Below are 54,681 nucleotides of genomic sequence, written 5' to 3'. Positions count from 1 at the left end.
ACAAGCAGTGAGGGGGAGGAAGGAGCCGCAGGGGTGAGTTTGGCATCCGATTTCAACCGCCAGGAGCGGTGGGAAAAGAAATCGGAGGACAAGAGAGCGCCAAGGCCCTGCCGCCCCCGAACGTCCGCTGTGCATGCAAAGCTAGCCTATAGCTCTGCGGCTAGCCTTGCATTACATGGGGAGAGTTGACCCTGCGAAGCGGTCAACCCCATAAGACCGAGCCACACAATGGCTCGAAGTTGAGTTGTAATCCAGCGAGCGCGATAAGAGTGAGCTGCCGCTCCGAGGGTGCACAAGCAGTGAGGGGGAGGAAGGAGCCGCAGGAGCGAGTTTGGCATCCGATTTCAACCGCCAGGAGCGGTGATAAAAAGAAATCGGAGGACAAGAGAGCATCAAGGCCCTGCCACCCCCGAACGTCCGCTGTGCAACACCCAAAAAGGTTTTCGCTTTTTTCGCAATTGGGTTACATTCCCCAACTTCGAGCCAAACAACATTTGAAAGGGGAGCATTCCCATGACTGATTCTATTACATTTACTAATCCCATCCTGGAGCAGCGTGCTGATCCGTGGGTGTACCGTCATACAGACGGTTACTATTATTTCTCCGCTTCTGTACCAGCCTTTGATCGGATTGAGATCCGGCGAGCTGAGACTTTGGAAGAGTTAAGAGATGCTGAGCCGGTAACGGCTTGGACCAAGCGTGACACGGGGCCGATGAGTGCCAACATCTGGGCACCGGAGATTCATTTTATCGATGGCAAATGGTACATACACTACGCTGCGGCTCACACCAGTGAGACCAACGAAGGACTGTTCGATCACCGTATGTATGTTCTGGAGAACGATTCCGCGAATCCACTCGAAGGAGAGTGGGTAGAAAAGGGACAGATACACACACGGTGGGAATCATTCGCGCTGGATGCAACGACCTTTGAACATAAGGGAATCCGCTATCTGGTCTGGGCGCAGAAAGATCCCGATATTGTGGGCAACTCGAACCTATACATTGCCGAAATGGAAAACCCATGGACGATACGCGGCGAACAGGTTATGATCTCTACGCCAGAGTACGATTGGGAGATCATCGGCTTTAAGGTCAATGAAGGAGCAGCCGTGATGCATCGGAATGGGCGGGTGTTTATCGGCTACTCGGCCAGCGCGACCGATTACAATTATTGCATGGGTCTGCTTACCGCAGATGAAAATGCCGATTTGCTTGATCCGGCCAGCTGGGCGAAATCACCCGAGCCGGTATTCCAGACTTGTGAAGCGAACGGCCAATACGGCCCGGGTCATAACAGCTTTACGGTGTCACCGGATGGCAAGACCGATATTCTGATTTACCATGCGCGTAATTACAAAGACATCGAGGGTGATCCCTTGTATGATCCGAACCGCCACGCTCGAGCTCAAGTGATTCGTTGGCGTGAAGATGGCACACCTGATTTCGGTGTTCCGGTTCCAGATGGAAAAGCAGTAGCAGAAGCAAAATAAGAGGACGTGTAACCTTTCATACGAGAGCCCTTGGTTAGCGAGTGATGCTGATTAAGGGCTCTTCTGTATGTGAACGATAAGATAGAGCAGTCTGAGTATCGATGTCTTGGATACAAAACAAAGCAACCACAACGATGACCTCTGCGTATGAGAAAGATACAGATTACGAAGTAGAACTTATTAGGAGGATCACATATGGATTCACGCGAGACATTGGACTTGGAGCTTGAACAGATTTTGAAATGGGAGAAACAGCAGAAAGACTTGTTTATTTGGGATAAAATCGGGCGTTTGCCCTTTGCGATGTTGGATAAAGTGATGCCTAAAGCGCTGAAACAGAAGATCGGAGATTCCCTGAACGACGTGGGTCAGTATGTGCAGAATGGAGGCAAGTTCCTTGTACAGAAGAAAAAGGTAGCCAAGCTGCTGCAAGAGGAAGCCGAGAAGTCCGGTTATTCCATGATGGATACGACCTATCGTCTGGAGCAGGATGCTGAAGCGGAGGGGACAGCGAAGATTCATAGTGTAGAGAATCTGCCACTTCAGGTGCTGGACCAGGTGGCTGATAACATCACAGAGAGTCGAACCAAGTTTGCCGCGGCTCAGGGAGCAGCTACAGGGTTTGGTGGCATTGTAACCATAGCAGCAGATATTCCGATGGTGATGGGGCTTTCCTTGAAGGTACTGCAAGAGATGGCTCTATGTTACGGGTATGATCCAGATGAACCGCTGGAGCGCATCTTTATTGTCAAATGTCTGCAATTCTCTTCCGCTGATATTGTAGGCAAGAAAGCGATCATTGAAGAACTGGCCGCCTACGACGATCCGGACAAGCCAATTGAAGTGGTATCGCAGATGCAGGGCTGGCGGGAAGTGTTTAACTCCTACAGTGAATCCTTTGGTTGGAAAAAACTGTTCCAACTCGTGCCTATTGCCGGCATGGTATTTGGTTCAGTAAGCAACAAAAATACGATCCGTGATGTAGCCGAAGCAGGTAAAATGCTGTACAAAAAACGGCTGATCCTTCAGCGTTTGAAGTAACATTACAGAAGAAGTTATATTACAGAAGAATATTTATATTGAAAGAGTTGAATTTGATATGTTAAACAAACAGGGGTTCTATGATCTTTTGGATCGCAATAATATCGTTTACGAAAGTATTGAACATCCCGCAGTATATACGATGGAAGAAATATTCTCTTATCAAATTCCACATACAGAACATATCGTTAAAAATCTGTTTCTGCGTGATGACAAGAAGCGCAACTATTATCTGGTGACGATTGCTGGAACGAAGTCCGTTGATTTGAGGAGTTTAAGCGAAAAGATACCTAGCCGCAAATTAAGTTTTGCCAGTGAAAAGGATTTGTTGGAATTCCTCCGATTGGAAAAAGGGCACGTCAACCCTATCGGAGTTCTCAATAATATTCAGAAAAACGTGACCGTAGTTTTTGACAAGGATCTAGTCGGTCAGAAAATCGGAATTCATCCGATGGAAAATACGGCGACGGTATTCCTTGAATTTGAAGATGTTCAGGCACTGATCACAGCTCATGGCAGCAGCGTTGTCATGTGTGATGTTGAATAGAACGTTTGTAGCTAAATACGAGAAAACAAATATAACAAAAAAAGGTTTCTGCCGTTCTGTATATACAGAGTTGGCGGGAACCTTTTTATTATGGTTAAACTTTTTAAATTGCTTGCAAATGCAGGTTACTCTTCACTACCATTTTCTTTAGCCCAGATATTCAGTAATTTATCGGATGGAAGCAGGAACGTGAAGATCCCGAGCAGGGGCAGGAAGCTGCACATCTGCATTACCGGTGATACACCGAAAACGTCAATCCAGTTGCCCAGCACGAGTGCGCCCAAGCCTCCCATACCAAATGCAAGACCAGTAATTAGACCGGAAACCGTTCCGATTTTGCCCGGAATCAGCATTTGCGCGTACACAACCGTAACTGAGAAGCTGGATAACATGATAAAACCAATAATGGTAAGCAGTACACCTGTCCAGAACAGATTCGCATAGGGCAGCAACAGCGCCAGCGGAGCAGCTCCAGCCATGGACAGGAAGATCAGATTACGTTTGCCGAATCGATCTGCCAGTGGGCCTCCGAAGAACGTACCAAGTGCTCCAGCAGCCAGGAACAAGAAAATATAGATCTGCGCGTCCTCTGTGGACAATCCAAAAGTATCTTTCAGATTAAACGCATAGAAGCTGCCGATGGAAGCGATATACCAGGAGCGAACAAAAACAAGCAAGATTAATATCGTGATGGCGGCAGTAATCTTTTTGCGCAAAGCAGGATTGGGTGCACGACGAGCAGCAGCCTGTCTACGCAGATATCCTCCCGATTGCAGCATACGTCCATACCAACGGGCTATGTAGATTTGAACTGCAATCCCCATGGCAGCAATGCCTGTGAATCCAATGGCTCCGAACAGTCCAAACGGGATAAAGATCCAGCGTGTAAGCAATGGGGCAAGCGATTGCCCAGCGTTACCACCAACCTGGAAGATGGACTGTGCCAGTCCACGGCGTTGACCGGCAGCCATGTGTGATACACGCGAACCTTCGGGATGGAAAGCAGCGGAACCCAGACCGACAAATATCACAGAGATCAGGACAGCCATATAACTGTCGGCGAAGGCCAACAGCAACATACCGGTAAATGTAAAACCCATGCCAATGGGCAGGATAGATGGTGTCGGTTTTTTATCAGCAAACCAGCCTACGACAGGCTGCATAATGGAAGCGGTAAAGTTGATAGCAAATGAGATCCATCCGATCTGAGTATACGTGAGATGCATGGAATCTTTCAGAATCGGAAAAATGGCGGGAATAACCGACTGGATCGAATCATTGAATAGATGGACCAAACTGATGGCAATAAGTATCCGGTATACGGTGCTTTGGGCATCCGATCCGGGTGGGGCTTTCGAACGCGCTGCGGCGTCCTTGGTTAATGTGGATTGTGTAGACATGTACAATTCTCCTTTGGTCGCGGTCACGAGGGATCAGCGCCTGATGTTGTATTCTATGCATGTAAGCATATTGTTACATAATAGGATAGATTGATTGGACCGACAAGGGGAACAAGAGAAAACGTACATTTACAAAAGAAACGTATTACTTTGGCATCTACTGTAAGAAGACCCATATTTATGTGTAAGAAGGATAGAGGAGGGATACATATGAAATCCTTATCACCTTATGAATCCGCCAAACGTGAGTTGGTGATGACTATTTTGTATATGGCTGTAATAACGTTTCAGGTTATCTATGTAGCACCGAAATCTCTATTTGCTGCTATCGTCATATTTATCATTTTTCAGTCAATTGGTGTGCTGATGTTGAGACATTACATTAGAAAAGTCAAAGAACTAAATAAAGATCAATCTACTTGAAAGTGACCCCAAGCTTAGGGTAGAGACGGAGGTTCTACAGGTTAAACTAAAAAGCCGAACTTCTTAAGCTATATAAGCTGAATTAATCATTTACAAGGTAACGGAGAGGACAGAAAAGACCTGAAAAAGCGAAGCGTTCGCCTAAAAGCTTTCTGAAGAAAGCTGCATCGGAAGCATACGCAATCCCCGGATTTTCCCCTTTTAGAAAAGGGAATGTAAAAAAATCTGGGGATAACAGCAATTGGAAGGTTGTTCTGTCATCGTAGTGTCAGTGTAAATAATCTTTAGTTCAACTTATATAGCAGAGTTCGGCTTTTGGCATTCTATGATTCTATCTTATACAGAATGGATGAACCTGACGATTTAGCGATTATCAATCGTCTCCGGATACATATCATGATTCATCATACGGTGGTCGGCCATCTGCTCGTACTTCGTTCCCGGCTTACCATAGTTCGTATATGGGTCAATGGAAATACCGCCGCGCGGTGTGAATTTGCCCCATACTTCGATGTAGCGGGGGTCCATCAGCTTGATCAGGTCGTTCATGATGATGTTCACACAGTCCTCGTGGAAATCACCATGGTTACGGAAGCTGAACAGGTACAGCTTGAGTGATTTACTCTCGACCATTTTGATATCAGGAATGTAACTGATATAGATCGTTGCAAAGTCCGGCTGACCCGTAATCGGGCACAGGCTGGTGAACTCCGGGCAATTGAATTTTACAAAATAATCGCGGTACGGATGTTTGTTATCAAAGTTCTCCAGGATGCCCGGATCATATTCAAACGTATATTTTACGTTCTGGTTGCCCAGCAACGTCACATCTTGCATCTCATCAGGTTGTCTCATCGGTTATTAAACGCTCCTTGTTTCCGTCAAAGCCGAAGCCTCGCGGTATATATAAATAGGCAATTTTTGCCTGTATAATTCTCTTCATTGTCTGAGGACCTTTCGCCCTCATCCTTACATCATGCCGCCCATTCCACCCATTCCACCCATACTGCCCATTAGACGCCGCGTTTATTGCCCCATACCAGCGTATGAAGCTGTGGAAGCACACGAACATTGTTCAGGTCATCGGAGGCACTGACTTGGTCGATCAGCCACTCATAACGAGCAAGCAGTGAGGACGCCAGATCTGGCGTATCGGCGGAAGTCACATCCGGGTTCCCGGTTTGTAAAAATAAATCCGTGCCCGGATACCGTGCATGCACACGGCGGGCATAGTCCAGGTCTGTCTCATCGAAGATCACGATCTTCAGACTATGACTTCGTTCTACCGGGCCAGCGGCCAGCCTTCCGATCAGATCATCCAGCACGGCCCAATCGGTGTCCATGCCGGAGCTGGGTGGCTTAGGCGAGACAGTGACTTCGTCAATGTCCGCCAGCCAAGGCTGCCAGCGGGAGCCCTGTGTCTCCACCGCGGTGCGGATGCCGTTCTCCCGCAGCAGGGCAACCAACCCGCCCAGCGAAGCGAGCAGGGCGGGATTACCGCCAGAGATGGTGACATGGGAGAAACGCGTGCCGCCAACGCGGCGCAATTCTTCCCATACATCCTCTGGCGTAATCATTCGAATCTGGTCCTTGCCACTGCCGTCCCAGGTAAAGGCCGAGTCGCACCAGGAGCAGCGATAATCGCAGCCCGCGGTGCGAACAAACATCGTTTTTTGCCCGATGACCATGCCTTCGCCTTGAACCGTCGGACCAAAAATCTCCATCACGGGAATACGAGCCTCTTTGCGAGATCCCGTCTCATTCACCTGCTGTGTCACACTACTCATGGATCATCCACTCCCGTCTCGCTTCCGCGTAACTGGTTGGTGTCTCGAAGAGTCGGACAAACTCCGTCCGCCCACCATCGGTCAGCCCGGCATAGGGCTCCGTCTGGAGCGCATGTTCCATCTGTTCGAACAGCCAAACGACCATATTTTCAGCCGTTGTATTCATTAAAGGAAGTGTCTCGTTGAGGTACTGATGATCCAGATATCCCTCGATTTGAGTTTTCCATATATCTTTGATATGTCCAAAATCAACCGTCAGCCCGGTCTCGCCCGGATAACCGCTAATGCCAAAAATAACTTTATACGTATGACCGTGCAGGTTCTTGCACTTGCCTTCATAACAATGCAGGTGATGTGCTGCGTCAAAGGTGAATTCTTTGCTTACAAGCACACGTTTGCGGTGATAGCGCAGCTGGGTGGGGAGAATATCTTCTCCGATGCGTTGCAGATGCTCTACAATACGGAATGTTCCTGGCTCTCTCATCGTACATCCACTCCAGTAGATCCGGCAGCACGTTGCTGTACATAACGATCCAGTCCGGCTTTGCGCAGTTTGCAGGCAGGGCATTCTCCGCATCCATCGCCGATCACGCCGTTATAACAGGTCAAGGTACGCTCGCGTACATAATCAAAAGCACCGAGATCATCGGCCATCTTCCACGTTTGGGCTTTGTCCAGCCACATGAGCGGGGTGTGAATGACAAATGGATAGTCCATCGACAGATTAAGCGTCACATTCATCGATTTCACAAATGAATCTCGGCAATCCGGGTATCCGCTGAAATCTGTCTCGCATACACCTGTAACCAGGTGACGTGCTCCTTTTTGCTTTGCCATAATGGCCGCAAAACTGAGGAACAGCAGATTTCGTCCATCTACAAATGTGCTCGGCAGTTCGCCTTCTTCATGTGTAATCTCCACATCCGTGCGAGTGAGCGCATTGGGGGCAAGCTGATTTAATAGACTCATATCGAGTACCGTTTGCTGTACGCCCAGATCACGAGCGATCTCGGCTGCACATTCAATCTCCAGCTTGTGGCGCTGACCGTAATCAAATGTAACAACCTCGACTTCGGCAAATTGTTGTTTGGCCCAGAACAGACACGTGGTACTATCCTGACCGCCGCTGAATACAACGACTGCTTTTTCTTCGTTCAACATAAAAAAACCTCTCTATCTTCTTGAGATCAAACCATGCACATAGGCATAGAGTGTCGGAAGAACAGAGAAGTTCATGAACTGGCATCCATCAAAAAACACACTTTCTCGATAACCGCTTCAAAAAAGCAGGCAAGAGTAAGTGTCCTTAGTTTTTTACGTACATGATTGCATGGTGACCGCAATGTGTACGCAAGACTTATACTGACCATCACATGGTCAAGTCTTATAGAGGGAGTTCGCGAACCTCTCCCATGCCACAGGCATGGATTTTCTTCTTCAATTGTCTGAACCATTATAACATGAAACCGCGTGGTGACCACCCCACTGGAGCATAGTGGCAGCTAATCGGTCGGCTCCATCAACTAACAGCTTATTTGATCAGTTTATTTGATCAATACATTGCCGAAAGGGATAACTTCTTTCAAAATTCGTTTGAACAGTCCCTCATCGTTAAGATCCTGTTCCAAGCGGTGATTCTCACGTCCAGCCTGAAAGAGTACAGACCCATGTCCTGTCATCTTCCAATGATAATTCATATGCTGACTGGCAAGGTTGTTACCATATACGGTGAGTTCAAGATGTGCATTTTCGGGATAGGCAATAATACTGCCAGCATCCACATAGAGCGGCGCTGTTGGGTGAAGTTCCTGTTGGCAGACCTGGCCTTGAGTGAGCAATCCGATCTTGCCTTTGCCGGAAAATTTCATTTTCACTGCATCACGGGTGATCAGCATGTTTTTGATTTTCTGAATTTTGGTATGCATGGTTACACCATCCGAGTAGAAGAACAGGTGGCGGAAGTCATAGAGCAGGTCACTGTCCTCCGTGAGCTCCACTTCCTTCATCGTGAATCCGGGAGGCAGGGCAGCCACAAATTGGCAAGGTCCGGTGATTTCGGATTTAATCAGCTTTTTTTTGCGATATATGCCCGTGATATTCATGAATTTGTCATTGCGACTCCCACTTGGACCGCGGAAGGCCACAATTTGCTGCGGATGCAAAATATGAAGGCGGTCATCTTTAATCAGTGAAAATGTGACGACTTGTCCTGCTCCGCCTGCTTCAGCATTGTTCAGGTGTATGTTCATGCAGTTGCTCCTGTTCTTTTATACTCGGCCGGAACGGCGACGCATTCCCCAGCGCATCACACGAATCAGAATAAAGTAACCCAATATGAGAGAAACGACAGTGATGATCGTCGTCTGAATTCGTTTGGTGGTAGCTGCTTTGGCATTCTGGTCGTCCTGTAATTTACTTACCATTTCAGTGAGTTTCTGGTTCTGAGCCAGCAGTTGTTCGTTCTGGGTCTTAAATGCTTCGACATTGGCCTGGGCTTGTCCCAACTGAGCAGACGTTTGATTTAATTGCTCCATTGTTTGCTTATAACTTTCCTGCAGAGCGTTCACTTCTCCGGGCAATTCGGAGACTCGCTCCCATCCGCTGTATATATCCGTAAAAATATTGGCACTGGCAGCACTTGCTGTCGAAGCGATCGAAACGGTAAATAGAATGCATGTGGTGAATAACACCCGAATGAAATAACCCTGAATGGATTTTGGCATTGTTAACACCTCTTTCTTCGGTTAGATAGATCAATCGCCGAATTCGTCGTCTATTGTTGAAATACGGCTCTTACATTATACGTCAAAACCGGGACGATGGGTTCAAGATGATATCGTTTTATTACCCGAAATATTTAAAATGATTTAGGAACAGGGCTGTTTAACTTACAAATCTGTGGGGTAATAGAACGATAGGCAAGCACACCGGACCGTTTTACAGATCTTTTACTTCAGTTCCGGGTGCATGCTATTCACAAATGCGCAATTTAATGAACGATACCAATATATCCGATTGAATATAAGATCGTGAACATGAAGGAGTAGAAACATATGTACACAACAGATCAGAACACATCAACCAAAACAATCATGATCACTGTGAATGGAGTGCCAGTAGGGCGTAAGCTGGTCATTGATAGTGTCACCTATGCACCGGTGAACGAAGCAGATGGTGTGCAATATTTACACAAAATGGGAATCGATCATCCTACTGTTTAATTTGGGACTTGTCATAGATAAGTGATTGATAAGCTTGGCCTAGTGCCAGGCTTTTTCGTCGTTTATTGTCGTATTGAGACGGATTTAGGGATATAAAACTAATATATTGGAAAAATTTAATGAGAACATGTGTTCCGTGACAATATAGTGTCCATTCACCCTGATAACTTAGAAGATAATACATATAAATCGGGGGAGAGACTACCAGTGAACTCAGTCTTTGAAGTATCTTATTCGTGGAATAAAGAGGCCATACCGACAGGGGGAGCCGACCCCGTATATATGATGGTAGAGTGGCGTAACGGTGCCCCTGCCAAAAGACTTAGGAAAATAGCACCCAAAATTGTATCAAGAGATTTGGAACTTTTGCTCAAACCGGAATATGGAGTACAGCTAAAAGGCATCTATGGATGTCGTTCCAAAGAAACGGATATTGGCTGGTTATTGAGGCTTGGGGATATGTACAAGGGAGAAAGTAAACAAATTTTGCTTGAATTCGTCATGGGACCCCATGCATCAGGAAAAGCTGCCGTATGTTCAGCCTACTGGAGCACAAGGAAGTTGAAGCAAAGTCAACGTGTATTGTTACGAAGAGAACAGTTGTATATTCAGTACACCAGTCATCTGGGCATGTTGCGACAGCCGGAAGATCCCAAGGTGGAGAAGACGATCAAATTAAGTGAAACCGTGCCCCTGATCAAACAAGCCCTGCGCGCCTACGAAAGAGGCCGGGTTCAAGAGGGAAGTAATATGTTGCGTCGTCGTGCTGATGCGTTGTTAATTGAAGCTGCACGGAAGCAAGATCTGGACTATTACACGGAAGCCGAGATCGTTGAAAAGTTGCGTTATCACTATGAGATAACGTTTACAACAGGATATCATGATCGTGAAAAAAAGATATTAGGGGAATAGGGTTGATTTCAGATGGTAACGGTATAGAGAGAGTCTACATATTTGAAGGTGAAGTTTAGGAGAAGGTCGAATGTATGTATCAATATCATATTAAACAATGGATGGAGTTGTATCAAATTTATTGAAACAACATCGTGGAGGGTCCGGCAAAATGACAGACCGACTAATCCGATTAATGCGCATTATCACACTGGTGCAGGCGAAGCCGGGCATATTGGCACGTGAGCTTGCCCAGCGATGCGAGACGACGGAAAGGACGATATACCGCGACATGGAGGCCCTCAGTGCAATGCATATCCCGATCGCCAATATGGGACACGGGCAAGGGTACATGTTTATCAGCCAATTTGCCATGTATCCGCTAAATTGGTCTGATGAAGAAGCCCAAGCTTTCATGCATCTTGCTGAAGTTATGGAGAATATTCGTCCTTTGCTGAAACCTGCTTTTGAGAGCGCTTATGAGAAAGTGGTTGCTGCGAGTCAGAAAAACAAAACAGAACGAGTGGAATGGTCGGAGCAAATTAGTGGATTGTTCAAAGCGGGATTGCCCGCATGGCAAAATGAAAACAACGATTCGCAGAATCAATCCCTGATTACCCTGCTTCAGGCTGGCATTTCACAGAACACCATTGAAGGGGAGTATCTGTCTCAAGGTAAAAAAGGGATCGTACGCATAGATCCTTACTGTCTTATCCCTCGTGAATACAGATTTGAGCTGTTAGGGTATTGTCACCTGTCGGAGAAACTTCGAATATTTCAGGTGAGCCGGCTGCAAAGGATACGGATATTGCCACGCACGTTTCGCAAAGAGGATTATCTGATGCAATCGCACTTCCGCATTCCTTGGGCATACGAGGGAAGTACGGAGTGGACTGCGTTCAAAATTCGATTTGCACCTCATGCTGTGGAGCGTGTGATGCAGGAGCAATTTTTTATGCGACCCATCCTAACCATTGAACCGGAAGGTAGCCTGTTATTTGAAGCCATATTAAGTGATGTTGACGAATTTCTCGTATGGATATCTAAATATGGACCTGATGCGGAAATTCTCGAACCTGAGATGTGCCGCATCAAGATGAAAGAACGCCTAAACTATTGGCAACAAATGTACAATAAAAGTTGAGATTAGAATGCCACCTATCCTAAGGCAAAACACGATTAAGTACTGTGCTGTTGACGGTTACTCTTTGGTTTTGAAAAGGCTTGCCAGATTGCCAAAAGGGGATTCTTTCTCTTCATCTTCTGTGGAGCTGGAATAGACAACCTTGGATGTAATGCCCTCATCATCGGCTGCACAGTTGTTTTCGAGAGTGAATCGGTCAAATTGATGCATAAACACCTTGGCTGTATTAATGGCATCATCCAAGGCACGGTGCTGGGTACCATCAAATTCAATTCCGCAGATTTCAAGAGCCTGAGCGAGTCCGAGTTGGCGGAACTTGCCTTCTTTACGAACGGTGCGGGACCATTGTTGCTGGAGATCGTTATGATTGGTGATCCAGGCCACATCAAGTTGATGGGTGCGACAATGAGAGATCAGTTTGCTACGGTCATCGGGTCCCCAGGAACACATGTAATAGGGGTCACTTCCCATCCAGGCAATGAATTGGTTCAATGCTGCCGGAAAAAGAGGGGCTGCATCAATATCTTTCTGCTGGATACCTGTAAACTGAATCGTGTCAGTGGACAGAACAGACTTATTGGAAGGACGAACATACGTATGGAACGTATCCGTTACAACCAATCCATCCGCACTTTCCGTAACTTTGACGGCACCGATATCAATAATTTCAGAAGAATAGCGAGTATTGCGGCTTACCGTGAATTCAAGATCATATATGATATATGGCATAGGACAAGCTCCTTTATCGATTAATACCTGTGATAGATTTCTATTTCTCTATATTACAGGGAACGTGCTGCCATGTCAGCCATCGCTAGAGAATTCATTGTAGTCAGGATGAACGAAACAGTCTGAGTGTTTAATGATCTTTCTAATGCATTTCCGGTTTTGGTAAGTCTTTACTTCGCAAAAAGTGGTCGTTATAATGAGGAAAGTTAGGGACTTTCCTATGTTTTGTTTGTATTTATGGCAACATAAAAGTAGAATTTTTCGTCTTATTATCAAAACTTCCTAACACCGTTTAAAGTGTTGGGGAGTTTTTTTATTGTTTATAGCATACTCATGTAGGAAAGGAGAAAAAGTTAGTTGGTTGTTGCTATAACATAGGAAAACTACTCACGAGTTAGTATTATTGAATTTAAAGTACATATGGAGGTTTGTGTCTTTGATTAGTAGAAAATTGAAAATAACAGCCATTACAGCTAGTGTGTTTATTGTTTTAATGAGCGCTGCATATGGTGCATTTTATATTTGGAACAAGAATTATAAATTTAATAATAATTATGTATGGCAGCCACTGGAGAACGTAGAATCTACATTAACCTTGAAAGATTCCTATAACGTGATTGTAGCTGGAACGGACCCTGAAGGTATTACCGCTGCCTTATCAGCTGCTCGTAATGGGATGCGTGTATTGCTGGTGGAAGCAAGAGATCGCAACATGTTGGGAGGATTGTTGACCGAGGGAGGTCTTAATACGCTGGATCTAAATTATTCCCCTGAACAACCGCAGTTATTGAGTAGTTTGCGGCAGCCTGATTTTTTGAACAAAGGCATTTTCCAGGAATGGTTTGACCAGATCGAGGGTAGTTCATTTGATACCAATACAGCGGCTAACATTTTCTATCGGATGGTTCGTTCTGAACCTAATATTGACCTGTTGATGAATGCTAAGGAATTAGTTCCCCTTACTGAACCATCTACGGGAGATCACACGACAATAACGGGTATGAGCATTACTAAAGAAGATGGAACAACGGTTCAGGTCTCAACCCGCTCCATCATTGATGCAACGCAAGATGCGGATATTGCAGCCGCTGCAGGAGTTCCATATTCCATAGGTAGACAAGATATTGGAGACGGTAAATCCAAAATGGTCTCTACGCTTGTATTCAAGCTGAGCGGTGTTACTGATGAGGTATGGCAAAAGTTTAGGGAAAGAGAGGGAACCGGGGTTGATAAGATGAGTGCTTGGGGGTACGGTGATGCTAGAAAATATGAATCCTCCAATCCACAACATATTAAGATTCGAAGTCTGAATATCGGAAGACAAAATGATGATACAATCTTGATTAATACGATGCAAATCTTTGGGGTAGATCCGTTAGATCCGATATCTGTGAAAAAAGGTCTGGAAATCGGGCGTAAAGAAGCCCCACTAATTGTTGATTTTCTGAAGAAAAATTATGATGAATTTGCAGGGCTACAATATGCTGGAACAGCAGACGAGCTTTACGTGAGGGAGTCACGTCATATCTATGGCGAGTACCGATTAACATTAGCTGATGTCATGGAAAATCGTGATCATTGGGATGCCATTGGATACGGCTCATACGATATTGATATTCAGAGCACGAGTGTTGGAAATCCCGGCACGATTATGTTGAGTCCGATTCAATATGGTGTACCCTTTCGCTCGCTTGTACCGCTAAAGGTTGATGGTTTACTCGTCGTTGGACGTGCAGCAAGTTTTGATACAATCCCACACGGTAGTGCAAGAGTTGTCCCACTGGGAATGGCAGAGGGAGAAGCAGCAGGAGCGGCGGTCAAGCTGGCATATATCCATAAGGAGTCCTTCCGCGAACTCTCAACTTCCGAAGAGCGAGCATCTGAACTGCGTAAGATGCTGGAGAATCAGGGTATGGATCTGAAAGTTCATCGTTTCGAGCAGCCTGATTATATGGAGCATAAGGATTACAAGGGATTGCTGGCTGCAGCGAGTATGTATATGACTTCAGGCAATTATAATAACGATGGTTGGGAACTGGATAAAGGAATGAATCCAGAACGATTTTTAAGTAAATTGAAAAGAATGCAAGCGATGTTTCCAGAAGCCTACACAGGCAGTGCCGACCAAGCTCTAGCAAATATGGAGAATGCCGTAACCCTACCTTTAACGTTGGATCAGGCTGCGTATATGTTGTGTCTGGCAATGGGATCTTCAGAAACGGAAACTTCACTTGAACAGGCACTTGCTCAATTACAAACGCAAAACTTTATAAGTGCCAACACGCTTGCTGGCATTGCTGACAAGAACAATCTTACCAATGGGGATGCGTTTATGCTCATTCGTGATGTAGTGGAGTATTATTCTGGAGTTGTATTCGACTAATTGGTTGACAATTACTTGTAAATGAACTAATGTGGTCAAAAATGATAACAGCGTTATAACGAGGACATGATTGTGCATGCCAGCTTCAACAGAGAGGGAACAGTGTGGTGCAAGGTTCCTGTAGCTGCTTCATAATTCCTACCTCGCGAGCTGCGGAAGAGAATGCCCATACAGGGTTGCAACCTCCGCCGGCAGGGCCCGTTATGCCCCGTAGGACTGCATGTTACAGATCGCATAGGTTGCGAACGGATTAATTTGCAGTTAAATAAGGGTGGTACCACGACACATTCGTCCCTTGACGGATGTGTCTTTTTGCTGTTTATGCGCCGTATTTGATAACAAAAAGGAAGATTAGGAGTGTGTTATGATGCGTCAAAGTGAAATGCTTATCCCAACATTACGTGAAGCGCCAGCGGAGGCAGATGCAGCGGGACATCGCTGGTTACTGCGTTCCGGTATGATTCGCCAACTTGCTGCGGGAATTTACAGTTATCTGCCCCTCGGACGGCGTATATTGTTAAATGTTGAACGGATTGTTCGAGAAGAGATGGATCGTGCCGGGTGTCAGGAGGTGTTGTTGCCGATTATGCAGCCTGCGGAGTTGTGGGAAGAATCCGGAAGATACACACAGTATGGTCCTGAATTGATGCGTCTGAAGGATCGTCATGCACGGGAATTTGCTCTTGGACCAACACATGAGGAAGTCGTAACCGCTTTAGCGCGGGACGAGGTGAGTTCGTATCGTAAGCTGCCATTCACCCTGTACCAGATCGGAACCAAGTTCCGGGATGAGCGCCGTCCTCGATTTGGATTGCTGCGTGGACGTGAGTTCATCATGAAGGATGCGTACTCTTTTGCTTCGGACTGGGAAGAGCTTGATCGGACTTATCAGGCGATGAACACGGCGTATAGTCGCATTCTGGAGCGTTGTGGTCTGGACTATATCCGTGTTGAGGCTGACGCAGGAACGATTGGCGGTCAAGGGGAAACACATGAGTTCATGGCTCTTGCTGATGTGGGTGAGGACACAATTGTAACCTGCAAACATTGTGGATATGCTGCAAATCTGGAGAAAGCAGATTATCAGACTTCTGGAGATATTGAGAAAAAAGAAGGAAGTTTGGAAGTTCCAGCCGACTCTGCGAGTGCAGACTCCGCGCTTCAAACGGATGAACATTCAGGAGCGGAAAAGGTAGTACGCATCTCCACACCTGGCGTTCGTACGATCGCAGAGTTAAGTTCCTTTGTTGGCGAAGGGGCTGAACATATGATCAAAACGCTGCTTTATGTGGCGGATGGTCAGCTCGTCGCTGCGCTTGTGCGTGGAGATCATGAACTGAATGACATCGCATTGAAGCAGGTGTTGGGGGCAGAGGAACTGATCCTTGCAGACGATGCAGCCATTGCGGCACATCCAAATCTGAAGGTAGGATTCCTGGGTCCGATTGGACTAAATCTGCCGATGGTGGTGGACGCTGACGTGGCTGTGATGAAGAGTGCAATTACAGGAGCCAATGAAGTAGATGTGCATGTTTCCGGCGTACGCCCAGGCATTGATTTTGCATTGGAGCGAGTAGAACGAATCCGTTTTGCTGCGGAAGGGGATGCTTGTCCAACATGTGGATCACCACTTGTGTTTACCAAAGGTATCGAGGTTGGACATATTTTCAAATTGGGAACGAAATATAGTGATGCCATGGGTGCTTCATTTCTGGATCGTAATGGTCGCCAATGCGCGCCAGTCATGGGGTGTTACGGCATTGGCGTATCCCGCCTGATGGCTGCGATAGCTGAACAATATGCAGGAGATGAAGGCATAAGATGGCCTGCCGCTGTTGCGCCTTATGATGTGCATCTGATTACAGTAAGTTGGAAGGATGAGCAGCAGCGTCAGCTCACTCTCGAACTGGAACAACAATTGATCGATGGCGGTTACACGGTATTGGTTGATGACCGAGATGAACGTCCGGGTGTGAAATTCAAGGATGCGGAGCTGATCGGATTGCCTGTGCAGATCGTTATTGGCCGAGGAGCAGCAGAAGGACAGGTCGAACTGGGATCACACGCACTTGCAGCATCAGGTGAATCGAAACGAATCGGTTTGGCGGCACAGGAAGCTGTGCTTTATGTGAAGGAACAGCTCACTTTCTAAATAAGTTGAACTAATCATTTACACAGAGACGGAGAGGACAGAAAAAATTTGAAAAAGCGAAGCTTTCGCCTAAAAGCTTTCTGAAAGAAAGTTGCATCGGAAGCATACGCTATCACCGGATTTTTCCCTTGAGAAAAGGGAATCAAAAAAATCTGGGGATAACAGCGATTGGAAGGTTATTCTGTCATTGGAGTGTATGTGTGAACATATCTTTAGTTCAACTTATATAGATCAAGGGGATTCGTTAATTATATGAGTTCATATAATAGTACCGAATATGATGCGGTAGCTGATTTTGATTGCTGAAATTCCAATGTGGGCATGAAAAAGAGGGCTAAAGGCATGCAATTTGGTAGGGTTTTATGAGTGATATCATACGAAATAACTATATTTGGACATATGTATTTAGTATACAAATGATTTTATGATTAAGGAATTAAAGATGATCATATGCAGGCGAATTTATGTGCAAGTATGCAATTTTGAGAAGATAGAGATGTCGAAATTAAATGTACAATAACCGCATGAACACGGTCATTCCGGAGAGTTTTTATATAGTTCGGTGTCGAAGGCACATGATAAAGTTGGTCCGTAAAGGCCTGACTGGGATTTATTTTTGCCTCAGATGATTGTCAGAATCAGCAGGATATGTCCACAGGAAATGTCCAAGTATCTGATGTGGTTTGATGTTTAAGAACGGAGATACAAAAGGGTGTCCCCTTAACCAGTAATCTGGCCTGAGGGACACCCTTTTTGTTATGACAAGATAGATCCGTATGTTGATGCACTATAAGCGGTCATGCCTATATGCACTTTGCTTTGCTTAGCTTAAGAAGCTGCAGGCAATTTCAATTGTTGACCCGGATAGATCCAGTGTGGATTTTTGATATTGTTCAGCTTTTGCAATGCCTGCCAAGTTGTGCCGTATTGTTTGGAGATAGAGTACAGGGAATCTCCGGATTTCACAACATGCAGTTTGGCTGGAGCAGGTTTGCTTGGCGTCGGTTTAGACGGTTTTTCCGGTTTTGGTGTTTCTGGTTTTGGCTTGGTTGGAGCTGGTGTTTCTGTTGCCGGAGTTTCCGGCTCTACTGCAGGTTTTTTCGCTTCACTGATCCGACCATCTGTTTTGATGTCTACAGCGCCAAGCTTCTGCATGTAATTGATCAATGCTTCGTCCAGCGCGCCATACATACCCGTAGTTGGATATTTGGCAAACATGGTGTATTCGTCACCACCAACAGCTGTGAAATCATTGGTTGCCAGTGTATACGTTGCTTCCGGATCAAGGGCTTTATCGCCCACGGTTACGGAATGTACACGGCTACCTTCAGCAGCGGAAGTGTCGATTTTGAACTTGATACCAGATACTTGCGGGAATCCACCGCTTGGTTCCGGGTAGGAAGCTACACCGACTTCAAGGGCTGCCAGAATATCGGACCCTTTCACTTCAAGGGTTACCACTTGATTACCAAATGGAAGCACAGTGATAACATCACCTTTGGTTACGATACCTTTTTCAATGGAAGCACGGATACCACCACCGTTAGTCAGTGCGATATCAGCGTTGCTGACATCACGAATTGCATCTGCAAGCAGGTCACCCAGGTTGGTTTCACCTGCACGTACCTGTTCACGTTTGCCATCCAGCAAAATGGCTGTATTGGCTACTTCTTCTTTCAAAATAGGCTCTTGTTCTTTTTGAATGGAGTTCACGAGAGCCGCGACTTTCTCATTCGGTTTGATGTCTTTTGCTTCAGTTTCATCAATTAATGTTGCTTGTTTCTTCGTTACTTTACCACCGTCTACCCACAGATCAATGACACCTACGTAGTTAGTGTATTCTCCTGCACTTGCGATCAATGTTCCGTTATCGGACACAAGACCGTCCTGCAGTATGGTGTGGCTGTGACCATCAATGAATACATCGATGCCAGGCACTTCTTTAACTACTTTTAAACTAGTATCCGTGCTGGATGCGTCTTGTCCAAGGTGTCCCAATACAACAACAACATCTACTTTGCTGCGGATTTCGTTTACCAGAACTTTGGCTTCCGCAGATGGATCTGTAATATCAAGACCTTCTACGTTTTTCGGATTTGTTTTATACAACGTTTCCGGTGTAGTCAAAGCGATGATACCAATCTTCACGCCATCCACCTCTTTAATGAGGTAAGGATCGAAGAGACGTGTTCCGTCTTTTTTCTTCACGTTGGCACTCAGCATGGGGAAGTTCATCATGTCTGCCAGTTCGATCAAGCGATCCGAACCATAGTTGAATTCGTGGTTACCCGGTACGATGGCTTGGTATCCCATTTCATTCATGAGTTTCACAATGCTTTCACCATTCACGAGAGTGGCAAAAGTTGTACCATGTACAGCATCTCCAGCATCAAGCAGGAGTGTGTTCGGGTTGTCGCTACGATATTTGTCAGCGATTCCAGCTACTTTGGCAAAACCCATAGCAGGTGAAGATTCAACTGCACGGGCATGCGTATCATTCGTATGTAGAATGGTAATGTGTTTGCCTGTGCCCGGAGTGGTATCCGTTGCAGCCGCGGCAATACCTACACTGCTAAACAGCAAACAGACCGTTAGCAGAAGTGAAACGTAATTCTTCCAGATTTTCATATGAATCCGAAACCTCCCATAATAATAATCTACTTGAGCGTTTACACAGCTCAAATAGTATTTTAACAGACTATTATTAGGAAATCTCGCGAATTACGTAAAAATAAGTAACCTGAAAGTGACATGTAAATCTGCTGCTGGAAAATATAATCTTTGGAAAGAACGTACGTTCTTAAAGAGTGTAAAAAAAATGCTGCGCTTCACGCGGCAGTCCGGTTCGTAAACAAAATTTCTCCAAAGATTCATCCGGTTCAGGCATCACTCCAGAGGTTAGCAATTGAATGGCAAAACGATTGGCCTGTCTTTCTAGCTTGCCTGGAGCAAAATAGGAGTGTTCCTCCAGAAAGAATCGATTAATCCCTTTATGAAGCCGGTCGTGTCCAAGCTCATGGGCGCATACGAACCGCTGCCATTCCGGCGGCAAATCATTGTGTATGACGATAAACCTGCGCCGGAGCTTCCGAAAGTACAGTCCTTTGGTGGACTTCCCCAAATTGGTGAAACGAATCTGTATTCCAACCGCACGGGCAATGCTGAACGGGCAGTTGGTCCGGTGTTTTCGAATCAGCTTTGTTACGATGTCATCCATATGATCTCACCTGCTGCCTCATTAAATTCAGCCTCATGGGCGATTGTCCGATTCGTCTGTCTTTTTGCGTTTGTTCATATGTTTGGCTTCCCAGAACAGACCTGTCAGCACATCCTTGATTCGTTTCTTGTCCTCTTCATCGAGTGGAATGCCGTCAAACATCAGATCATCATCGTCCTCCAGCATCTTTTTGAAATCACGACGGTCTTTGTATGTAGCCCATTCCGGTACATCCTGAAGTTCAGTGGAACTCCCTGGTTCAATATAGCCAGCCTGTTTCATCATCTCTGTATAGGGCACCGAGAGTGCGTCTGAAATCTTGCGGATGGTCGCTGGTTTTGGCACACCCCGGACCCCATTTTCAATACGTGAAATCTGCGAATTGCTTATTCCGGCTGCTTCGGCGAGCTGATTGATGCTGTATCCCTGTTGCTCGCGCAGTTGTTTCATATAAGGACCAAAAGCGTGCTCCACAATTATGCCAACTCCTTTGATTCGTACAAGTGCTTGAATTATAAAGAAGACAGTTGGATGTGGGGGAGGTAGATGTGCGTTCTATGCGCCGTTCCGGATTCGGATCGTTCTTTTGATCGCTGTTATCCCCGGATTTCCTGTTTCCCTTTCCTAAAGGGTGAAATCCGTTGATAAAGGCGAACGCTTTGCTTCTTCAAAATCGATTCCGTCTCCTTCACTATGTATGCGCGTGATTCACACCTAAGTCCATTCCCGAGAAAATCTCGGTGGCTTCTTTATAAAAATCAAATGACTTATACGGAAGTTCATTAATTAAACAGTACTATAACGTATATATACCATTAGGTAAAGAGATATGAAACAATTATGCCAAAAGGCATAGGAAATGAGAGCGAAGGTTTTATTTTATCGTCAAAACGAACCAAAATGAAGGTTTACTCCGATCTCCAGAAAGTGGTATCCTCAAATAGAAATACGAACACTATGCGAACAAAATGTAACATTGTCACAGGTTGGAGTTAAAAAATGACCCTTGAAGAAGGAAATTCCCCGGATTATACCGATTTGGAGTGATTCCAAAAGGCAACAGTGGGAAATTGGAGACATGTCGTTATTTATTTAGGAAACTGGACAACTCTATGAATAAGAGTGTTTTACCATCGTGCAAAGTACGATGGCAAAACAACATGACGTGAACGATAGAGTGAGAGATATGAATGGAGTAAAGAACACTAAAGGAGGAAGATAAATATGGAATTGATGCTGCCCGAATTGGACCGACGCAAAACACAAACAGCTGTTGAAGCTGCGCTGGAAAAATACCGAATCTATAAAACGATTGCATTTGAAGAACGAGAGGTTATGGTGACAGCAAGTTATGCCGAGCGTTTCCACGGTGCAACCAATGTGACGGGGGATTCCACGGCGAGAACGGCGATCTACAATGTGGACGTGCAGCGCGCGCGTCAGGCATATTGCGATACGATTGATTTTGTTGTGTCCCGGTTGAGTGAAAAGGAACGTGTACTCGTCTGTGAACGATATCTGAAAGACGATGATGTGTTTGACTATAAAGTGTATAACCATGTGTTTGATCCGCCTGTCAGCAAGGATACGTACACGAAGATTCGTACACGTGCTTTCTATAAAATGGCACTGGCTCTGTCAGACAGAGGTCTGATTAATATGGAGCCTTTGTCTGTGTCCCGCAAAGAGCGTCAGAAGCTGGGCTGAGTGAAACGAGTAAGAAGTTGATCCTTTAATATCCAGGATGGATTGGTTACAATAGTTGAACAAACCACAGTTGGCATCAACCAAAGGAGAGAAGTCTGCCATGTCGGAAGAAGTCGGAATGCAGGAAATGGTCACGTTGAAGACAATCGCGGAAACGCTCAATACGTCCAATGATCTGAACTTAATGCTGGATACCGTGGTCGGCAAATTACTGGAGTTGACCGGATTAACGGCAGGCTGGATGTTTCTGATTAATGAACGTGGAGAATATACCTGTGTTTCGGATTACAATCTGCCCCCGGCATTACTGCGTAAAGATAAGGAGCCCATGCGAACGGGTACCTGCTGGTGTGTGAACCGCTTTAAGGATGGTCAACTCAATCATGCGGTCAACATCATTAACTGTAAACGGTTGGAGGATGCGGTGGAATTCCAATGGGGAGATACCCATGATATTACCCATCATGCAACTGTCCCGTTAAGGTCAGGTGAGAAGATGCTCGGCCTGCTCAACGTGGCTGCGCCAGCCAAGGAACATTTCAGCGACAGTGAACTGGCGCTGTTACAGGGCGTGGCGTACCAGATTGGTAGTGCGGTAGAGCGGATGAGATTGTATCGCACGGAGCAGCGACGAGCTGATCTGTATGCCAAGCTGGGGGAGTTCAGCACGGCCTTGGGTCTTGCAGTGAACGAATGCAGCAATTCTGATGCTTTTTCTTTAAAAGTTGTACAGCTGCTTGGGCAGCATTATGATTGGCCTTTTGCTACAATTATTCAGCAGAAAAACGGAATGTTCGTCTTGCAGGCAGCCTATGCGGATGATAAGGTTCGAACGTTATCAAGTACTCCGTTATCTTCAGAAGTGACGGGCCACATTAACCATGTAATTAAAAGTCATCGTGCTACATCTCTGTCTGGGACAGAGATCGCTGAGATATTTAACTTGTGCAAGTCTGAACAAGTTATGAATTCCATTGTCTCGGGAATTGCTGCTCCCCTTCCATACCATACGCCAGGGGAAATGGGAATTCTGGTGATCGGAATAGGGACATCAGGTCCTGTGCAGGCGGACCGTGAAGTGCTGGAGGCATTGGCCGAACATATTGCTGCCTCATGGGAGAGTCTGAAGCTGGCGGAGAATCGCCGCGAACTTGCACGAATGGAAGAGAGAAACCGTTTGGCTCGGGATCTGCATGATTCGGTTAATCAGATTTTATTTTCACTATCGTTAACTGCTAAAGGCGCGGAAAGTATGTTATCCGGTTCTGAGCAATTGCACCCGGCAGCGGAAGCGATGAAGGATATTCGGGCTTTATCTCAGGAGGCTCTCAAGGAAATGCGCGCATTGATTATGCAGCTCCGTCCCGCGGGACTGGAAGCAGGGCTGCTCCATGCGCTACAGGAATACGGCATCCGCCAGGGTCTTCAAGTGGTATTGAATCGGACGGGAATGCGGTCTTTACCGCGTAATATAGAAGAAGCATTGTGGCGAATCGGACAGGAAGCACTGAATAATGTACGGAAACACGCGGATGTTCCTTCTGCTGATGTCACCCTCAAGTTAAGTGATCATGAAGTGGTGTTCACCGTCACAGATCAGGGAAAAGGTGGTGCGAACAGGCCAAAAGTGTTGCCTGGAAGCTCCCTTGGCCTGTCCATTATGAAGGAACGGGCTCAATCGCTCGGGGGCAGCTTAGAAATAGTGAGTTCTTCCCGCAAGGGAACAACAGTAACGGCAGTCATTCCACTTCCGTTCGAATCTGTATAAAGTCAGGGGGAAGAAGAGATGCCGATTACGATTTTGCTCGCAGATGATCATGCGATGGTCAGAAGAGGTTTGCACGTTTTTTTGACCACACAGCAAGACATGGAGGTTGTTGGTGAAGCATCGAACGGGCAGGAAGCACTGGCGCAGGCGGAAGCGTTAAAACCTGACGTGGTATTAATGGATCTGCATATGCCGGTCATGGACGGAATTGAAACAGCAAGGCGATTGCGTGCATTAATGCCAGCAACGCGAATCATTGTGCTCACATCGTTTTCGGATCAGGATCATGTGGTTCCTGCTGTACGTGCAGGAGTGAAAGGGTATCTGCTGAAGGATATTGAACCGGAGGATCTGGCTGTGGCCATTCGCAATGTGCATGCAGGTCAGGTAGAATTGCATCCCGCGGCAGCAGGTCAATTGATGCATGTGATGGCTTCATCCGATTGGTCTATAAATGAACAGCAACCACAGCATATAACGGCAGATCAGTCAGCAGACAGTCAACTTCAAGAGCTGAAGCAGGTTGGAAAATCAAATGAAACATCCCCTGGTGGTCCAGATATGCTCACTCGCCGTGAACAAGAGGTATTGGGGCTGATTGCTCAAGGATTGAGCAACAAGGAAATTGCAGTCCAATTGGTCATCACCGAAAAAACGGTCAAAACCCATGTCAGTCATCTGCTCGACAAACTCGGACTGGCGGATCGGACACAAGCGGCTCTTCATGCCGTAAGAAATGGCTGGGTCGTCTGACCAATTCCGACATATGTTCATACTTAAGTCGTATAAACTCAACCTAAAGGTTGAGTTTTTTGGTCTTTCAAGTTAAGTCTATCTGCTGACGAATTGGCTGCCAAAGAAAGGTAAGATAAAGATAGCCAAAGACGGATCGGTTGAAGGAAAGTGAAAGTCTGAAACTAATAAAAAAACCAAGGAGAGTGACATGAATGAATATTGTTATTTTGGCAGGCAGTAATCGGAACAATGCAACCAGTACACGTCTGGGAGAGTATGCTGCGGAGATTATTCGTGGACAGGGACATCAGGCCAGCCTGTTTGATCTGTATCAGATGCCACTTCCATTCTACGCACCAGATGAGAAACAAGCAGACCATGAACATCTGGCAGACCTGAATACACGTATGCTCGCGGCAGATGCCATCATCCTGTCGACACCAGAGTATCATGGCAGTATTAGCGGTGTGCTTAAAAATGCACTGGATCACCTGAGCCAGGCTCATTTCAGTGGCAAGCCCGTCCTGTCGATTAGCTCCTCTGGTGGAGCGGTAGGGGTAAGTTCGCTTTTACAACTGCAAGCGATTGTTCGCAATCTGCATGGCATCAATGCACAGGAGTGGATTTCCATTGGTGGTGCACAGCGCAGACGATTCGAAGCGACATTTGACGGATATGAAGAGTACGAAGGCAGCCAGGATATAGAGGACCGGATTCAGCGGGTCATTGGATCGTTTTTGAATCTGGCTCAGACGTTAACGAGTGCGCGGAACTCAACCATGAGTTGAGAACAAACGAAGATGAAAATGGAAAAGGAAAAGAGGTTGAGCATGATGATTACAGGCATATTTGAAACACATTTGAACGTGACGGATCTGGAGAGATCCCATCACTTCTATGAAGTGGTCCTTGGTTTACCCCATGCCTACGGGCAGACAGAACGCGGTAATTCCTTCTACTGGATTGGGGGAAAAGGCAATGCCATGCTGGGATTGTGGCAAAAGGAACCTTCCGAAGTGCGGCGTCAGCACTTTGCTTTTCAAGTATCCTTGGAGGATATGAAGCATGCGGTGGCTCACTTGGAGAAGAAAGGGATTAAGACACACAACTTCCTGGATGATGATATCGGTGAACTGTATGTCTTCGGCTGGATGCCTGCGGTATCTGTGTATTTTACCGATCCGGATGGTCATTCGCTTGAATTCATCGCGATGCTCCCGGATGAAGCAAAGCCTGAGCTTGGCATGGTGCCATGGAGTCAGTGGGAGGAGATGCAGGAGAAGACCGTATGATGATCGAAGAATTACAGTTATATACAGCACGACTGGAGGACCTCAAGCATTTTTATCGCGATACGTTGGGAATGGAGGTGTCCGGTGAGACGGATCAGACCTTCAACCTGCAGGTTGGAAGGACGAATATGATTTTCAAACAGGGTGAAACAGATCGTGAGCCCTTCTATCATGTGGCCTGGTTGATTCCGACGAATCGGTTCAAGGAAGCGAAGCAGTGGGCTGCATCACGTGTTGTTTTAAGCAGAGAAGGAGATCGGGATGAGACGTACTCTACTAATTGGAACTCTCACTCTCTCTATTTTGAAGATCCGGCAGGCAATATTATCGAGCTGATTGCTCATCATCGTATTCAGAACGAGAGTGACCATGACTTCTCGACTCAAGATATATTACAGGTGTGTGAGGTTGGACTGGTGACGGAGGATGTTCTGTCTACGGTGAATGAACTTCAGCGAATTGGACTCGAGCGCTGGGGTGAGGTTAGTGATACCTTTGCCCCTGTTGGGGATGTGCATGGTCTGTTTATTGTGGTCAAGAAGGAACGGACGTGGTTTTTCTCTACACAAAAAGCACAGATCTATCCGCTGGAAGTGTCCATTCGTGACGTGGGCAGGTTTCGAATCGGCTAAACTTTGCAATCTGGGGCAGAACGGGCATATGTGGAGCATTTCCGTCATGTTATAGAAGTAAACGCTTTATCTATTCATTCCAAGGTAGTTCGTGTAATGGGCTTATATATTATGAAGGGTGGTGGCAAGCTTGGATCGACGCTTATTGGAAGAAGGACTTGCAATTATTGTTTCCAGTCGGGAACGTACAGGAGATCTGTGGCACGCCCATTATGGAGCAGGTGCGATTGCGGCATATTTTTGGGTACGCGAAAATCGTCTCACTGCCCTTGCCGCCGGCAGTGTTACCGCCGAAGCAAAAGCCATGCTTCGCCAGCATGGAATCAGCCCTGGTCAGACCTCTCCGGTTGGTGAAATGATGCCCATGGAAGATGCCGAAGCGCGTATTACGGACGCATTGGATCGAACGATTGGAGAGCTGCACTGGGTTGGACACCAGGCCATCTACGGGGCAATCAGCCTGAAAGCCATTCGTGAACTGGATGGATGGGGTACTGCAGAGGATATTGGTCGGCTGGTTGAACTGATCGATTCATTCGATCGAACCATCCCGGGAAGATCCTGGATGAATACAACGATGAAAGAAATTCGCAGTCTGAAGCCGGAAAAGAGCGATGGTTTCCCTGAGATCGAAGATCCAACGCAGTTGTCACGTCTGATTCTGGATGAGCTTGGTGCGTTCCAGACTATCTATCATGCGGAAGCTCATCATGATCTGATTGGTCATATGCTCACCTACGGACATGCGCTTAACATATTATATGAATTGGGTTACCCGGCATTATTTCACAAAGGCATTCCGCCTTTCCTTACCATGGTAAAGGCGCTACGCTTAAGCCGAGATGTGAACAGCGAACAGGAGATGCCAACATTGCAATCCCCTGTAGATCTGCTGCCACTAGCACGAGCGGAAAGGTCGGTGGCGCTGCCCCATGAACTGGAATACTGGCTCACCGATAGACGTTCCAGTGACTGGTACGGAGGTCATGTGTTCAAATTCCCGTTCAGCTTCTATCATCATGCGAAGAACGGGGAGCCTGTGCCGGAAACATGGGAGAACTTTCGTTATATCATCGCGTGAGATAAAACATACATTTCAGAAGGGGTGTCCGTCATGACGGACACCCCTTCTAGGCATTATTCTGGTCTACCGAATTGTGGGCTCCTGTACCTGTTTAACGGGGCCAAATTTCAAGGATAAAAAGGATCAGCATGACTCTGGACACCAGCATGTATGGTGATTTTCGTACGGGCTGACGCGCTGCCCATATTCCCCAGGAACTCATAAGTGCAATACTCCCCCAGAACATCCATAAGGAGATGCCTTCGGGTGTAAATAGAAAGGACAGCTTGGGTAGTCCCCTGTTGCCAGCCCCAAGAAGAACAGTGGTCATATAGACGAGGACAAGGAAAAACAACTCGAAGAGCAGGGTTTGCAGCCAGAAATAATAGATGTTGAACACTCGTAGCATGATGACTGTGATCAGGATAAACAGGATACCAACGGATAAGAATGTTGCCGCGGTCCATCCAATGACAGATGTTGTTATAACATCTGTTTCCTGATATAAGATGTACATCGCCAACGCATACATAGCGGGGCCCGCCATATAACTGGTGACAGCAATCCAAAGATAGAAGAAACACCTCTTTTTCATGGTCATATCCATCCTTTATTGTTCGTAGGATTTGAAAGCTACTTATGTCATATAAACATCATCAGGATGGGTTTGGTTGGACTACCGATAGGAGTTTCTCGCGAGAAATCGGCATTTAACCGCCATAGAGACGACTACATTCAGGCGTAATTCATCCCGATTACCATCAGCGCGAGGGGGCAAAGGCGGTAAGATGGTATTATCGGATCAGCAGCAAGGAAGATTCATCGACAGCTCATACGCTAAAGTACGGACCGGCCATGGGGCCAGTTTTTTAATTCGGTGATTGCCTCCTTGCCCTGATCGGGTAATAAGACTAATTAGATAACAGGAGGCTACGTGATATGAAAACAGTATTGTATGTTCCACTGGATGATCGTCCAGCGAATCTGGATGATGTGATTGTGCAAGGGAAAGCAGCCGGTATCCATATCGTTACACCGAACCTGAGTGATATTAAGAATCGTCTGGACTCGGAGAAAACCGTAGATGGCACAACACTGCTCGGTACCTCCACGCCGGTGTATGGGAAGCCGTCCAACATTCATGACTTTATTCTGAAACATGCTGCCAAAGTCGATGGATTCATTATCTCATCCGATATGCTCGCCTATGGCGGTCTGATTGGCAGTCGTCAACTCCGCGAAGATGGAGGAGGCGCCTATCCTGAATACGATGATGAGACCACTCGTTTGCTGGACGTGATCCGCGTGATCAAGCAGAAATATCCGCGCAAACCCGTATTTGTAATGGATACCATCATGCGTTTGGCTACAACCTCGTTTGCAGATGGCTTGGCGCTCGATGCATATAATGAGTCCCGTGCGTTGATGCAGCAGCCGCGTCAGACATACACCAAATTTGAGGATATTATCGAGGGTTATAACCTGTCCCCGGATGGAGTGGAATATGGGACAACGACCTATTTTGATAAAGAACAGTATTACAATACAAGACAGCATAAGTTCAAAACAAATCTGTACATTCTGGATCAACTGGCTCGCACAGGTTATATCGATTTCCTTGCAGTTGGTGTTGACGATGCTAACACCCAGGGGGTTCAGATCAATGAAATCAAATATGTGGAAGCACGGATCAATGAATGGCTGGGTGGAACCAATGGACAAAATCCGGATCGTGCTATCATTTTGCCGGATGCGGATGGTCTGGGGCACGCTTTGGTTGCTCGCATGGCTAACCAGTTGTTCCGAGGCGGGGCGAAGACACGTTACGGAGTGAAATATTTTGGTCCTCACGGCAATACCATCATTAACACGTATGAATACATGGATGTGCACGAGAATGTAGTTCGTCACGTGGATATTGTAGGTGGTGTACTTGTGGCGGATTCAGCTTATCCTGAGCCGGAGGTGGGCACGGATGCAATTGCTAGCGTGGAGAATGAAGAGCTAGTGGCTGTATCAGCCGAACAAGTTGTCCCGTTTGACATGGCCTCCGAACTGGATCGTATGACGAAGGGTCATCCGGGTAATTCCGGAGAGAACACGGGCATCGACATTGAGATTATTGCCATTACCGCTCTGGATCAGGTACAGGCTGCGTTGGAACAATTGACGCTGAATAGTGAGCAAGGTCTGCCTTCGGTGTTGATTGATTTTGTGGGTAAAGGACCAGCGAATGTTGATGTTGCTGAAGCGTTGCTAAACAGTCCATATACCGGACGGGTTCTGGGATACAGTGCCTGGAATACGCCGGGCAACAAAATCGGTATTGCCGTAGGCATGGGGCAGTCGAGGTACGCATTGATCACAACAGAGAAGCATGAGCACAAGTTGCGAGATGCGATGAACGCGCATGGCTCGTTGTTGTTTAAGCGTTTCCTGAAGGATTATTACTACAAAGCGGTAGCGATTGCGGACATCCGCACGTATTCCCGAGCCCATGCGCTGTATACCAACGTAGCTACCCTTTCGGATCAAAATATGTTGCTGTTCAACTCAGAGGAAGACTATGCCCATTTGCAAACATTGCTCCGTGATCTGATGCAAACTTATACCACCGCGCTTGCGAATAAAACAGCCTTCCAGACAGGCAATGTGGCGATCAAGCAGATCTGTGATGGCGAATTGTCTTATGGGACGTATGAAAGTGCACTGCTGGAATATACGAATCCCGATTTCATCTGGGGCCGTGCGTTTGAGATTACGTTGAACCCACAGGTTAATCTTAATATTGTGTAAAAGATTGCCTCAGATATGCAGCCTATAAGCCATGACCACCCCCAATAAAACGTTGGCTTAGGCCAGCACTGGAAGAAGCTATGGGGTGGAATGGATCGGAAGCAGTTAAGGGGATCGGATCAGGTGATCATTACGATCCCCTTAACATTACGCTTAACATGCAACGCTACCCTATTGCACTGGCTAACTTATCAAGTGCAATGTACTCCTTATTCGAAAGCTCTTCAATCATTGAAGTCAGTTTGGGTATAGTGAGTGAGTGTTCATTGGTTATGATTTGTTTAAGCACATTGTTTCGAAGAGAACGAGCCTTTAGTTCAATATCCTCAAATAGGTTGTAAAACAGATTGCCATCGATTAGTCCAAGTTTATGTAAATAATGAATTCGCTTGGTCATTAACGTCTTATGCTCGGATAACATATGTAATGCTCGTATATATTGATGATCGGCACGAACAGATTCAATTAATTTGTTATAAATGTGGATACCAAATACAGGGTCCAGGCTGCCGTGCAGACATTGCTCTTCTGCTGGAATGCCTTCAATGGCCTCAAAGTATGCAGCACTATTCGTGGAATTAAGATAATGTTTCAGTGAGGTTTTGAAAAACTCCAAATTGAAACGATAGGACTTGAACGAATTCATGGAGATAAGTTGTATACCAAATACATTATCCCAGCAATCCTCTTTATAGTTGATATGTTCATTGAGGGCTTGCTCAATCTCATAAAAGGATCCCTTTGTTTTCTTATATGTGGGCAACGGGTCCGGAAAAAAATCTGCAATATTAAATTCTTGATTATCCCGATCATAACCGTATATGAATAAATCATGAGGTGCACTTTCTTCAGTTCTATAGGCTTTAATATATTGTTTATCGATAAGAACATAAATGTAGTTACCATTATTAATTGACTCTATGAAGAAATCGGTAACATTTAAATTGAGCAATTGGAGCATTTCTTTTTGTATACTGTGAATGTTTAACAACGGATGGTACTCTCTCATTAATGGCTGGTAGAAATCCAAGTGGAAAGTATCCGGTTCGTAGCAATCAAACCTCAGTTGCATGTGATTCGTAAATAACCATTCATGGTAGGAAGGGTGATTGGGAAGAATAGAATTCATATTAGCATGAATCGGATAACCTTGAATTACAGGTGAATGCATAATAAGTTCTTTTTTCATAATCAATATCTCACTCTCTACATGGGATAGTTAACTGTTAACGCATCACAAACGCCTTTCTTAATGCTTCACACTTCGTCTAATTACGTACAGCCTATATACGAAGGATATTACACCCGCAATAAAATGTAAATAAAAAACATTATTGTGATATTAATATAAAAGTGATTGCTGTGTTAGGCAAACAGAACAGGTGTCGTCTTTTTTCCACCCGAGATACTCCCTTAATCGCACCGAAGTCATACCAATCACCATCCGCGCTAGGGATAAAAGGGTGTAAGATTGTATTATCGGATCAATAGCAAGGGACGCACCGAAAGCACATACGCTAATGTACAGACCGGCCAGGTGGCCGGTCTTTTTAATGCGGTGAATGTAGTCCCTGCAAGGGTTCGGTAGTCATTCAGACGCTGTGTTAATGGGGGGGTTCTACTGCTGCTTGCGTATCGCTGCAATATGTGGGCAGATCTCAAACTTGCAGCCAAAGGGGGCGAAATGAATGTGTCTATGAACAATGAGATTAGCACTGCCATGAGCACCAGTAAAATGAGTAAGCTCATTAAAAAAACGCTAAAACAGCAGCTCGCGGTACTTGTTCCAGATTGGGACGGTCGTGTGCTGGATGTACCTGCGTCAGGCGAAGTGTTGGCCGGGCCTTGTGCCGTGGTTGCGTTTGCCGAAGAGGTGCCGAAGTCTGCTTGGGCGGGATATCGACGGATTATTAAAATCTCACCATACGCTCGTCCGGAAGATGGTGGCGCTGAACAAGTGGAAGCTTGGTCAGCCCTTCTAATCGAAGGGTTGCATCAGGTAAGACTGGTGGATGAAGCAGGTGGGGCATTCACTTGTATCTATCTGGGTTCTTCAGATAGTGACCGGGTGGATGCAGGGTCTGGCATCCTTACGCGTAGTCTGCGATTCGGAGTGTATGTTCCCGAAGACTCGGGAACTGCTCTCGTTGAAACAGAGGACGCATGGTTAGCTGCGCTTCAAGGCTGGACACAGCAGGAGCTTGGCTCGAACTGGTCGGTATATGGGGATGTATGGCCTGGTGGGTACGAGAAGCCGTCTGTGTTATGGCGATTGGCTGGATACAGCACGTCTGTGGCGGAGACTTCGGCATTGGAAGTTCGACAACAGTGGATTGGGCATGTGCTCACCGATCATTCGGTGCTAACACGGCAGACCGTTACTCGGTTGGTCCGGCAACTTGCAGTGCAATCTCGTCTTGCCGTCACTGAAACGGGTGGCGAAGAGCAAGAAGGTAACACGCGATATATCACAGTGGATGAAGTCACGGCAGATTTACAGGCAGATGCCTATCTAAACGGACAGATTCGTCTGACACTACAGCAGCGGATTCGTCGTCCGGGTACAAATGTGCCTTTGATTCGTGAGATTCACCATAGCAAAGGCATGGAGTAAAAGTTGAGCCCAGAGGAACCTTCTATTAAGGGGTGGTTCCAGATGATTTAGATGTGAATATAGCTTTAAGATGATTGATTTAGCTTCAACATTATAGCTTCAGATTCATAGGTTCATAGGGTCGAAAATTCATAGGTCAAGTTTAAAGGTTAAAGTTCCAAGATTAAATTAAAGCTTCAAGCTTGTAGCTCATAGCTCGAAGATCATAGCTCGAAAATCATAGCGATAAGATCAATGTTTCACGAAATTAGTAGTCCAACAAATGAGGTGAGATGGCAATGGCAAGCTCAGTGAAAAAAAGCAAACAGGCAGCCCCGCGGTATACAAGGGCAGAACTGATGAATCATGCAGAAGCCCTCTTTGCCGTTAAGGCAGAGGTGCTGTACGGTGCGCTGTACGAAGCGGCGCAAGAGACGTTTTCCATTGAAGAAACGCAAGAACGAATTAACCAATTTATGAAAGTGAAGGTGAAGGGATAATGGCAGGTGGAACTTGGGAACAAACGAATCGTCCGGTCCTTCCGGGCTTATATATGAATTTTCAGGCGGCAGCATCCTCAGCCATTCAAGCGGGTACGCGGGGAACGGTCGTTGTGCCGATCAAGGCCAACTGGGGTCCTGTAGGGACTTTTGTTGAAGTAGGGAGCGAAGCGGCAATTGAACGCATGTATGCGGCGAATGTGTTGGACAACGGTACAGCTTATACGTCCTTGAAGCTCGCCCTGTTGGGTGGGCCGAAGAAGTTGCTCGCTTATCGGGTAGCAAGTGCTGTGGCCAAAGCAGCTACGCTTACTTTGAAGGACAGCAGTGATGCCAATGTGCTGCAACTGGATGCGAAATATCCGGGGGATCGTGCAAATGGATTCTACGTCACCATCCAGCCAGGTGTGATTGATAATACGAAACATGAAGTGCGCCTTTTTGAAGGTAACCGGATGTTGTATGCGCTCCTGACTGCGGATATTTCAGCAGCTTCTCTGGCCAAAGAGATTAACGCGGATGATCGAAATGTCTGGGTGACGGCGCAGGCGATGGGCGATGGTGCAGGTGTAGTGGCAACTGTTGTCGGTGCGGCATTCAAAGGCGGCGTAAGTGGCAACGACGACCTGACCAATGCAGAGTACATTGCTGTGCAGGGTGCGCTGGAAGGGGAGCAATTCGACGTTTTGGCTTTGGATCAGGCGGCTGATGCACCTTTGCTTGCGAGCTTTGCGGCATGGGTAAAACGTGTGCGTGGTGAAGGCAAGCCGGTGATGGCTGTGTTTGGCGGTTCCGCAGCGGATGATACCTCTGCTACAGCAGCACAAAAAGCAGCAGCACGTTCGCTTGCGCTCAACCATGAGGGTGTGATTAATGTCGGTACAGGCGTGCGCCTTGGAGATGCATTCTACAGCTCCGCGGAGACGTCCGCCTATGTTGCGGGACTGATTGCAGGACAACGTCTGAACCAATCCACAACCTATGCAGCTACTCCGTTCGATGATGTGACACGTCGCTGGACACGTGCAGAACAGGAGCAGGCAGTACAGAATGGCGTATTTATTTTCTTCCATGATGGACGTCAGGTGAAAGCACTTCGCGGTGTAAACACACTGGTAACGCCAGCCGCTGGACAGAATAATGCGTGGAAAAAAATCCGTTCCATTCGTGTGTTGGACGCCATCAACACGGATCTGCAACGCTCCGCGGAAGATACGTATATCGGTAAAGTAAACAATACCGAAGAGGGTCGTCAGGCACTGATTAGTGCCATGAAGGCCTATTTGGCGCTGCTCGCACAGAGCAACGTGATTGAAGCTGACGGTTACGATGTCATTCTCGATCCGGCGTATTATGGCACTGCACCAGTTCTCAAACCGGAGGCAGATCAGGTATTCCTGCAATGGAATGTGAAGCTGACCGATGTGATGGAGCAGTTGTTTGGTACATTTTACGTGCAATAAGGTTGTGTGGAAGGAAAGAACCATTTTCTAGAATAATTACTATACGTTGAACTGATGCTTTACACGATAACAGCTATCGGAGGATTGTTCTGACTGCGGAGTTATACCGTTTAATATTTATTAGTTCAACCAACCCAAGGAGGAAAATATATGTTGGATGCGTCAAGAGTAATTCTCGGTACCCATGGTCAACTGCATATCGATGGTGTGTGGCAGACAAACATTAACAAGTTGGAAGCGAGTGTAGAGATTGAAAAGCGTGAGCTGAACCTGGTCGGTAACGACTGGAAGGTGCACAAAAACGGCGCGAAAAAAGGAACAGGCACGATGACGGGCTACAAAGTCACTTCGGATATGATCCAGCGCGGCTTCACCAAATTCGAGATCATTTCGAAGCTGAATGACCCTGAATCATATGGACATGAGAGTGTACTGCTGAAAGGTTGCATGGTGGACAAAATTCAGCTTGCCAACTGGACAGCGGGTGAGGAAGTACCAGAGGAAACGGGCTTTACGTTCGAAGGATTTGAGTTGCTGAATCCAATTGTGGCGAACTAAAGGTTGGAAGTGGTCTCGTGTTGAAGCTAGTTTGCTCAAGCGTGATTGCATAGTTACTTCATTAATAATATGGCACCATTGTAGGCCGAGATGATCTCGGTCTCTTTGTTGTCTCTACAGGCTTGGAAGATGGCATCGATGAACCCATTCGTGAAACAAGAAGGAGATAACGCCAGATGAGTATGAATGAAAATATGTCCGAAGAACAGATTTTGGATCAGTTATTTGAAGCAGCAGAACGTTTGCCAGAGGAGAATGTGCGCATTCAGCGTCTGGATCTGCTGTTGACCTTGCGTGGACTGACGTCTTCCAAAGTGGATCACATTCGCGAACGCTGTACCATTCGAAAAACGACCAAAGGCCGCACCGAGGAAAAGGTGGATACCGAAACGTTTAACGCGCTGCTCATTTCTGAAGCAACCGTGAAATTGAAGGTCCGCAGCTTGGAACTGTCTGGCTGGGGAGACACTCGCATTACCGGCCGCATGAAGCTGTCTGGTGGAGAACAGGCGGTTCGCCGCATGCTGCTCGCGGGTGAACTGGATGCCGTAGGTGATAAAGTGCTGGAGCTGTCCGGCTTTGGTGTGGAGATTGAAGACCTAAAAAACTGATTCACTCCGGCGGGATGACCACGTTCCTGTATCACATGTGGGTACGTCATCATCTCCGGCCCGGAGAGTTCTGGTCTTTGCCACGTGGGGAGCGTTCGCTGTTGATTGCATTTTCTGAAGAAGAAATGTCAGCGATCACCTCGCAAATGAATCGATAACCATATAAGGCAGGAGGTGAAATAATGGCAGAAATGATTGTAGGTTTATCCAAATCCAATGCGGAAATGCGGACAACCCTTCGATACCTGGATCAGATCCAACGCTCGACGGAACGTCTTGGCAGAGTTCGTTATCAGAGTCTGATCAAGGTGAACAATGAATTGAGAACTACTGGACGCAGGTTGGAACATATTTATAGTATGGCTGTGCGAATCAGCAGGCTGCGAATCACACCAACGATTGGGTTGATTGATAAGCTGAGTCCGGCACTGGATCGCGCATGGGCGAAACTGAACAGTTTCAGGGACCAGATGGTTACGGCTTCGGGTACAGTATCGCTTGAGGTTCGACAGAAGATCGAAGTGGCGATGGGGAAGATGAACCCGGCGAGTAAGCCTTCTTTGGCACTGAATATTGGAAGCAATAATAATACGGTAAAGAATGTTGCCAAGGAAGAAGATCCTAAGAGTTGGTTGGATAAATGGATTTTTGACCCTGCCGACAAGATTAATAGTTTGTTTGATGTATTTAATAACGTTAAGGGAATATTTGATAAATTCAAAAAGAAAAAAGAAGAAAATCCTGCATCAGACCCGACCAGAAGCCCGGCTTCCAAATGCTGCTGTTGCACAGGTGGAAAGATGGGCAAAAACCGCAGAGGACGTTCACCCAATGCGAACGGTGGTGGAGGCCCTGATCGGGGCAGACGAGGCTACCGAAGTGGTAGAAGATCAGGCAACGCACCGAATTCAGGCCCAAGGCCTAATCCGGTTCCGAGGCCACCTGTACCAGATCCGCCTAATCCTCCACCCGATCGAAATAGAAATGGGAGAAGAGGACGAAGAGTTAGAGGTATGGGTGGCTTAGGTTTTGCCGACTCTGGTTCACTCGGATCATTAACCGATATGCTGGCAGGTAGTGGGTTGATGGACAACTTGAACGGTGGCTTTGCCAAAGGTGCAAAAAGGCTTCTCGGACCCATTAGCATGCTTGCTGATGTGGCGAATGTAGCGACGGCACCACCGGAAGAACGTGGCCGAGCAGTGGGTTCGATGATTGGCGGCACAGCAGGTACTGCGATTGGCAGCGCCATCGGTAGTGTACTTTTACCTGGTATCGGGACATGGGTTGGTGGTGCAGTAGGTGGTTGGGCCGGAAGTGCAGCAGGCGGTTGGATTGGAGACAAAGCGAAGGATATTGGAAACTTTATGTCTAGTGCTACCGAAGGTGTAGGTGATGCTTTATCGGGTGCGGCGGATTACGTATCTGAGAAAACAAAAAAAATTACCGATGGCATATCCAGTTTCTTCGGCTTTGGTTCCAAAAAAGAAGAAAAGACAGTCTCGGCAGCAACAGTAGCTGCACCGTCGCAAGTACCAACAGGCCCGCAGATGGCACCTGCCTATATGCCACCTGCACTGACCATAACAGGCCCAGCCGCATATATGAACAGCAAGGTCGGTCAACCTACCTCTGCTGGATTCATGGGAACAAGCATGATGCAGAACCAAGCGATGGCGCTTGGTAACGGTGCGCAGACGAATGGAAAATCGTCCACGATGACGGTACAGATATCTGAAGACCAGATGAGCAGTCTGTCCGGATACTTGAAGGATTTCAAAACCGAAACTACTAATCAGATTGCGATAAATATTCCACCAGGTGCAGTGCAGGTGACTGTGCGCGAAAATGCGATTGATTACGATGCTGTCACCAAGCAGGTCGGACAACGGATTACGGGCGAGTTCCGCCGTGCCATGGAAAACCGAAAAACGATTATGGCCTAAGCAGAAAGGAGGCCGTGTATGTCTGTATTTGAAGATAACGTGGAAGGGATCAGAATGGAATTTACGCTGATCGATGGGAAAACGAAGTTCCAGTTCCCTGTGAAGCCAGAAGAGCTTATGATCTCACGTTCCAAAGGTTATGAAACGATTAATATGCTGGAGCATGGCGAGTTTGATTTTGCGCAGGGGGAGAAGGTGAAGGAGATCACCTTCTCTTCTTTTTTTCCCAAAGAGTATGATGCGTCCTATTGCATGTACGAAAAAGATTTTCCAGATCCCCGGGTAGCGATGAATATGCTGAATACGTTTCTGGTATCAAAAAAACCACTGCGCTTCATCATCACCAACACGGGGGTGAACGTACCGGTATATCTGATCTCGCACAATACGACCTTCCGGGGCGGTGAGAGCGGAGATATTTACTTTGATATTACGCTGCGCACATGGCGAGATTCCAAGGTAGAGAAGGTCGGCTCTGCGGCATCCGGTAGCAAGTCAGGTTCTCGTACCGATTTGAAAAAGAGTAGCAAGACCTACACCGTCAAATCCGGCGACTCCCTGTCCAAAATTGCAAAGCTTGAGCTTGGCAGCAGTTCCAAATGGAACGAGATCTACAAGCTCAACGCAAAGATCATCGGCAGTGATCCGAACCGGATCAAGCCGGGGCAAAAGCTGGTGATGCCATGACCTACAAGGTCATTGTCGACGACAAATACGACATAACCAAGCTGGTGGAGACGATTACGCTGAAGGATTCGCTCGACCAGATTGCGTATCAGGCCAACATTCGACTGGCGGTGTCTGCATCTTCCGGTCTGCCTTCGATCTCACCGGGTATGGCGGTGCGGATTAGCGGGGTTCCTTTTGGCGAAAAATCCATGGTTCATTTGCTGCATCCTGCTGTCATCTGGGAGGTGGAAAGCTCGAACAGCGGCACTAAGCGGTTATCTCTCACAGTATATGACCGGATGATTTATCTGGAAAAATCGGAGGACGAGTTCTTACTGCCGAAGGATCAGACTGCTACGCAGCGACTTAAAACCTACGCCAAAGAGTGGAAGATTCCATACGCTACACTGCCGGATACCAAGACGAAGTTGGGCAAAGCCGTGTATCGGTCACAGACGATTTTCTCGATGATGTTTGCCGATCTGAAAGAAACGGCGAAGTCCGGCGGGGAAATGTACCATCCACGGATGACACCCGGCGGGTTGCAGCTCTTCCAGGTAGGAAGTAATGCAAAGGTGTATGAACTTGATCGACTGATTGATCTGACCCAGATGCGTACACTCGAAGGGGCGGTTACCAAAGTTAAAGTGATGGCAGCGTCGGAGTCTACGAGTGGTAAAGAGGTCCCTTCCAAAGTGCTCGCGATTGAGCAGAATGGTGTGGAAGAACTGGGCACATTACAAAAGCTGGTAGAGGACGATCAGGTGAAATCGACAACTGCCGCGAAAAAACTGGCGAAAAGTCATCTGACGGGTATTCAGGAGACCTTTACGATATCGGCACCGGATGTGAATACGATCCGCGCTGGGGACGCTGTGTTGGTAAAAGGTCTGAAACTAATTGTCATGTCGGTTAGCCGTGAACTGTCTGCCGGGCCTGGAACGATGACGCTGGAGCTGGGCACGGCGGAGCTTGTGAAAAGGAGGTATTACCTTGAATAAAGATGATCCGTATGGGCATTTTGCCGACGTCATGCGGGGTGCGATGAGTACACATTCCCGTCAGGCCGTGAGCGGGCTGGGCGCGGTACTGGGTACGATGACCTCATCCGGCGTGAAGCTGGATGATTTCAAGCACGAAGTGCAGGATTATCTCGTGGCCGAGTTGCCGGGCACGCTTGGACTGCCGGAGCGCGAGGCTGCTGGCGCGATCTCCGGTATATCTGACGTGGCAAACGGCGGAACGACGGACACGGGACGGTTTCTTTTGCAAGAAGAGGAAGTGGAAGAAGCGGTGTGGTCTCTTGGTAAGGGATTAAAAGCGGGAGATCGCGTACTGGCGATGCGGGTGAATGGCGGCAACGACATTGTGGTGCTGTGTAAGGTGGTGAGTGCGCATGCCTAGTTTGTTTCCGGAAACGGGTGTGGTTTGGGGAGATGAGGAGGATTTGTCGGGGGCGGTTTCGGAAGAGGTACGCTTTGGACGGAGCTGGCGATTCGATTACGATGCAGGGGATTTTGTATTGACCCCAAGTGGCAAAGTAGCCGCGGCGGATGCACATGAAGCCTGGGTGCAGTGGTGCATTAAGGCCGTGAAAACGCCAAGGTACAGACATGTGATTTACTCCCGGAACTATGGTTCGGAGCTGGAGGACCTGGTGGGGCAGGGTGACAGCCGGGGTGTGATGGAAAGTGAAATTAGCCGGATGGTGACGGAGACGTTACTGGCTGATCCACGCACGGATTCGGTAGACCAGTTTACGTTCGATTGGAATCGGGAGCAGTGCATGTTCTCGTGTCGGGTGGCAAGTGTGCAGGAAGAGATGTTTATTCTGGAAAGTGAGGTGATCTGACGGGATGGCTGAGATTCCGCGTTATTTGGAGGACCAGACGGAGGAACAGATTATGCAGCGTATGCTGGATCGTCTGCCCGCGGATCTGGATAAGTCGGAGGGATCGTTCCTGTGGGATGCGGAGGCTCCGGTTGCGTTTATGCTCTCTGAGGCGGCTTTGTGGGCGCAGGAATTACTGCGGCGCGGGTTTGCAAGTACGGCTGCGAGCAGTGATCCGAATTTTCGTTCGGAAGAGCTGGATCTGCGGGCAGGAGAGCACGGCATCACGCGGCGAGCTGCGGTGGCGGCACAAGGTGCGGTGAAATTTGCGGGTACGCCGGGGAAAGTGGTGCCTGCTGGAACGGTCGTGGCTACACTCGCGGATGAAGTATCTGCTGAAGCTTCGCTCGAATATGAGACGGTGGGACGTTTGGAACTGGATGCAGAGGGCTCTGGTGTGGTAGGTGTGCGAGCGCTTGTTGCCGGAAAAGAAAGCAACGTGCCTGCGGGCACGGTAACTGTGCTGTCTACACCTGTAAGTGGCGTGACTTCTGTCACGAACGTTGATGTGATTAAAGGCGGTGCGGACGTGGAGGCGGATACCGCGCTGCTGGAACGCTTTTATGCCAAAGTCCGCAACCAAGGGACGAGCGGCAACAAGTCGCAATATGTGCAATGGGCAAGTGAAGTGCCAGGTGTTGGTGCAACGCGGGTTATTCCGTTATGGCTGGGGCCAGGCACGGTGGGATTGTATCTGTTGGATACGGACAAACGTGCCGCAGGTACTGATCTGGTGGCGGCGGTACAAAAGTACGTGGATCCGACGCAGGATGGGCAGGGTGAAGGTGTTGCGCCCGCGGGGCCAGTGGTTTTCGTGATGCCAGCCGAGGAAGTACCGATGAATATTCAAGTGAAACTGACGTTAGCAAGCGATGCGACACTGACTGATGTACGGGCATTGATCGAACGCGGGGTGACCGCGTATTTGAAACAGCTGGCTTTTGCCGATCCACTCGTTCGTTACACCCGCATTGCCGCGATTCTGCTGGACATTCCACCGATTATCGACTATTCGGAGCTGACCGTGAACGGTGTGAGCGACCAGAATATCGAGATGACCGCGAGTCAGGTGGCCGTATTGGGGACGGTGGATGTGCATGAGTAGTGTTGGGCAGATGGTGGATGTAAGGTGCGGATGTGGAGACAGAGGCGGTGTAGGACAAGGTGGATGTGCTAGTTGTGTTGCTCCCGATTGTGGAAGTGAAGAAAAAGGCGGGCAAAAAGGGCATTTGTATCGTTCAGAACGCCGCTTGGGAACGCAGTTGCATTTGAGCGAAGCTGTTCACGTTAATGTGAAAGGAAAGGAGGATGCGGGTCATGAGTGCTCCTTCTATTGTAGATGTTGGACTGACGAGTGAGAAAGGGCGGGAATTGTTCTCGTATTTGCCAAGGTACTATGAGACATCACGTGTCGTGCAGGCCGATATGCAGGCCAAAGGCACCGAGATGGATCTGCTGTATCAGGCGCTGGATGAGACTTTGGAGCAGTTTTTTGTCCGTACAGCGACGTGGGGGCTGGACTTCTGGGAGCAGGAGCTCGGCATTGAGACGGATCGTCTTAAACCCGTGGAACAAAGACGTGCCGTGGTGGAATCGAAGCTGCGTGGTGCCGGGAAGTTCTCTGGCAGGCTCGTGGCGAATGTGGCTGAGGCGTATGCCGGGGGCAAGGTGGATGTAACTTTTCAGCCGGAAGCGTGGAGTTTTACGGTGAGCTTTGTGGACACGATGGGTATCCCGCCCAATATCGATGATCTCAAACGTGCGATTGAAGAACTGAAACCGGTCCATATGGCCGTGGAATATGAATATCGTTATCTGGTCTGGGATGATCTGGACAAGAAGCAGAAAACATGGGATGAACTGGACTCCGCGTCCTTGACGTGGAATGAACTGGAGGTGTGGGCGTAATGCCACAGGAAACCGATCGACTGAAATTACCTCTTCCCTTGGGGAACGAGAATGTGACCCGGGAGAGTATTAATGAAATTTTTGAAAAGATTGATGCAGGGGTGGCGTCACAGGCGGATTTGGATACGCTTCGTGAAGCGGTGAGTCAGATGGATATTCCCGATGCGTCTTTGACGCAGAAAGGGAAGGTGCAGTTGTCAAGTAAGACGGACGGCACGTCCGAGACGGTGGCGGCGACGGAGAAGGCAGTGAAAGCGGCTGTGGATGGTGCCATTCCAAGACTGATTCCAGATACCCGTGGAGTAGCTACAAAGCCGAGCGATTATCGTAAAAACATCGCATACTCATTTAAATCAGGTTCAACGATTGGCTTACCCGCCGAACTCTATGTCGTATTACATGGATTGAAGGGCTGGAATGATGACAGCGGAGGCGTCACTCACGAATATGCTTCCGGCGGAACGACAGGAGGAATGTACCATCGTACTGGTACGACTGCTAACGATATCTGGGGGCCGTGGATGCAGATTGTTGATCAAGGTGCACCGTGGCAAAAGCGTAAGTTAACTGAAGATAATGGTCTTTCAATCAACGTCAGTAATGGGAATGCCAATAATTTAGTCGCTGCAGGGTTCTATGTTGGTGAGAATATTGCCCATGCACCAACAACCGCTAGTGGTGCATGGTGGTATATCGAAGTTCAGGCAATGTCTTCTGATAGTTGGGTTATTCAAAAAGCCTATGATTTATTTAGTGCAGGATCATTCAGAATGCGAATTAAAAGCAATGGAACTTGGACAGCATGGTCACAAGACCTTTTTCAATCTGTCCTTGATGCTAAGAACAGGCACATTATTTCATCTGCTGCACCTTCTGGCGGAAACGATGGCGACATCTGGTATCAATACTCATGATTAAAGGGGAGGAGAATAACGCATGGCTTTAGGCGCTAAGGTGGGTGGCACGTGGAAAATGCCCAATAGAGTGTCCGTCAAGGTTTCGGGGACTTGGCGGGGTGTCCAACAAATTTATGCGAGAGTCGGGGGAGTATGGCGCCCCATTTGGTCCACTGTACAGACTATGCGGAAAGGTTCCGTATGGGGCAGCAATTCATATGTGGCCAAACAATCGGACCATGTGGAATGTTACGCGTACAACCCAAGCACAGGCGGCGGTGAGGCGGCCGTAGTGACAAGCACACCAGTGGATCTGACCAACGTAACTAACGTTGTATTTGATTTTGCATTGGAAGGTTCATCCCACATCCAATCAGATGGGATTTTCATAGCGTCAACGGACCAAATGGGAGGCGGCGGTACATATAACGCCCGAACATATCGGGGTTCACTGACGACAAGGACCACAATCAGCTTGAGTGTTTCCAACCTGTCCGGGTCCTACTATTTGCGGGCGCACGCTTCAAACAACAGCGGCGTAGCCACATGGAAATGCGTTCGCCTTTACCGGATCTTGCTGGATAACAAAGAGATTTGGAACGCCAGTGTAGGCGGTTCTTACTCTTAATAAGGAGGCATGATCATGTCTGATTATAATTATGTGCAATACCCAAGGAAACCGGCAACGCTGTGAGATTGATATCCGGTGCCCAAGACGGAGAAGTAAAGTCAGCGACGAGTTCACATACACCGGTATTAATTGTAGATGATGAAAACGGGGGTGGCGTCTTTCATATGGCATGTAAACTTACATTTAAAGCCGATAGTCTGGATATCGAATCTTGGTAGATAGGAAAAACTTAACTAATCTCAATCTCACCAATAAAAAGGAGGTGAACCATGACAACAAACCAATTAACCGACTCTATCGCTACAACACTCACGCAGCACTTTCCGAACATCCCGATCCTCCCGCAAACGGGTACTAGTTCCACCCCGGGCATCTCCTACCGCCTGCTTTCCGCCCAACTCACCAGGGAGCGTAGCGATCGCTTCGTGCAATATCACGCCTTTGAAATTCGCTGGCTAGAAGCAGATAATATCCCAGCCACCCTACCGGACCAGCTGTTCGAAGCATTGGAAACCATCGATGTGGAAGGCACACCCTATCGCGCAACGGAGATGCGTTGGGAGACGGAGAACGATACTCCGCGAATGCTGGTGTACTACACCATGCGAACCACCAAAGTGTCGGAGCCCGCCACTACCATGCAACAACTGGAACAGCGACCTTCTACACTTAAAGCTACAAGAGATAACGATATTAGTTCAACATAACGATAGTTATCCTGTCCTTGAAGTGGTCAGTATAGCTATTTTTTTATTGAACTTAACTAATTGAATGAGGGGATCTACATGAAAGGAATAGGAGGCGCATTGGCAATGTTTACGAAAAAAGAACCGGACCCTAAAAACCCTGAAGCTAAACAGAAAAACAACCAAAAATACAGCAAAGCACAGTTCGCCGAATCCCGGCAACTTAGCCGGATCGAGAAAGACATTTTGGCAGCAGTTCTGCTGGAACAAGAAACATACACCTTACAAGAAGCACAGCAGCACATCCAACAATTTATGAATGGGGAGGCACAATAATGGCTGGAGGAACATGGACGACACAAAACAAGGTACGCCCCGGCGTATATATGAATTTTGCATCAGAGGGCTCATTGCCGGGTACGGTAGGGGAGCGGGGAACGGTGGCATTGGCCCTTCCATTGTCATGGGGGCAAACAGGCTCAATCCTGACGGTACAAGCAGGTGAAGATGTACAAGCCAAATTGGGCTATGACTGGACAGCACCGCAATTGCTGCTGATCCGCGAGGCGTTGAAACGGGCACAGACCTTGCTTCTCTATCGTCTCAATGTGGGTACAAAAGCAAAGGCAACACTGGACAAACTGACAGTGACAGCCCAACACGGGGGTGTGCGTGGTAATGATCTGGCTGTTGTGATCTCCACGAATATCAATGAACCAGAACAATTGGATGTCTCCACGTTGCTTGCGGGTAAAGAAGTGGACAAACAAACTTCATCCACCATCGAAGCTCTGGAATCCAACGCATACGTCACATTTACTGGTGAAGGTGCACTCACAGCTATAGCTTCACTTCCACTAACAGCTGGATTGGATGGTACAACAACTAACCAGGAGCATGCTGATTTCCTGACCAAGCTGGAAGTACTGGATTTTAACACGGTTGGTCTGATTTCAGACGATGCCACACTCAAGTCAGTCTACACAGCTTACATCAAGCGTTTGCGTGATACCGAGGGCAAGAAAGTGCAACTCGTTCTGTCCGATTATCCTGCTGCAGATCATGAAGGGATTATCAGTGTCAAAAATGGTGTTGTGCTCGCAGAAGGTACCGTTCTTACGCCGAAACAAACCGTAGCATGGACTGCTGGCGCAACAGCGGGAGCTGACCTGAATGAATCCCTGACGTTCCGTGCGTATGACGATGCCGTGGATGTGAACGGACGATTGACACATAGTGAGACAGAAGCAGCATTGCGCAACGGCGAGTTTGTGTTTACGGCGAGCAGTAACCGCGCGGTGGTGGAGCAGGATGTAAATACGTTCCGTTCGGTGACACCGGATAAGGCACATCATTTTGCCAAAAATCGTGTGGTGCGTGTTCTCGATGGCATCGCTAACGATATGAAACGTATTTTCGAGTCCTATTACATCGGCAAAGTGAACAACAACGAAGATGGGCGCAGCCTGTTCCGTTCCCAATGTGTTACTTACCTGAAGCAACTTCAGGATATTGGGGCGATTCAAAATTTTGATTCCAAAACAGATATCACTGTTGCTCCGGGTAACGAGACCGACAGTATTCTGATCGAGATTCAGGTCCAACCTGTGGATTCCGTTGAAAAAGTATATATGAAAGTGAAGGTGGTTTAAGATGGCATTTTTGAAAGCAAGTGACACAATCTCCGGCCAGGAAGGCCGCGCATACGCAACGATTAACGGACAGACGGAAGAAATGTTCTATGTGAAGACGCTGGAAGCAACGGTAGAGAAACAAAAAGCAGAGGTCAAAACCTTGGGCCGCCGCGGCGTACAGCACAAAGCAACCGGTTGGTCCGGTTCGGGTTCCATGACAATCTTTTATACCACTTCCCGTTTCCGCGAGCTGATGCTCCAGTACATGCAAAATGGTGTGGACACGTATTTCGACATTGAAGTGACCAACGAGGATCCTTCGTCCACGATTGGCAAACAGACGGTGACCCTCAAAGGCGTCAACCTCGACAGTGTAATCATGGCATCTCTGGATACCGAGGCTGAGGCGTTGGAGGAAGAAGTGAGCTTTACCTTTGAAGATGTCGATATGCCTGTATCGTTCAATTTGCCGAAGTAATGTAGCATGAAAGCATAATGATTTGAGATTTATAAAGAGTATAAATTAACAGCACGTTTGTAAAAAAAACCTGTTCAACTTGCCTGTGTTACGGGCTATTTGGTATGTCAAAATACTGTTCTTCGCCGCTTCGTGCGGGGGGGGGCCTAACTTTAGAGGAGGAACAATACATGAGTGGATTGAGTATGTTTTTTGCCCAAAATGCAGCAACGGATACAACGGAGGAGTTTATCGTTTCTCCCCGATTCAAAGATGAAAAAGGCGAGCCGGTTGCTTGGAAACTGCGCAGCATGACCGAGGACGAAAACCAGGAATGCCGCAAGGCAGCTACCCGCAAAATTAAGGGCAAGAATGGTGTCTACACACCCGACATTGATGCGAATGATTACATGGCTCGCCTGATGAGCGCAAGTGTAGTATTTCCCGATTTGAAAAACGCAGAACTCCAGCGTTCATATGGCGTGATGGGGGCGGAATCGCTTTTGCGGAAAATGCTGTTGCCTGGGGAATTTGCTTCGCTCGGCGAACAGGTTCAGAAGCTGAACGGTTTCAATCAGGATATGAACGAACTGGTGGATGACGTAAAAAACTAATTAAAGAGGGCGATTCCGAAGCCAATCTGGCTTATTACGCTCTCCACGAATTAAACATTTTGCCGCACGAGCTAATGGCCTTCTCCATGCGAGAACGAGCAGCCATTTACGCGATGATCTCCATCCGGGTGGAAGAAGAGAAGAAAGAACGGTCCAAGAATCGCGCCCGGAAGAAATAAAAAGGAAAGGAGGGAGAAATAGATGTCTGATACAAGTATCACTGTAATTAATCCTCCATCCATAAATAATCTGATCAATAACTTAAATCTAGTTCAGGTAAAAACAACCGAAATTTTGAACAACTTCAACCAGATTAACCATGTTAATTTGAATCAATTTAACCAAACGAACATATCCAACCACTTTAATCAAATAAACCAGCAAATGAATGTAACGATTAATCTGATGGAAAAGTTGGAGGATACGGCTGATGATACAAGCAATGCTTTGGGTGATAATCTGAGCAAACTCTCCAAGTGGGTGCAAATGGTAAAGTCCGCTGGAAGTGTTGTGTTAAAAGCTGCTGCTGAACAAGAAGACTTCAAATATCGTTACATGGTTGCCGCAGAAGATCCGGTGCTCGGGGAAAGCATCTATAATAAGTATCGAGATCAAGCCTTCAAGAGTGGTCAAGATGTCAATGATTCGCTTAAATCTTCTCTGGGCTTCTTGCCTTTGGCACAAAATACAGGGCAGGTAGATAAGTTAAATGAAATGACTCAAAGATTGAGTATGTTGTCACCGGATAATAAAAGTCTATCAGATGCATCCAAGGCTATTGTTAGTGCCATGAATGGAAAGAATACTGATTTGGCGAGTCAATTTAACATACCGGAAAGTGCATTGACCGGTGCTGGATTGGGTGAATTTATACAGACTAAAGACCTTGGCAGTTTTATACAGGGTTTGCAGACGGTTCTTGAAATGCAAGGTTACACACAAGAAGCCTTTGATACGATGCTGGATTCTCCATTGCAAAAATGGACGGCTCTCCTGAATCAGTTCAATGGAATACTATCTGAAATCGGGACAAGAGCTTTGGAAGTTTTATCTCCTGTGCTTGACCGATTAAACGAAGCAATAAGCTCAGGTCAGTTCAGTGCTTTTATCGAATGGATTGGTGGAGCATTTGCAATAATCGCTCAGGTGGTAGCATTTATCGTGGATGGGTTCATCAATTTTGCTACAGTTGTGCAAGAAAACTGGGATATCATTGCGCCTGTTTTGACTGCCATTGCTCTAGTGCTCCTAGCCAATATCATTATTACGCTCGGAGTTGTAATTGCTCAGGTTTATTCACTAGCTGTGGCATGGTTGGTAGCTAACTGGCCTATCTTGCTTGTCATTGGTGCTATTGCAGGGCTCATCTTCATTTTGCAATTATGTGGCGTTACAGCTGGGGATATGGTGGGAGCGATTATAGGTTATTTTTATATGGTTTACGAGTATATGAAATCAATTTTTGCATCCATTCTGAATTATTTCATATCTTGGGCTGAATTTGTCATTAATGTATTCAGAGATCCAGCTTATGCATTCCAAAAGTTATTTGTAGACATGGGACTCATTGTACTTCAGATTCTGTTCAACATTACAAAGGGAATTGAGGATTTTGCGGGTGGTTTTAAAGATCAAATCAACTGGATGATCGGAGGTATAAACAAATTAATACCCTATCTTAATAAGATTTTCGGGACCAATTGGGGCGGTATTAAACTAGTGGATGATGCTAGCATTCATTCAATGAGCGGTAAGATACAGGGTTTAATGAGTGACCTTGAAGCGAGTGCTCCTGAGAGCCAGAAGGACGTTGTTAGCCTGTGGAGAATGGATGCTTCTGCGGACTATAAGGATGCATTTGATATGGGATTTGACAAGGGGCACGATTTGATGGATACCACCAAAGACCTATTCCCCAACGGCTCTGATAAATTACCCGGAAACTTCGGCGGCTCAACTCCCAAAACACCTTCTATGCCATCGATACCAACTGCACCTGCTCCCACCGTTGTTCCCAATAGCAACATGAGTAACATCAATAAAATCAACAATATCGGACAGGTGGACAAGATCGGTGACGTGGATGGCACAGTGGATGTAACTAGCGAGGATCTGAAATTGATGCGTGAGCTTGCCGAGATGCAGGCAATTCAACGATTCGTCAGTCTGACGCCAACTGTTCAGGTCACCACGGGTGATATCAACAGCGGACATGATGTAGACAGCATCATCAGCAAAATCACTGATGGACTGAACAGTCAGATCGTTTCCAGTGCCCAGGGGGTGTACGGTTAGATGGAATATTATATTCAACTAAGCTTCAATAACCGCTCTGAATATATGTTTTTCCCGGTCACACCAGAGAGCATTGAGTTTTCGGATTCGGGAGACGGTAGTACGTTTAACGTTAGTGCATTGGGTGAAATTAATGTGATCAAATCGCCGAAGCTGCGTGAAGTCAGTTTCAGCGGGATTTTTCCGGCAGACTACAGCCCGTATCATCTGAACTACGATGCAAGACATCCGGCAATTCAGAAGCAGTTTTACCGTGATCCCTATGAATATGTGAAAAAGATCATCCGTTGGATGCAGACGGGCAGACCCGTCAGACTGTTCTTTTCCAGTGCAAGATACACCATTAATATGGCTGTTTCCATTGAGAGCTTTGACTGGAAGGAGACAGCGGGTACGGTGGGGGATATCCAGTATGATATCAAGCTGAAGCAGTTCATTTTTTATGCCGCCAAAAAAGTAGTGCCACTCAAGGACAGCAAGGATACGGCTGCTTCGAAAACAAAAACCAAAGCCTCCCGGCCCAATGAAAAAATCCAGCCCAAGACCGTCACACTCAAAGCTGGAGACTCCTTGTGGTCTGTAGCCAAAGCCCATCTGGGAGATGGATCTCGCTGGAAAGAGCTGCAAAAGCTGAATGGCATCAAAGATGCACAACTGAAGAAGCTGCCGATTGGACTTGTGATCAAGCTTCCTTGAAAGGAGAGGGAATATGCAAGAGCAGATCAGGCTGGACGATAAGCTGGCAAACATGAAGGAACGGGTATTACTGGATGACAAGCAGGGCAACATCTGGGACATTAGCGAAATTGCCGGTGACATTACGTACAAAACCTCCCGCATCGGCAAGCCTTCCTCTCTGGAATTCACGTTGATCAAGGGCAGCCTGTACCAGAATAAGAAATTCACATATGAGAATGGATATGTTGTGAAATATATCAGCAACGAGGTAGGCATCTTTTACGGATATATCTTCTCAGTGGATAGTGGCAAGGACGAAAGTGTCAAAATCAAAGCCTACGACCAGATTCGTTATCTAACCGCGAATCAGACGTACAAGTTCGTTAACGCAACGGCTACGGATGTGATCAAACGAATTGCCAAAGACTTTCTGTTGAAAACAGGTGATCTGATCCAGCCAAAATACGTTATTCCGCGCATGGTATTTGATAACAAAAAGCTGATCGACATGATCTGTGAGGCGCTCGACCGAACGCTGATCTATGGTGGTAAAAACTATATCTTCTACGATGATTTCGGCAAGCTTGTGCTTCGGGATGTGGAAGAGATGCCTTACGGCTTTGTTATTGGGGATAACAGTCTGCTCACGGATTACAGCTATACAAGGTCGATTGACGACCAGACGTATAACAAGATCAAGCTGTATCGGGATAACAAGGATACGGGAAAAAGAGAAACCTATGTTCATCAGGATTCAGGCAGCATCCGTCAATGGGGGCTGCTTTTTTTGTACCAAAAAGCGGATGATGGCCTGAACGAAGGTCAGATTGATGAAATGCTCAAGACCCTGATGACCCTCCGCAATCGCGAGACACAGACACTGAAAGTGGATGCGCTCGGCGATTTCAAGGTGAGGGCAGGCAGTTTTGTCAACATCCAGATCGATGAACTGAAGATTAATCAATATTTTCTGGTAGACGAATGTACGCATAAGGTACAAGGCGGCGTGCACACGATGTCACTGGATTTGAAGGTGGTGTAACGATAAATGATGCTGGACGTGATTAAAAAGGCGGCGTTGGCCGCTGTAGATGCCAAGTCTCCCGTTCAGGTAATGTACGGAAGCGTGACAAACACACAGCCTCTGGAGATCACCGTTGAACAACGGTTAGCATTGGCTGAGCCTTTTCTTGTACTGCCGGAATCCGTAGTGAACAAAACTTGGACAGTGGGTGACCATGTCTTGTTGTTACGTGTTCAAGGTGGAGACAGCTTTGTTGTGCTGGATCGGCTGGTGAAGCCATGATTCCACAGGGTGCGCAGATTAGCGCTGAAGATCAGGAAGAAACTACTGTACCTCCAAGTCTGACGTATGTATTTCAAGCTTCGGGACAGCGAATTGGGAGGCTGCAATTGGATGGAAAAGATGCGGTAAAACAGGCAGTGTATAAAGCGTTGTCGACACGCCGCTATGAGCATCTAATCTATTCCGCGGATTACGGCATGGAATGGTCCTGGGAAGGAATGGCTGGGAGATCCATGGTTGAATCGGAACTGGAACGCTGGATCCGCGAAGCGTTGCTTCCGGATGATCGCATTTCGGATGTAACCGAGTTCGATTTTGTCCACGAGGCCGATGGCGTACGGGTTTCTTTTACCGTGGAAACGGATTTTGGCAGCTTCAGGGAAGAGACGGAGGTGAACATGGATGTATGAAGAGCAGACGTTTGAAGTTATTTTAAATCGAATGCTAGATAGAGTGCCGGATGGTGTGGATAAACGTGAAGGCAGTATTATCTATGATGCGCTTGCCCCAGCGGCTGTGGAAATGGCTCAGATGTATATAGAGTTGGATGTGAACGCCAATCTGAAGTTTGCGGATACAGCCTCTGGAGAGTATCTGGATCGCGCGGTGGCTTGGTCGGGCATTCGTCGGAAGGTCGCCACGAAGGCGCATTGGGTTGGTAGTTTCCGGGATAATGAAGGTAAGCCGGTTGAGGTTCCTTTGGAGAGTCGTTTTTCCACGGGGGATCGGGTGTATGTTGTTGTGGAACGCATCGCGGCAGGGCAATATGTGTTGGAGTGTGAGGTCGCGGGAGCGGAAGGTAATGAATATACGGGGGCCCTGCTGCCCATCGATTATATTGCTGGCCTGACGACAGCCGAATTGACACAGTTGCTGGTTCCTGGTGAAGACGAGGAAACGGATCAGGCCCTGTATGACCGATATCAGGATAAAGTTTCTCGTCCGGTCACGAGTGCCAACAAATATCAGTATGAATTATGGGCACGGGAAAACTCCGGGGTTGGCAAAGCGAAGGCTTTTCCACTATGGGATGGGCCAGGTACAGTCAAAGTGGCATTGCTGAATAACGAAATGCAAACACCGGCTGAGGCGGTTATCGAGGCAGTGCAGGAATATATCGATCCAACCCAGGATGGAATGGGCGAAGGTGCTGCTCCAATCGGACCTGTGGTCACAGTAGTGGGAGCGGAAGAGATACCTATTGATGTGGAGGTACAAGTCACGCTTTCTTCCGGTTCAACGTATGAGGGCGTGAAGACACTGATTGAAACGGGAGTTACGGCGTATTTGAAAGAACTGGCCTTTGCCGATCCGTTAGTTCGTTGGACACGGATTGCCAATGTCATTCTGGATATTCCGCCCGTGATCGATTATAGCGATCTGCTGGTGAATGGTGGTATGTCCAATCTGGAGATCGCCCCCGGCGCAGTAGCCGTTCTTGGGACGGTGAAGGTGACATGAGTAAAGCAGAGGTATTAATGACTCTTTTGCCCCCGTTGTATGAAAATGTGCTGGAGATGCAGCTTCTTACGGAGACCGAAGGTGTTGAGCTGGACAAGCTTACGGTGGGTTTGGAAAGTGTACTGGATCAATTCTACCCGGAGTCTGCGACCTGGGCATTGGAACGTTATGAGCGGGATTTGCAGATTCCTACAAATCAAGCCAAGCCAGAAGACCAGCGGAGATCCGTAATCATTTCCAAAATGCGCGGCAGCGGCAAAGTCTCAGGCTCCATGCTCAAGAACGTGGCGCAGGCCTACGAAAGTGGCGGGATTGATGTATCCGTTACGCCCGAGGAGTACTTGATCCGAATACGATTCATCGACACTTGGGGTTTGCCGCCCAATCTGGATGATCTGAAGGCAGCGATTGAAGATATCAAACCGGCACATATGACCGTGGACTACCGTCTGCGGTATTTGACGATTGCGGAGGTTGAAAGTATGACGCTGGATGAGATCGAACAGACCCGACAGGATAAATTTGCAGGAGGTGGAGCATAAATGAATGAACCGAAAACACCGAATCTTGGTTTGAATAAGATTGACCGTTCCTCGCCATCGACGACCTATTTTGATCTGGATAAGTATTTGGATCAGAACTGGGAGAAGGTTGACGAGGGTGTTGCAACACGAGATGAAGTTGAGGAACTTCGCCAATCGGTAAACGAGATGGACATTCCAGACGCATCGCTGACTCAAAAAGGTAAAGTGCAGTTATCAAGCAAAACAAACGGAATATCTGAAGAGTTTGCACCAACTGAAAAGGCGTTAAATGATGCAAGATTAGCTGCTCAAAAGTACACAGATGATAAGACATGGCAGAAGTACAAGCTTACACAGGATAATGGAGAACCAACCTTAATTGCCGCTAATTACGACCTAAACACTTTGAAAGCAACTGGCGTTTATGGTTGTCAAAATGCAGTGAATGCACCTTTGGTGAGTAGGGCATGGGAAATAAGGGTTGTTCGATCTGTATCATTAGATTCTATTATCCAGGAAGTCACTTCTTACACGACCGGAACAGATACCCAAGTGATGAAATATATTAGGAAAACGCAAAACGCAAGCGCTAATCCTTCTACTTGGACGGCGTGGCAATTGATGACACCACAACCAAACGTATGGGGGGCGTTATGATTGGCTGATGTACTCAGAAAAATGTATGGCGGTGTAGTTCCGACAACGTTTAATGATTTATACACAGTTCCACCGGGAAAGAGAGCTGTTTTAAAATCCTTGACGCTGTGCAATCAAACTTCGAGTGACCAACTTTACCATATTGAATTGGGTGGATTATCTTTTGTGCATTTGCAGACGATCAAGGCATACGATACTCTCGTTATTCCCGTTTTTGATCAAGTATTAACTGCGGGGTCAAGAGTACGCATATGGTCGCAAAACGCAAATTCAATTGTTGC

The 54,681-nt window shown here is 47.2% G+C and carries 60 protein-coding genes (1 of these 60 running past the window's edge); 47 read left to right on the top strand and 13 right to left on the bottom strand.

Going from position 1 to position 54,681, the window contains the following annotated elements:
* From FE296_RS33535 to FE296_RS24625, 4 genes are all read left to right on the top strand, one after another.
* Positions 1 to 189, top strand: a 189-nt coding sequence (locus tag FE296_RS33535) for a hypothetical protein (RefSeq protein ID WP_223869020.1), incomplete at its 5' end; no start/stop codon positions are given.
* 324 nt (positions 190 to 513) lie between these two features.
* The gene (locus tag FE296_RS24635) at positions 514 to 1,494 is read left to right on the top strand and encodes a glycoside hydrolase family 43 protein (RefSeq protein WP_150366648.1); all 981 of its coding nucleotides are present in this window, start codon (positions 514 to 516) and stop codon (positions 1,492 to 1,494) included.
* A 195-nt stretch (positions 1,495 to 1,689) separates the two neighbouring features.
* A complete protein-coding gene (locus FE296_RS24630) occupies positions 1,690 to 2,535 on the top strand; it encodes an EcsC family protein (RefSeq protein ID WP_124117103.1) in 846 nt (281 codons plus the stop codon).
* Positions 2,536 to 2,593: 58 nt separating this feature from the next.
* On the top strand, positions 2,594 to 3,082 hold the full coding sequence (locus FE296_RS24625; RefSeq protein ID WP_124117102.1) for a prolyl-tRNA synthetase associated domain-containing protein: 489 nt from the start codon (positions 2,594 to 2,596) through the stop codon (positions 3,080 to 3,082).
* Positions 3,083 to 3,207: 125 nt separating this feature from the next.
* On the opposite strand, the gene FE296_RS24620 is transcribed toward FE296_RS24625, so the two are convergent.
* A complete protein-coding gene (locus tag FE296_RS24620) occupies positions 3,208 to 4,482 on the bottom strand; it encodes an MFS transporter (protein ID WP_124117101.1) in 1,275 nt (424 codons plus the stop codon).
* Between the two features lie 210 nt (positions 4,483 to 4,692).
* Here FE296_RS24620 and FE296_RS24615 point away from each other — a divergent pair, with 210 nt between their 5' ends.
* A complete protein-coding gene (locus FE296_RS24615; RefSeq protein WP_150366647.1) occupies positions 4,693 to 4,905 on the top strand; it encodes a hypothetical protein in 213 nt (70 codons plus the stop codon).
* A 363-nt stretch (positions 4,906 to 5,268) separates the two neighbouring features.
* Here the strand turns inward: FE296_RS24615 and queF are convergent, their stop codons facing one another.
* The 6 genes from queF to FE296_RS24585 all read right to left on the bottom strand — a co-directional run bounded on the left by queF (position 5,269) and on the right by FE296_RS24585 (position 9,415).
* A complete protein-coding gene (gene queF, locus FE296_RS24610; protein WP_124117099.1) occupies positions 5,269 to 5,760 on the bottom strand; it encodes a preQ(1) synthase in 492 nt (163 codons plus the stop codon).
* 158 nt (positions 5,761 to 5,918) lie between these two features.
* Complete coding sequence (gene queE / locus FE296_RS24605) at positions 5,919 to 6,692, bottom strand: 7-carboxy-7-deazaguanine synthase QueE (RefSeq protein WP_124117098.1); 774 nt, start codon at positions 6,690 to 6,692, stop codon at positions 5,919 to 5,921.
* Entirely contained in the window at positions 6,685 to 7,176 is a 492-nt protein-coding gene (gene queD / locus FE296_RS24600) for a 6-carboxytetrahydropterin synthase QueD (protein WP_100530025.1), read from the bottom strand. Before queD ends, queE begins: the two co-directional genes overlap by 8 nt.
* Positions 7,173 to 7,850, bottom strand: coding sequence for a 7-cyano-7-deazaguanine synthase QueC (gene queC / locus FE296_RS24595; protein WP_150366675.1), 678 nt, complete (start codon positions 7,848 to 7,850; stop codon positions 7,173 to 7,175). The genes queD and queC overlap by 4 nt, the downstream gene beginning before the upstream one ends.
* Before the next feature lie 386 nt (positions 7,851 to 8,236).
* On the bottom strand, positions 8,237 to 8,941 hold the full coding sequence (locus FE296_RS24590) for an AIM24 family protein (protein ID WP_036668803.1): 705 nt from the start codon (positions 8,939 to 8,941) through the stop codon (positions 8,237 to 8,239).
* A gap of 18 nt (positions 8,942 to 8,959) precedes the next feature.
* Complete coding sequence (locus FE296_RS24585) at positions 8,960 to 9,415, bottom strand: hypothetical protein (RefSeq protein ID WP_124117096.1); 456 nt, start codon at positions 9,413 to 9,415, stop codon at positions 8,960 to 8,962.
* Between the two features lie 330 nt (positions 9,416 to 9,745).
* On the opposite strand from FE296_RS24585, the gene FE296_RS33005 reads away from it, so the two are divergent.
* From FE296_RS33005 to FE296_RS24575, 3 genes are all read left to right on the top strand, one after another.
* Positions 9,746 to 9,913: a hypothetical protein gene (locus FE296_RS33005; RefSeq protein ID WP_190945519.1), complete on the top strand. Its 168-nt coding sequence runs from the start codon at positions 9,746 to 9,748 to the stop codon at positions 9,911 to 9,913.
* 207 nt (positions 9,914 to 10,120) lie between these two features.
* On the top strand, positions 10,121 to 10,825 hold the full coding sequence (locus FE296_RS24580; RefSeq protein WP_124117095.1) for a hypothetical protein: 705 nt from the start codon (positions 10,121 to 10,123) through the stop codon (positions 10,823 to 10,825).
* Between the two features lie 151 nt (positions 10,826 to 10,976).
* Positions 10,977 to 11,948: a helix-turn-helix transcriptional regulator gene (locus tag FE296_RS24575; RefSeq protein ID WP_167483751.1), complete on the top strand. Its 972-nt coding sequence runs from the start codon at positions 10,977 to 10,979 to the stop codon at positions 11,946 to 11,948.
* Between the two features lie 57 nt (positions 11,949 to 12,005).
* Here the strand turns inward: FE296_RS24575 and FE296_RS24570 are convergent, their stop codons facing one another.
* A complete protein-coding gene (locus FE296_RS24570) occupies positions 12,006 to 12,677 on the bottom strand; it encodes a 3'-5' exonuclease (RefSeq protein WP_150366646.1) in 672 nt (223 codons plus the stop codon).
* A 436-nt stretch (positions 12,678 to 13,113) separates the two neighbouring features.
* Between FE296_RS24570 and FE296_RS24565 the strand changes: the two genes are divergently transcribed.
* Positions 13,114 to 15,060: an FAD-dependent oxidoreductase gene (locus FE296_RS24565; protein ID WP_223869019.1), complete on the top strand. Its 1,947-nt coding sequence runs from the start codon at positions 13,114 to 13,116 to the stop codon at positions 15,058 to 15,060.
* Between the two features lie 367 nt (positions 15,061 to 15,427).
* On the top strand, positions 15,428 to 17,212 hold the full coding sequence (locus FE296_RS24560; RefSeq protein WP_124117092.1) for a proline--tRNA ligase: 1,785 nt from the start codon (positions 15,428 to 15,430) through the stop codon (positions 17,210 to 17,212).
* An 828-nt stretch (positions 17,213 to 18,040) separates the two neighbouring features.
* Here FE296_RS24560 and FE296_RS24555 read toward each other — a convergent pair.
* From FE296_RS24555 to FE296_RS24545, 3 genes are all read right to left on the bottom strand, one after another.
* Complete coding sequence (locus tag FE296_RS24555; protein ID WP_150366645.1) at positions 18,041 to 19,840, bottom strand: 5'-nucleotidase C-terminal domain-containing protein; 1,800 nt, start codon at positions 19,838 to 19,840, stop codon at positions 18,041 to 18,043.
* Between the two features lie 172 nt (positions 19,841 to 20,012).
* The gene (locus tag FE296_RS24550) at positions 20,013 to 20,429 is read right to left on the bottom strand and encodes an ImmA/IrrE family metallo-endopeptidase (protein ID WP_017690190.1); all 417 of its coding nucleotides are present in this window, start codon (positions 20,427 to 20,429) and stop codon (positions 20,013 to 20,015) included.
* A gap of 33 nt (positions 20,430 to 20,462) precedes the next feature.
* On the bottom strand, positions 20,463 to 20,906 hold the full coding sequence (locus FE296_RS24545; protein WP_124117090.1) for a helix-turn-helix domain-containing protein: 444 nt from the start codon (positions 20,904 to 20,906) through the stop codon (positions 20,463 to 20,465).
* A 747-nt stretch (positions 20,907 to 21,653) separates the two neighbouring features.
* Here FE296_RS24545 and FE296_RS24540 point away from each other — a divergent pair.
* The 7 genes from FE296_RS24540 (at position 21,654) to FE296_RS24510 (ending at position 27,644) form a co-directional block, all read left to right on the top strand.
* The gene (locus tag FE296_RS24540) at positions 21,654 to 22,136 is read left to right on the top strand and encodes an ArpU family phage packaging/lysis transcriptional regulator (protein ID WP_017690187.1); all 483 of its coding nucleotides are present in this window, start codon (positions 21,654 to 21,656) and stop codon (positions 22,134 to 22,136) included.
* Positions 22,137 to 22,191: 55 nt separating this feature from the next.
* Complete coding sequence (locus FE296_RS24535; RefSeq protein ID WP_223869018.1) at positions 22,192 to 23,904, top strand: GAF domain-containing sensor histidine kinase; 1,713 nt, start codon at positions 22,192 to 22,194, stop codon at positions 23,902 to 23,904.
* Between the two features lie 18 nt (positions 23,905 to 23,922).
* Complete coding sequence (locus FE296_RS24530) at positions 23,923 to 24,657, top strand: response regulator (protein WP_124117089.1); 735 nt, start codon at positions 23,923 to 23,925, stop codon at positions 24,655 to 24,657.
* 194 nt (positions 24,658 to 24,851) lie between these two features.
* Positions 24,852 to 25,427 carry an NADPH-dependent FMN reductase gene (locus FE296_RS24525; RefSeq protein ID WP_150366643.1) on the top strand — a complete coding sequence of 192 codons (576 nt, stop codon included), beginning with the start codon at positions 24,852 to 24,854 and terminating at the stop codon, positions 25,425 to 25,427.
* 18 nt (positions 25,428 to 25,445) lie between these two features.
* Positions 25,446 to 25,931: a VOC family protein gene (locus FE296_RS24520; protein ID WP_223869017.1), complete on the top strand. Its 486-nt coding sequence runs from the start codon at positions 25,446 to 25,448 to the stop codon at positions 25,929 to 25,931.
* Positions 25,928 to 26,563 (top strand): VOC family protein, encoded by a 636-nt coding sequence (locus FE296_RS24515; RefSeq protein WP_167483750.1) that lies wholly within the window; start codon positions 25,928 to 25,930, stop codon positions 26,561 to 26,563. Before FE296_RS24520 ends, FE296_RS24515 begins: the two co-directional genes overlap by 4 nt.
* Before the next feature lie 121 nt (positions 26,564 to 26,684).
* Complete coding sequence (locus FE296_RS24510; RefSeq protein WP_411860600.1) at positions 26,685 to 27,644, top strand: hypothetical protein; 960 nt, start codon at positions 26,685 to 26,687, stop codon at positions 27,642 to 27,644.
* 94 nt (positions 27,645 to 27,738) lie between these two features.
* On the opposite strand, the gene FE296_RS24505 is transcribed toward FE296_RS24510, so the two are convergent.
* Entirely contained in the window at positions 27,739 to 28,221 is a 483-nt protein-coding gene (locus FE296_RS24505) for a hypothetical protein (protein ID WP_150366642.1), read from the bottom strand.
* Positions 28,222 to 28,565: 344 nt separating this feature from the next.
* On the opposite strand from FE296_RS24505, the gene FE296_RS24500 reads away from it, so the two are divergent.
* Positions 28,566 to 30,422 carry a DUF4127 family protein gene (locus FE296_RS24500; RefSeq protein WP_124117083.1) on the top strand — a complete coding sequence of 619 codons (1,857 nt, stop codon included), beginning with the start codon at positions 28,566 to 28,568 and terminating at the stop codon, positions 30,420 to 30,422.
* A 166-nt stretch (positions 30,423 to 30,588) separates the two neighbouring features.
* Here FE296_RS24500 and FE296_RS24495 read toward each other — a convergent pair whose 3' ends face one another.
* Positions 30,589 to 31,611 carry a hypothetical protein gene (locus FE296_RS24495; protein WP_150366641.1) on the bottom strand — a complete coding sequence of 341 codons (1,023 nt, stop codon included), beginning with the start codon at positions 31,609 to 31,611 and terminating at the stop codon, positions 30,589 to 30,591.
* 501 nt (positions 31,612 to 32,112) lie between these two features.
* Here FE296_RS24495 and FE296_RS24490 point away from each other — a divergent pair.
* From FE296_RS24490 to FE296_RS24355, 29 genes are all read left to right on the top strand, one after another.
* A complete protein-coding gene (locus FE296_RS24490) occupies positions 32,113 to 33,036 on the top strand; it encodes a hypothetical protein (protein ID WP_150366640.1) in 924 nt (307 codons plus the stop codon).
* Positions 33,037 to 33,314: 278 nt separating this feature from the next.
* Positions 33,315 to 33,515, top strand: a complete 201-nt coding sequence (locus FE296_RS24485) for a YqzN/YkzM domain-containing protein (RefSeq protein ID WP_150366639.1) — start codon at positions 33,315 to 33,317, stop codon at positions 33,513 to 33,515.
* Complete coding sequence (locus FE296_RS24480) at positions 33,515 to 34,978, top strand: phage tail sheath subtilisin-like domain-containing protein (RefSeq protein ID WP_150366638.1); 1,464 nt, start codon at positions 33,515 to 33,517, stop codon at positions 34,976 to 34,978. Before FE296_RS24485 ends, FE296_RS24480 begins: the two co-directional genes overlap by 1 nt.
* A gap of 150 nt (positions 34,979 to 35,128) precedes the next feature.
* Positions 35,129 to 35,536: a phage tail tube protein gene (locus tag FE296_RS24475; RefSeq protein WP_124117078.1), complete on the top strand. Its 408-nt coding sequence runs from the start codon at positions 35,129 to 35,131 to the stop codon at positions 35,534 to 35,536.
* A 176-nt stretch (positions 35,537 to 35,712) separates the two neighbouring features.
* Complete coding sequence (locus FE296_RS24470; protein ID WP_017690174.1) at positions 35,713 to 36,147, top strand: phage tail assembly chaperone; 435 nt, start codon at positions 35,713 to 35,715, stop codon at positions 36,145 to 36,147.
* Positions 36,148 to 36,182: 35 nt separating this feature from the next.
* The gene (locus FE296_RS33850; protein ID WP_255319811.1) at positions 36,183 to 36,305 is read left to right on the top strand and encodes a hypothetical protein; all 123 of its coding nucleotides are present in this window, start codon (positions 36,183 to 36,185) and stop codon (positions 36,303 to 36,305) included.
* A gap of 24 nt (positions 36,306 to 36,329) precedes the next feature.
* Positions 36,330 to 38,093, top strand: a complete 1,764-nt coding sequence (locus tag FE296_RS24465; RefSeq protein ID WP_150366637.1) for a hypothetical protein — start codon at positions 36,330 to 36,332, stop codon at positions 38,091 to 38,093.
* Between the two features lie 54 nt (positions 38,094 to 38,147).
* Positions 38,148 to 38,780, top strand: coding sequence for a LysM peptidoglycan-binding domain-containing protein (locus tag FE296_RS24460; protein ID WP_150366673.1), 633 nt, complete (start codon positions 38,148 to 38,150; stop codon positions 38,778 to 38,780).
* Positions 38,777 to 39,763, top strand: a complete 987-nt coding sequence (locus FE296_RS24455) for an XkdQ/YqbQ family protein (protein ID WP_150366636.1) — start codon at positions 38,777 to 38,779, stop codon at positions 39,761 to 39,763. The genes FE296_RS24460 and FE296_RS24455 overlap by 4 nt, the downstream gene beginning before the upstream one ends.
* On the top strand, positions 39,756 to 40,166 hold the full coding sequence (locus tag FE296_RS24450; RefSeq protein WP_124117075.1) for a hypothetical protein: 411 nt from the start codon (positions 39,756 to 39,758) through the stop codon (positions 40,164 to 40,166). The genes FE296_RS24455 and FE296_RS24450 overlap by 8 nt, the downstream gene beginning before the upstream one ends.
* Positions 40,159 to 40,614 (top strand): DUF2634 domain-containing protein, encoded by a 456-nt coding sequence (locus FE296_RS24445; protein ID WP_150366635.1) that lies wholly within the window; start codon positions 40,159 to 40,161, stop codon positions 40,612 to 40,614. The genes FE296_RS24450 and FE296_RS24445 overlap by 8 nt, the downstream gene beginning before the upstream one ends.
* A 4-nt stretch (positions 40,615 to 40,618) precedes the next feature.
* Entirely contained in the window at positions 40,619 to 41,758 is a 1,140-nt protein-coding gene (locus FE296_RS24440; RefSeq protein WP_150366634.1) for a baseplate J/gp47 family protein, read from the top strand.
* Positions 41,759 to 41,970: 212 nt separating this feature from the next.
* Positions 41,971 to 42,561, top strand: coding sequence for a YmfQ family protein (locus FE296_RS24435; RefSeq protein WP_150366633.1), 591 nt, complete (start codon positions 41,971 to 41,973; stop codon positions 42,559 to 42,561).
* Positions 42,561 to 43,475, top strand: coding sequence for a pyocin knob domain-containing protein (locus tag FE296_RS24430; protein WP_150366632.1), 915 nt, complete (start codon positions 42,561 to 42,563; stop codon positions 43,473 to 43,475). Before FE296_RS24435 ends, FE296_RS24430 begins: the two co-directional genes overlap by 1 nt.
* Before the next feature lie 22 nt (positions 43,476 to 43,497).
* A complete protein-coding gene (locus FE296_RS24425; RefSeq protein ID WP_036668847.1) occupies positions 43,498 to 44,085 on the top strand; it encodes a hypothetical protein in 588 nt (195 codons plus the stop codon).
* A 272-nt stretch (positions 44,086 to 44,357) separates the two neighbouring features.
* A complete protein-coding gene (locus tag FE296_RS24420) occupies positions 44,358 to 44,795 on the top strand; it encodes a phage tail terminator family protein (protein WP_150366631.1) in 438 nt (145 codons plus the stop codon).
* A 105-nt stretch (positions 44,796 to 44,900) separates the two neighbouring features.
* Entirely contained in the window at positions 44,901 to 45,110 is a 210-nt protein-coding gene (locus tag FE296_RS24415; RefSeq protein ID WP_150366630.1) for a YqzN/YkzM domain-containing protein, read from the top strand.
* The gene (locus FE296_RS24410; RefSeq protein ID WP_150366629.1) at positions 45,110 to 46,426 is read left to right on the top strand and encodes a phage tail sheath family protein; all 1,317 of its coding nucleotides are present in this window, start codon (positions 45,110 to 45,112) and stop codon (positions 46,424 to 46,426) included. Before FE296_RS24415 ends, FE296_RS24410 begins: the two co-directional genes overlap by 1 nt.
* Position 46,427: 1 nt before the next feature.
* Positions 46,428 to 46,886: a phage tail tube protein gene (locus FE296_RS24405; protein WP_017690162.1), complete on the top strand. Its 459-nt coding sequence runs from the start codon at positions 46,428 to 46,430 to the stop codon at positions 46,884 to 46,886.
* A 170-nt stretch (positions 46,887 to 47,056) separates the two neighbouring features.
* The gene (locus FE296_RS24400; protein WP_111620520.1) at positions 47,057 to 47,479 is read left to right on the top strand and encodes a phage tail assembly chaperone; all 423 of its coding nucleotides are present in this window, start codon (positions 47,057 to 47,059) and stop codon (positions 47,477 to 47,479) included.
* Between the two features lie 201 nt (positions 47,480 to 47,680).
* A complete protein-coding gene (locus FE296_RS24395) occupies positions 47,681 to 49,774 on the top strand; it encodes a phage tail tape measure protein (RefSeq protein ID WP_150366628.1) in 2,094 nt (697 codons plus the stop codon).
* Positions 49,775 to 50,470, top strand: a complete 696-nt coding sequence (locus FE296_RS24390) for a LysM peptidoglycan-binding domain-containing protein (RefSeq protein ID WP_074093888.1) — start codon at positions 49,775 to 49,777, stop codon at positions 50,468 to 50,470.
* A gap of 13 nt (positions 50,471 to 50,483) precedes the next feature.
* A complete protein-coding gene (locus FE296_RS24385) occupies positions 50,484 to 51,494 on the top strand; it encodes an XkdQ/YqbQ family protein (RefSeq protein ID WP_091015480.1) in 1,011 nt (336 codons plus the stop codon).
* Between the two features lie 6 nt (positions 51,495 to 51,500).
* The gene (locus FE296_RS24380) at positions 51,501 to 51,758 is read left to right on the top strand and encodes a DUF2577 domain-containing protein (RefSeq protein WP_223869016.1); all 258 of its coding nucleotides are present in this window, start codon (positions 51,501 to 51,503) and stop codon (positions 51,756 to 51,758) included.
* Positions 51,755 to 52,168 (top strand): DUF2634 domain-containing protein, encoded by a 414-nt coding sequence (locus FE296_RS24375; protein ID WP_150366627.1) that lies wholly within the window; start codon positions 51,755 to 51,757, stop codon positions 52,166 to 52,168. Before FE296_RS24380 ends, FE296_RS24375 begins: the two co-directional genes overlap by 4 nt.
* Entirely contained in the window at positions 52,161 to 53,219 is a 1,059-nt protein-coding gene (locus tag FE296_RS24370; RefSeq protein ID WP_150366626.1) for a baseplate J/gp47 family protein, read from the top strand. The genes FE296_RS24375 and FE296_RS24370 overlap by 8 nt, the downstream gene beginning before the upstream one ends.
* On the top strand, positions 53,216 to 53,761 hold the full coding sequence (locus FE296_RS24365) for a putative phage tail protein (RefSeq protein WP_150366625.1): 546 nt from the start codon (positions 53,216 to 53,218) through the stop codon (positions 53,759 to 53,761). The genes FE296_RS24370 and FE296_RS24365 overlap by 4 nt, the downstream gene beginning before the upstream one ends.
* Positions 53,762 to 54,400 carry a pyocin knob domain-containing protein gene (locus tag FE296_RS24360; protein ID WP_105600700.1) on the top strand — a complete coding sequence of 213 codons (639 nt, stop codon included), beginning with the start codon at positions 53,762 to 53,764 and terminating at the stop codon, positions 54,398 to 54,400.
* Positions 54,401 to 54,681, top strand: the 5' end (the start) of a protein-coding gene (locus FE296_RS24355; RefSeq protein WP_150366624.1) for a hypothetical protein. 331 nt of this gene lie beyond the right edge of the window; only the first 281 of its 612 coding nucleotides appear in the window; the start codon lies at positions 54,401 to 54,403; its stop codon lies beyond the right edge, outside the window.

The sequence above is a fragment of the Paenibacillus sp. UASWS1643 genome (assembly GCF_008693195.1).
GTDB lineage: Bacteria > Bacillota > Bacilli > Paenibacillales > Paenibacillaceae > Paenibacillus > Paenibacillus amylolyticus_B.
This window is presented reverse-complemented; position numbering and strand designations above follow the sequence as displayed.

What these genes read in the sequence shown, in the direction of transcription:
- FE296_RS24635 (WP_150366648.1), top strand. Translation starts at nt 514, where the DNA reads ATGACTGATTCTATTACATTTACTAATCCCATCCTGGAGCAGCGTGCT.
- FE296_RS24630 (WP_124117103.1), top strand. Translation starts at nt 1,690, where the DNA reads ATGGATTCACGCGAGACATTGGACTTGGAGCTTGAACAGATTTTGAAA.
- FE296_RS24625 (WP_124117102.1), top strand. Translation starts at nt 2,594, where the DNA reads ATGTTAAACAAACAGGGGTTCTATGATCTTTTGGATCGCAATAATATC.
- FE296_RS24620 (WP_124117101.1), bottom strand. Translation starts at nt 4,482, where the DNA reads ATGTCTACACAATCCACATTAACCAAGGACGCCGCAGCGCGTTCGAAA.
- FE296_RS24615 (WP_150366647.1), top strand. Translation starts at nt 4,693, where the DNA reads ATGAAATCCTTATCACCTTATGAATCCGCCAAACGTGAGTTGGTGATG.
- queF (WP_124117099.1), bottom strand. Translation starts at nt 5,760, where the DNA reads ATGAGACAACCTGATGAGATGCAAGATGTGACGTTGCTGGGCAACCAG.
- queE (WP_124117098.1), bottom strand. Translation starts at nt 6,692, where the DNA reads ATGAGTAGTGTGACACAGCAGGTGAATGAGACGGGATCTCGCAAAGAG.
- queD (WP_100530025.1), bottom strand. Translation starts at nt 7,176, where the DNA reads ATGAGAGAGCCAGGAACATTCCGTATTGTAGAGCATCTGCAACGCATC.
- FE296_RS24590 (WP_036668803.1), bottom strand. Translation starts at nt 8,941, where the DNA reads ATGAACATACACCTGAACAATGCTGAAGCAGGCGGAGCAGGACAAGTC.
- FE296_RS24585 (WP_124117096.1), bottom strand. Translation starts at nt 9,415, where the DNA reads ATGCCAAAATCCATTCAGGGTTATTTCATTCGGGTGTTATTCACCACA.
- FE296_RS33005 (WP_190945519.1), top strand. Translation starts at nt 9,746, where the DNA reads ATGTACACAACAGATCAGAACACATCAACCAAAACAATCATGATCACT.
- FE296_RS24575 (WP_167483751.1), top strand. Translation starts at nt 10,977, where the DNA reads ATGACAGACCGACTAATCCGATTAATGCGCATTATCACACTGGTGCAG.
- FE296_RS24570 (WP_150366646.1), bottom strand. Translation starts at nt 12,677, where the DNA reads ATGCCATATATCATATATGATCTTGAATTCACGGTAAGCCGCAATACT.
- FE296_RS24560 (WP_124117092.1), top strand. Translation starts at nt 15,428, where the DNA reads ATGCGTCAAAGTGAAATGCTTATCCCAACATTACGTGAAGCGCCAGCG.
- FE296_RS24555 (WP_150366645.1), bottom strand. Translation starts at nt 19,840, where the DNA reads ATGAAAATCTGGAAGAATTACGTTTCACTTCTGCTAACGGTCTGTTTG.
- FE296_RS24550 (WP_017690190.1), bottom strand. Translation starts at nt 20,429, where the DNA reads ATGGATGACATCGTAACAAAGCTGATTCGAAAACACCGGACCAACTGC.
- FE296_RS24540 (WP_017690187.1), top strand. Translation starts at nt 21,654, where the DNA reads ATGGAATTGATGCTGCCCGAATTGGACCGACGCAAAACACAAACAGCT.
- FE296_RS24530 (WP_124117089.1), top strand. Translation starts at nt 23,923, where the DNA reads ATGCCGATTACGATTTTGCTCGCAGATGATCATGCGATGGTCAGAAGA.
- FE296_RS24525 (WP_150366643.1), top strand. Translation starts at nt 24,852, where the DNA reads ATGAATATTGTTATTTTGGCAGGCAGTAATCGGAACAATGCAACCAGT.
- FE296_RS24520 (WP_223869017.1), top strand. Translation starts at nt 25,446, where the DNA reads ATGGAAAAGGAAAAGAGGTTGAGCATGATGATTACAGGCATATTTGAA.
- FE296_RS24515 (WP_167483750.1), top strand. Translation starts at nt 25,928, where the DNA reads ATGATGATCGAAGAATTACAGTTATATACAGCACGACTGGAGGACCTC.
- FE296_RS24505 (WP_150366642.1), bottom strand. Translation starts at nt 28,221, where the DNA reads ATGAAAAAGAGGTGTTTCTTCTATCTTTGGATTGCTGTCACCAGTTAT.
- FE296_RS24500 (WP_124117083.1), top strand. Translation starts at nt 28,566, where the DNA reads ATGAAAACAGTATTGTATGTTCCACTGGATGATCGTCCAGCGAATCTG.
- FE296_RS24495 (WP_150366641.1), bottom strand. Translation starts at nt 31,611, where the DNA reads ATGAAAAAAGAACTTATTATGCATTCACCTGTAATTCAAGGTTATCCG.
- FE296_RS24485 (WP_150366639.1), top strand. Translation starts at nt 33,315, where the DNA reads ATGGCAAGCTCAGTGAAAAAAAGCAAACAGGCAGCCCCGCGGTATACA.
- FE296_RS24480 (WP_150366638.1), top strand. Translation starts at nt 33,515, where the DNA reads ATGGCAGGTGGAACTTGGGAACAAACGAATCGTCCGGTCCTTCCGGGC.
- FE296_RS24475 (WP_124117078.1), top strand. Translation starts at nt 35,129, where the DNA reads ATGTTGGATGCGTCAAGAGTAATTCTCGGTACCCATGGTCAACTGCAT.
- FE296_RS24470 (WP_017690174.1), top strand. Translation starts at nt 35,713, where the DNA reads ATGAGTATGAATGAAAATATGTCCGAAGAACAGATTTTGGATCAGTTA.
- FE296_RS33850 (WP_255319811.1), top strand. Translation starts at nt 36,183, where the DNA reads ATGTGGGTACGTCATCATCTCCGGCCCGGAGAGTTCTGGTCTTTGCCA.
- FE296_RS24465 (WP_150366637.1), top strand. Translation starts at nt 36,330, where the DNA reads ATGGCAGAAATGATTGTAGGTTTATCCAAATCCAATGCGGAAATGCGG.
- FE296_RS24460 (WP_150366673.1), top strand. Translation starts at nt 38,148, where the DNA reads ATGGAATTTACGCTGATCGATGGGAAAACGAAGTTCCAGTTCCCTGTG.
- FE296_RS24455 (WP_150366636.1), top strand. Translation starts at nt 38,777, where the DNA reads ATGACCTACAAGGTCATTGTCGACGACAAATACGACATAACCAAGCTG.
- FE296_RS24445 (WP_150366635.1), top strand. Translation starts at nt 40,159, where the DNA reads ATGCCTAGTTTGTTTCCGGAAACGGGTGTGGTTTGGGGAGATGAGGAG.
- FE296_RS24440 (WP_150366634.1), top strand. Translation starts at nt 40,619, where the DNA reads ATGGCTGAGATTCCGCGTTATTTGGAGGACCAGACGGAGGAACAGATT.
- FE296_RS24435 (WP_150366633.1), top strand. Translation starts at nt 41,971, where the DNA reads ATGAGTGCTCCTTCTATTGTAGATGTTGGACTGACGAGTGAGAAAGGG.
- FE296_RS24430 (WP_150366632.1), top strand. Translation starts at nt 42,561, where the DNA reads ATGCCACAGGAAACCGATCGACTGAAATTACCTCTTCCCTTGGGGAAC.
- FE296_RS24425 (WP_036668847.1), top strand. Translation starts at nt 43,498, where the DNA reads ATGGCTTTAGGCGCTAAGGTGGGTGGCACGTGGAAAATGCCCAATAGA.
- FE296_RS24420 (WP_150366631.1), top strand. Translation starts at nt 44,358, where the DNA reads ATGACAACAAACCAATTAACCGACTCTATCGCTACAACACTCACGCAG.
- FE296_RS24415 (WP_150366630.1), top strand. Translation starts at nt 44,901, where the DNA reads ATGTTTACGAAAAAAGAACCGGACCCTAAAAACCCTGAAGCTAAACAG.
- FE296_RS24410 (WP_150366629.1), top strand. Translation starts at nt 45,110, where the DNA reads ATGGCTGGAGGAACATGGACGACACAAAACAAGGTACGCCCCGGCGTA.
- FE296_RS24405 (WP_017690162.1), top strand. Translation starts at nt 46,428, where the DNA reads ATGGCATTTTTGAAAGCAAGTGACACAATCTCCGGCCAGGAAGGCCGC.
- FE296_RS24400 (WP_111620520.1), top strand. Translation starts at nt 47,057, where the DNA reads ATGAGTGGATTGAGTATGTTTTTTGCCCAAAATGCAGCAACGGATACA.
- FE296_RS24395 (WP_150366628.1), top strand. Translation starts at nt 47,681, where the DNA reads ATGTCTGATACAAGTATCACTGTAATTAATCCTCCATCCATAAATAAT.
- FE296_RS24390 (WP_074093888.1), top strand. Translation starts at nt 49,775, where the DNA reads ATGGAATATTATATTCAACTAAGCTTCAATAACCGCTCTGAATATATG.
- FE296_RS24385 (WP_091015480.1), top strand. Translation starts at nt 50,484, where the DNA reads ATGCAAGAGCAGATCAGGCTGGACGATAAGCTGGCAAACATGAAGGAA.
- FE296_RS24380 (WP_223869016.1), top strand. Translation starts at nt 51,501, where the DNA reads ATGATGCTGGACGTGATTAAAAAGGCGGCGTTGGCCGCTGTAGATGCC.
- FE296_RS24375 (WP_150366627.1), top strand. Translation starts at nt 51,755, where the DNA reads ATGATTCCACAGGGTGCGCAGATTAGCGCTGAAGATCAGGAAGAAACT.
- FE296_RS24370 (WP_150366626.1), top strand. Translation starts at nt 52,161, where the DNA reads ATGTATGAAGAGCAGACGTTTGAAGTTATTTTAAATCGAATGCTAGAT.
- FE296_RS24365 (WP_150366625.1), top strand. Translation starts at nt 53,216, where the DNA reads ATGAGTAAAGCAGAGGTATTAATGACTCTTTTGCCCCCGTTGTATGAA.
- FE296_RS24360 (WP_105600700.1), top strand. Translation starts at nt 53,762, where the DNA reads ATGAATGAACCGAAAACACCGAATCTTGGTTTGAATAAGATTGACCGT.